The organism is Pararhizobium sp., assembly GCF_035497515.1.
Classification (GTDB): Bacteria; Pseudomonadota; Alphaproteobacteria; order Rhizobiales; family Rhizobiaceae; genus Pararhizobium.
Map to the genome: position 1 here is coordinate 57672 of NZ_DATJDJ010000169.1, position 55585 is coordinate 113256.

The following is a 55585-nucleotide window of genomic DNA, read 5'->3' on the forward strand; positions in this document are numbered from 1 at the left end:
TGCCCCCAATGCTGCCCATGCGTCCGTCAGGCATTGGCCGACCGGAAATCCACATGTGTTGAAACCGCCGGAACCTTCGCGCTCGCCTGGTCGCGTCGGTTCTGAATTTTTGAGCACTGGCTATGACATAGCCGCCCCGGTGGTTCAAGCGCGTGTGACATCAGGAACTGTTAGTTCCCGTAACAAAGGGTCAGCGTCCACTGGCGCTGTTGCAAAAGTTTAAAGAAACAAGCCGTTGCGTAGGCTGCGCATGAGGTCGGTGACCTTTTCATCCGGTTTATCCCACAGCATCAGCCGCAGTTCGATGAGAAGATCGCCACGTTTGCCGTCGGCTGTCGGTAGTCCGTGGCCCGCAAGCCGGATCACGTGATCTGAACCGGACCACGGGGGAACAGTCACCGCGACCGTGCCAGTCAGGGTTTTGACTTTCGCTTCACAGCCCAGGACAGCGTCCTGGATATTGACGGCAAGTGTCGTGCGCAGGTCGGTGCCGTCGGTGCGGAAGTCGCCATCCTGCTGGACGCGCACGGCAACGACGACATCGCCGCGCAACATGCCGTTCAGCCGGTAGCCCATTTCCTTCAGGCGGATGACACTGCCATCGGTGGTGCCGGCGGGGAGCGCGACCTTCAGCGTCTGGCCGTCGGGCAACGTGGCCGTCGCCTTTTCGCGCCGGGAGATATCTTCGACGGAAACGGTCACATCGCAGAAGATGTCCGGCACCTTTTCCTGTGCGGGCTTGCTGCCGGCCGAACCGCGAATGCGCTGCACGATCGACGAGATCAACTCGGCGGCGGGAGCCGCCGCGCGCGGGAATCCCCCGAAGACCGGGGATCTTTCCGTTGTGTCCGCCTTGGTTTCCGGCTCGAAGGCAGGTTCCGCCTTCGGCTCGGGTTTTGGTGCGGGCCTCGGTTCAGCCTTCGCCTGCTGCGGCTGCGGTTTGCGGGCCTCCTGCGGCTTCGACGTCGGGGCATCCGAACCGAAGATGCGGGAAATCATCTCCTCGGCCGTTTCCGGATCGATGGTCGGCTCCTCGGAGCCCTGCAACTTGCGTTTCATTTCCTCCATGCGGCGCAGTTCAGCCTCGCGGCGAGCCTGGTCGTAGCGGTTGCGCTGCTTCGGGTCCTTCAGCAGTTCGTAGGCGCGACCGGCCTCCGCGAAGCGCTGGGTGGCGAGCGGGTCGTCGCGGTTCTGGTCCGGATGCACGGCCTTGGCGACATTGCGCCAGGCGATCTTGATTTCGTCCTGTCCGGCATTGCGTCTGACGCCGAGCACTGAATAGGGATCACGCATGCATGCCACCGCCTTGAGGGACCGTGCACCGCATCCGGCGGTCGGTTCGGCCCTGTTGCAAACTGTTGGAAAAACGCGCTGGAGGCAGCCGTTACCCATGGGGCGATGATGAGAAGGGGAGGCTTAAATAACGGTTAGCCGCAGAGCCATAACCGGTGCCGAAACGGCCCGATCCGGGGCACTTCAAGGTTGTTTGTGAAAGCGTGGTTAACGGCAGGTAGCGAAAACTGCTGAGCAGTCCAATCAGCTACGCGGGCCGAAACTGGTCAGATACCACTGGCCATCGCCAAGCAGACAGGTATTGCCGTCGAACTTGGCGATGCCCTGATAGGAATGTCGGGTCGTCGTGAAGCGGCGGCAGGTCGTGCCGTTGACCTGTTCCTCGGCGATGCTGCTGATGACGCCGGCGCTGCCGGATGTGGAATTGGCCCACGGGATCGGGTTCGTGCCGATTCTCGACATATCGGCGGAGGAGACCGCATTGCGCACGGTGATCGCGTCGGAATTGTTCTCCTCGGTGGTGACTGGAGGGACCGAACCCGTGGAAACGTTGCGATCGACATCCTGCCCGCCGGCGAGATCGAGCCCCGCGCTCATGCAGCCCGACAGCAGGCTGGCGGAAAGGCACAAGGCGGCAAGACCCGTCAGTCGGGATAAGGCCTTTGTGTCGTCGTTCCACTTTGCTATGTCTTGCAACGGCATACCTGTCAGACTCGATAGAGCAGTTCGTGGTCACCGGACCATCGGCAGGCTCTGACACTTATTCTTGAGCGGCGGACCTTCGGGCTCTATCCGCGCCACACATCACGGCATTGGAAGGCAATATGACCGAATCTGGGTTAACAACTGGTGACTTCACGGATGAGAACGAACCCTTTTCCCTTTTTGGCGCGTGGCTGAAGGAAGCCCAAGGCAGCGAGATCAATGATCCCAATGCCTTGGCACTCGCCACGGTGGATGCCGATGGGTTGCCGGACGTGCGCATGGTCCTGCTCAAGGAGTTCGATCCGCGCGGCTTCGTGTTCTATACCAATTTCGAAAGCAAGAAAGGGCAGGAGATCCTGGGTACCATGAAGGCCGCCATGTGCTTCCACTGGAAGACGCTGCGCCGGCAGGTGCGGGTGCGCGGCCCGGTCGAGATCGTCTCGGATGCCGAGGCCGACGAATATTACAAGACCCGCGCCCGCGGCAGCCGCATTGGCGCCTGGGCGTCCAAGCAGTCGCGTCCGCTGGAAAGCCGCTTCGCGCTGGAAAAGGCGGTTGCCGAATACACGCTCAAATATCCGCTCGGCGATATCCCGCGCCCGGCGCACTGGTCGGGTTTCCGCATCAGGCCGACATCGATCGAATTCTGGAAGGATGGGGCCTTCCGCCTGCATGATCGCATCGAGTTCCGTCGTGACACGCCGGATGGCGACTGGAACAAGGTGCGGATGTATCCTTGACTCCTGCGCTTGTTAAGGCGCCCTGTCAGCCGCGCCCCATCAGCCTGAAGGGAATGCCCGAGGCGAGCGCGCTGACAGAGCCCGCCTTCTGGAAATGGCCGTTGAGCGAGATGCGGGGCAGGGCCGTCAGGTTGTCCGTTCCCGACAGCGTGCCCGGCTGTGTCGTCACCGCCGTGGTGAAGCCGAGTTCGCGTGCGAGCTTGTGGTCGCGGGGAGAGACCGCGGCCGTGTCGCCATAGGGATAGGCAAGCGATTTCGGGCGCTGTCCGGTGATCTTCTCGACCCTTGTGGCGGAACGGTCCATTTCCTGGCGCGCGACGTCGTCGGCGAGGCGTGCCAGCGCCCGGTGCGTGATCGTGTGGGCCCCGAGGCTGGCGAGCGGGTTCCGGATCAGTTCCTGCAGGCCGTTTTCATCGAGCGTCAGCCGTGAGGTCTGCTTCAGGGCGTCGATATCATAGAGCCCGGCCATGGCCTTCAGGCGCTCGACGGCTTTTGTCTCGTCGATCCGGTGAATGAAGGCGGCGATGCGGTCGAAGGCCGCCTGCTTCTGTTGCAGGGTTTCCACCTGCAGCAACTCGACATCGTCCTCGAACTGGAAGCGCAGGCTTTTCTCCTGCCCCAGAAGATCCGCCAGCGTTTCCCACCAGAGGATGTCCTTGCGGTCCACGAACCCGCCGGCGATGAAGACCGTGAACGGCACCTCATGGCGGGCAAAGACCGGGGCCGCATGTTCCAGATTGTTGCGATAGCCATCGTCCAGCGTGAAGACGGCGACCGGTTGGCGGTCTCCGGATGCCAGATGCCCGGGCAGGGTGTCGAGCGCGATGAACCGGTAGCCGTCCCGCTTCAGCCGGGTGATGGCGGTGTCGAGGAATTCGGGCGTGATTTCCAGATGTGCATTCGGGTCGAAGGCGCGCGCCTGCTTCGGCCGGACGTGATGAAGCGTAAAGATCGCGCCGCGTCCGCGCGCCTGCCGCATGATACCGCCGGCCGTCAACACGCGTGCGGCCTGGAGGCCACCGGTGATGGCAGCGCGTTTGACGATCTTTCGCAGCATGGTTTTCACGGCGGTTGTTCCAAATCTGGCCCGGCAAGCGGTCGCAGGTCGATGATGCGGGACTGTACCGGCGGTGGCGTTAACACCGGCTGAATCCGGGAGTTGCATGTTTCGATGAACAAAAACGGAAAAGGCGGACCACTGTCGCGATCCGCCTCCCAATCGTCTCAAGCGCTAGCTGTCGGCTAAAGCGCTATCGAACGACGTAGACCCCGTCGATATCGTCACGCTGCCTGCCGCCGAGTGCCGCCCCGACGCCGGCGACGAAAGCGCCGATCAGCAGCGACAGGGCGCCGAGAAGGGCGATCGTGGCGCTGGTCTTGCGGGCGGTGTCGGCGGCCTCCTTCGCGGCTACCTTGGCGTCCTCGATGCTCTTCAGCACGCTGTCGACGCGGGCCTTGGCATCGGCTTCCGAAAGGCCGGTTCTCGCCGCAACCAGTTGATCGACATAGGTACGGTCCTCGGCCGACATTTCGCCGGACGCAGCGCTCCTGATCAGGATGCGAGACAGCTGCGCCGGTGTGTCATCGGTCGTCGCAGCCGCACCGGTCGGCACCGCCGCGGGATTTGCCGGGCGCAGCAGGCTGTCAACGAAATAGGACGTCGCGGCATCCGTATCGACCTCATCGGCATTCGCGCCCGCTGCCGCCGCCCCGGCCGTTGCCGCGCCGGAAGCCACCGTCGCGGTTGCCTGAACGCCGGCTCCGATCGTCGACGAGACGGCGGAACCGAGGGCACCCGCCACGATGAGCGTTGCAAGCGCCCAGGACAGCAAACCGTGCGCGGTGTCACGGAAGAACACTTCGTCGGTATGGACGCCGGTCCATTTGGTCCGAAGGCGACCGGTCATGTAGCCGCCAAGTCCGGACGAGATCCACTGCACGATCACCAGCCAGATTGCCGTCGAGACGGCGAAGGTCGTCAGTGATACGCCTTCGGACGACCATGGCGACACCATCGTGAGACCAAGGCCCGAGCCGAGCAGGGTGAGAAGCAGGGTGATGGCTGCGGCGGCGACCGCGCCGGCAATAATGGCTTCCCAGCTGACCGCCGAGTGCGAGGATTCGGTCGTCGTGCCCGCGGGCACCGTTGAAACCGGTATTGTCATCGCATCACCTATCGGAAGAAGAGGGCGAGAAGGATGATGATCGGAATCGGAACCCCCAACAACCAAAGCAAAATACCGCGTCCCATGATGTGTCTCCCTTGCTGTGAACCGGCCGCATTTTCAAACAGTTATGCGGTTGCGAGCTCATAACTACGGCAAGGGGATTTGGTTCCGTGGGGATGAAAGCGAGTTTGCATGCAGCATCGCAGCCTGCTCGCGCGTAATGTGAGCCCGCAAGCACATGTCGCGGGCGACATTTGAGGATGTGCTGCCACGGCGCATTGCCGGGCCGGGCAGTGGCGTGCCGTTTACGCCCGCGTGCCGCCCACGGTCATGTCGTTCATGCGCAGGTGCGGCTGGCCGACGCCGACGGGGACCCATTGGCCGGCCTTGCCGCAATTGCCCATGCCGCTGTCGAGCTTCATGTCATTGCCGATCATGGTGATGCGCTGCATCGCTTCCGGGCCGTTGCCGATCAGCATGGCGCCCTTGACCGGCGCGCCGATCTTGCCGTTGTCGATCAGGTAGGCTTCCGTGCAGCCGAAGACGAACTTGCCGGAGGTGATGTCCACCTGGCCGCCGCCGAAGGAGACGGCATAGATGCCCTTCTTGACCGAGGCGATGATCTCGTCCGGCGTCTTGTCGCCGCCGAGCATGTAGGTATTGGTCATGCGCGGCATCGGCACATGGGCATAGCCTTCGCGGCGACCGTTGCCCGTCGGGTTCATGCCCATCAGCCGGGCATTCTGCCGGTCCTGCATGTAGCCGACCAGCTTGCCGTCCTCGATCAGCACGTTATAGGCGGACGGCGTGCCCTCGTCGTCGATGGTGAGCGAGCCGCGCCGGCTCTCGATCGTGCCGTCGTCGACGACGGTAACGCCCTTGGCGGCGATCGTCTGGCCGAGCAGGCCGGCAAAGGCCGATGTCTTCTTGCGGTTGAAATCGCCTTCCAGTCCATGGCCGACGGCTTCGTGCAGCATGACGCCCGGCCAGCCGGAAGAGAGCACCACGTCCATCGTGCCCGCCGGCGCGTCGATCGCCTCGAGATTGACCAGCGCCTGGCGCAGCGCATCGTCGGCGCCCCGCTGCCAGCTGTCGGTTGCGATGAAATCGCCGAAGCCGCGACGGCCGCCGACGCCATAGGAGCCGGACTCCTGCCGGTCGCCTTCGCCGACGATGACGGAAATGTTGAGGCGCGTCATCGGCCGGATGTCCTGCATGCGTTGCCCGTCGGCGCGCAGGATATCGACCACCTGCCAGCTGGCGGCGATGGAGGCCGAGACCTGCCGCACTTTCGGATCCTTGGCGCGCAGATAGCCGTCGATCTCCTGGAGCAGGGCAACCTTGGCCTCGAAGCTCGGTTCGCCGATCGGGTTCTCGTCACCGTAAAGCTTCTTGTTGGTGCGCTGGGGAGCGGCCGCGTAGGTGCCGGAATAACCGCGCGTCACCGCGCCGACGGCATCGGCCGCGCGCTTCAGAGCCGACAGCGAGAGATCGCCCGCATGCGCATAACCGACCGCTTCGCCCGCCACCGCGCGCAGGCCAAAACCCTGGTCGGTGTTGAAGCTGCCGCCCTTCAGGCGGCCATTGTCGAAGGACAGCGATTCCGACTGGCTGTGTTCGATGAACAGCTCGCCGTCATCGGCGCCAGACAGTGTCTGCGCCAGAACCTCGCGCACGGCGGCCTCGTCGCTGTCGAACAGTTTGATGAGATCGGTGTTCATGCGCAGGCTCCAGGTGCTGGGATATAAGGTGCTTATGTAGGGACAGGTGTGGGGAGGGGCAAGCGCAAAGAAAAAGCGGCTGCCGGTATTCGGTCAGCCGCTCGTGATTGTTATGTGCAAAGACGAGGGCCGCCACTCAAGGCAGCGCGTCATAACCCTCGCCAAATCCCTTCAGGTCGACGGGGATGCCGATGCCTTCCTCCGGCGACTGGAAGACGATGAAGGTGGCGGTGGCGCCGCTGCGGAAGGTTTTCAGCAGTTCCTCTTCCAGAACCACTTCGGCATAGCAGCCGTCGGAGAAGCAGCGGACGAAATAGGCGCGGCCGATATCCTTGCCGTCGACGTTCAGTCCAAGGCCGTTGGGCAGTAGCACGCCAAGGGGTGCCAGCACGCGCAGAATCTTTGCCTTGCGGTCGGCGGTCTTCAGGACGACGACCGACAGGCCGACTTCCGGGCGATCCTCGGCGATGACGTTCTGCATCAGCGCGCATTGTTCGGCGGATGCGCCGGCCGGCTGGTCGCAGACGATCGACCACGCACCGTGATTGGATTTCACCGTGCCCGGCGTGCCTGGCTGCTGCGTGCCTGGCTGCTGCGTTCCGGGCTGCTGGGCCGCCGCCGTGAAGGAAAGGAGTGTGGCGGCAAGTCCGAACGCCGCGATCGGCAGCCGGGAAAGGAGGGACAGGCCCATGTAAACCTCAAACTTAAGAATCAGTAGCGGCTATTCTTGAAGTGCGTGCACGCAAATGAAAAGCCCCGGCGGCTACATTCCAGCCCGGTGTGGCGGAAATGGGGCTCCTGGCGGCCGGTTTGACGCGCAACCTGCTGCCCATACCTCGCAATCGGGCCGAACTGCATGGTGCCGCCTGTCTTGAATATGGTATAGGGTCGGTCACGGATGAGGAAATGGGATCTCGCATTGGCGCCTTTCCGCCATCGTGCCGTGTCCCGAGGCATGCACCCGCTAAGAGCCTGTGCGAAAAGCAGGGTTTGCGCAAAAATGACGCAGGGGCTTGACGGGACAGATGTTGCGGCGCTGATCAAACTGTGGTTTGAAGCGCTTCAGTATGACGAGGATTCTGCGTTTCGCTTTGATCCTGATCAAGCGCCCAGGGAGACACTATTGTGAAAAACAAGGCTTATGCAGTTCTGGCATCCACTGCCTGTCTGCTTTTTGCTTCGAACGCCTTTGCTGACAAGCCGGTCGCGTGGCAGACCAATTTTCAGACGGCAGCAACCGGAATCATGGAAGAAATTACCTGGTTCGAGCATTACACGCTCTGGTTCATCATCCCGATCACGCTGTTCGTCCTGGCTCTGCTGCTGTGGATCGTCTACCGGTTCCGCGAAAGCAAGAACCCGGTGGCTTCCAAGACCAGCCACAACACGGCGATCGAGATCGTCTGGACGCTCGGGCCGGTCATCGTTCTTCTCTTCCTGGCCATCCCGTCCTTCCAGCTCCTGACCGCGCAGCTGACGCCGCCGCAGAATCCGGACCTGACGCTGAAGGCAACGGGCAACCAGTGGTACTGGTCCTATGAATATGAGGTCGGCGAAAGCCCGCTCTCCTTCGACAGCCTTCTCCTGAAGGACGAAGATCGCGATGCCGCCGGCAAGGCCGACAGGGAAGCCTATCCGCGTCTTCTCGCAGTCGACAACGAGATCGTCGTTCCCGTCGGCAAGACCGTCCGTCTTCTCGTCACGGCAGCCGACGTCATCCACGCCTTCGCCATGCCGGCCTTCGGCGTGAAGATCGACGCCGTTCCGGGTCGCCTCAACGAGACCTGGTTCAAGGCCGACCGCGAAGGTCTCTATTATGGCCAGTGTTCCGAGCTCTGCGGCAAGGACCATGCCTATATGCCGATCGCCATCCGCGTTGTCAGTGAAGATGCGTATGCGACCTGGCTTGCTGCCGCCGCCACCAACCTTGGTGACGCGAACAAGGCCCTCATGGCTGCAACCGACGGCGCGGCTAAGACCGTCGACGTCGCTGCAAGCGCTGCACAATAATTCGAAGGGGAGCTCAACCCAATGGCCGGAACATCCGCTCATCACGATCACCTTCATGATCATGCCCAGGACCATGGGCACGACCATGATCACGCCCACAAGCCGCTGACCTTCTTTCAGCGCTGGTTTCTCTCGACCAACCACAAGGACATCGGCACGCTCTACCTGATCTTCGCGATCTTCGCGGGTATCATCGGCGGCACGCTGTCGGTCGTCATGCGCGCCGAACTGCAGGAGCCGGGCATCCAGATTTTCCATGGCCTCGCTGCCATGGTCTACGGCTTCGAAGGCGATGCCGCCATCGACGGCGGCAAGCACATGTTCAACGTGTTCACCACCGCGCACGCCCTGATCATGATCTTCTTCATGGTCATGCCGGCGCTGATCGGCGGCTTCGCCAACTGGATGGTGCCGATCATGATCGGTGCGCCGGACATGGCATTCCCGCGCATGAACAACATCTCCTTCTGGCTCATCATCCCGGCCTTCCTGCTGGTGCTGCTCTCGATGTTCGTCGAAGGTCCAGCTGGCGGTTACGGCTCGGGCGGTGGATGGACGATCTATCCGCCATTCTCGACATCCGGACAGCCCGGGCCTGCGATGGACATGGTCATTCTCGGCCTGCACATTGCCGGCGCCTCGTCGATCCTCGGCGCGATCAACTTCATTACCACCATTCTCAACATGCGCGCTCCCGGCATGACCATGCACAAGATGCCGCTGTTTGCCTGGTCGGTGCTGATCACCGCCTTCCTGTTGCTGCTCTCGCTGCCGGTTCTGGCAGGCGGTATCACCATGCTGCTCACCGACCGCAACTTCGGTACGGCCTTCTTCGCGCCCGAGGGCGGCGGCGACCCGATCCTGTTCCAGCACCTGTTCTGGTTCTTCGGTCATCCGGAAGTCTACATCCTGATCCTGCCCGGTTTCGGTATTGTCAGCCACATCGTCTCGACCTTCTCGAAGAAGCCGATCTTCGGTTATCTCGGCATGGCATACGCTATGGTCGCCATCGGCGCCGTCGGTTTCATCGTCTGGGCGCACCACATGTACACGGTCGGCATGTCGCTCGACACGCAGCGCTACTTCGTCTTCGCGACGATGGTCATCGCGGTCCCGACGGGCGTGAAGATCTTCTCCTGGATCGCGACGATGTGGGGCGGCTCGATCCGCTTCGCGACCCCGATGGTCTGGGCGATCGGCTTCATCTTCCTGTTTACCGTCGGTGGCGTCACCGGGGTCCAGCTCGCCAATGCCGGTCTCGACCGTTCGCTGCACGACACCTACTATGTGGTTGCCCACTTCCACTACGTTCTGTCGCTCGGCGCCGTCTTCGCGATCTTCGCGGCATGGTACTACTGGTTCCCGAAAATGACCGGCTACATGTACTCCGAGTTCCTCGGTAAGCTGCACTTCTGGGTCATGTTCATCGGCGTCAACCTGGTGTTCTTCCCGCAGCATTTCCTCGGCCTCGCCGGCATGCCGCGCCGCTACATCGACTATCCCGATGCCTATGCCGGCTGGAACCTGGTATCGTCCTACGGTTCCTACATCTCGGCCTTCGGCGTGCTGATCTTCCTCTACGGCGTCTTCGAAGCCTTCGCAAAGAAGCGCGTCGCCGGCGACAATCCGTGGGGCGAGGGCGCCAACACGCTGGAATGGCAGCTGCCTTCGCCGCCGCCGTTCCACCAGTGGGAACAGCTGCCGCGCATCAAGTAAGGTGCGAATGGCCAAGCCGCCCTCAAGGCAGCTTGGCCAGCCCTGCGAGGCGCGGATAAATTGCGTCGTCATCCTCGGGCCTGTCCCGAGGATCTGTGGGCTAACCGCAAACGCGGGAATGAATCAGATCCTCGGGATAAGCCCGGGGATGACGGAACATGAGGCTTTGAACGAAGGCCTCGAAAGAAGTGCGGAAACAATATGACGGTCATCGACAATCACGAAGCAATCGGCCAGGAAGGCGCGGTCCGCCTTTCGGAGGCGTCTGCGCGCGATTTCTTTGAACTCCTGAAGCCGCGCGTCATGTCGCTCGTCGTCTTCACGGCGCTGGCCGGCATGGTCATGGCGCCGGGGCACATCAATCCGTTCCTCGGCTTCATTGCGATCCTCTGTATCGCCGTGGGCGCCGGAGCCTCCGGTGCCCTCAACATGTGGTACGATGCCGACATCGACGCGGTGATGACGCGCACGGCAAAGCGGCCCATCCCCGCCGGCAAGATCCTGCCGCGGGAAGCGCTCGCCTTCGGCCTCGTGCTCTCGGCTTTCTCGGTCTGTATTCTGGGGATCGTGATCAACTGGCTGTCGGCCGGGCTGCTCGCCTTCACCATCTTCTTCTACGCGGTGATCTACACGATGTGGCTGAAGCGCTCGACGCCGCAGAACATCGTCATCGGCGGCGCCGCCGGCGCTTTCCCGCCGATGATCGGCTGGGCCTGCGTCACCAATGGCGTTGCTATCGAAAGCATTGTCCTCTTCCTGATCACCTTCCTCTGGACGCCGGCGCATTTCTGGGCGCTGGCGCTGTTCAAGATGCGGGATTATGGCGCCGTCGGCGTGCCGATGCTGCCGAATGTCAGCGGCGAGGCGGTCACCAAGACGCAGATCTTCATCTACGCCTGTCTCACCGCGATCATCGGCGTGGTGCCGGCGATCGCAGGTTTCTCCAGCATGGTCTACGGCGCGTTCGCCGCGGTCCTCGGTCTTGGCTTCATCTGGTATTCGATCGGTGTCTATCGCATGCCGGAAGGCGACGAGCGCATGTTGCCGGCCAAGAAACTGTTCGCCTTCTCGATCCTGTATCTCTTCGCGATCTTCTCGGCGCTGATGCTCGATCATCTCGTCACCACGCTGTGGCTGACCGCTGGAAAGGTTGCCTGATGGAACTCCTGACCCTCACCCCCGCACAGAAGAAGTCGCGCCGCAGTCGCAACATCGCACTCGGCGTCGTCCTCTTCGGCCTCGTCGCCATCTTCTACGTCGTGACGCTGATCAAGTTCAGCAACGGCATGGTTCAGTAAGGCGGAGAGGGCAATGACCGCAGGCAAGCCAGCATCGAGAAAGGAACGAGCGAACGGCGTCATCGTCGCGTCCTGTCTCGCCTTTGTCGTCGGCATGACCGGCATGGCCTATGCGGCCGTGCCGCTCTACGACATGTTCTGCAAGGTGACCGGCTATAACGGTACGACGAAACGCGTCGAGCAGGCGTCTGAGGTCATCCTCGACCAGACAATCAAGGTGACATTCGACGCGAATATCGCCTCTGACCTGCCTTGGGATTTCACGCCTGTCCAGCGCGAGATCGAGCTCAAGATCGGCGAGACGGTACAGGTCAGCTTCATGGCGAAAAACCTGTCGAAGAAACCGACGACGGGACAGGCTGTTTTCAACGTCACGCCAATGGCGGGCGCTGCCTATTTCAACAAGGTCCAGTGTTTCTGCTTCACCGAAACGACGCTTCAGCCCGGAGAGGAACTGGAGATGCCGGTGGTCTTCTTCGTCGATCCGGAGATCGTCAAGTCGGTCGAGACCCGGGACATTCGGACGTTGACGCTTTCCTACACCTTTTACGCCCGCGAACCTTCCAAGCCGGTAGCGGCCTTGAAGGCGAAACCGGTCGGAACTGACAACAGACTTTGACAGATCACCGTTTTCGGCTAAGCCGGAAGCGACGAACAGAAAGACTTATCGGGGATATCCACATGGCCGATGCGCACCAGAAGAACCACGACTACCATATCATCGACCCCAGCCCTTGGCCGCTGATCGCCTCGATCGGCGCCTTCGTCATGGCCTTCGGCGGCGTCGGCTACATGCGTTACCTGTCGGGTGGTTCGTTCCACCTGTTCGGTCTTGACTGGGCTCACCCGTGGATGTTCTTCATCGGCCTCGCCGTAGTGCTCTACACGATGTTCGGCTGGTGGTCGGATACGATCAAGGAAGCGCATGAGGGCCATCACACCCGCGTCGTGTCGCTGCACCTGCGCTACGGCATGATCATGTTCATCGCTTCGGAAGTGATGTTCTTCGTTGCCTGGTTCTGGGCCTATTTCGACGCCAGCCTGTTCCCGGGCGAAGCGATCCAGGCGACCCGCTCGGCGTTCACAGGTGGTGTCTGGCCGCCGAAGGGTATCGAGGTTCTCGATCCCTGGCACTTGCCCCTCTACAACACTGTCATCCTGCTGCTTTCGGGCACGACGGTCACCTGGGCGCACCACGCGCTGCTGCACGGTGATCGCAAGGGCCTGATTAACGGCCTGACACTGACGGTTTTGCTCGGCGCCCTGTTCTCCTTTGTGCAGGTCTACGAATACATCCACGCTCCGTTCGCCTTCAAGGATTCGATCTATGGCGCGACGTTCTTCATGGCGACCGGCTTCCATGGTTTCCACGTTCTCGTCGGCACGATCTTCCTGATCGTCTGCCTGCTGCGTGCGCTGAAGGGCGATTTTACCCCAAAGCAGCACTTCGGTTTCGAAGCCGCCGCCTGGTACTGGCACTTCGTCGACGTGGTCTGGCTGTTCCTGTTCTTCTCGATCTACATCTGGGGCGGCTGGGGCGCACCGGTCGCGCACGGTTGATCGACGCTACACTTCGCTGAATTTTAAGGCGGTCTCCAGTTGCGGGGGCCGCTTTATCGTTTAAGGGGAAATCCATGACCGAAGACAGTGCCCATTTTCCACCTGTGGATCCGGTGAAGGCCGGGCTGCGGGGATGTTGCCCGCGCTGCGGCCAGGGAAAGCTGTTCGACGGTTTCCTGAAGGTGAAGCCCGTCTGTGCCAATTGCGATCTCGATCTGGCCTTCGCCGATTCGGGCGACGGCCCCGTCGTCTTCGTTATCCTGATTGTCGGCTTCATCGTAGTCGGCTCAGCGCTGTGGATGGAGGTCAACATCAATCCGCCGCTCTGGGTTCACTTTCTTCTCTGGATCCCGCTTGCCAGCGTCTTCAGCCTCGTGCTGATGCGCATGCTCAAGGGCGTGCTGATCAACCTGCAATATCGCAACAGCGCGCGACAGGGCGAGATCGACCGTGGCTGAGGACGTAGCAAGGAAACGTGGCGGCCTGCTTGGCGGCATCGCAGGTATCGTGCTGCTTTTCACCGTGCTCGCCATCCTGTTGTCGCTCGGAACCTGGCAGGTTCAGCGGCTGCACTGGAAGGAAGCGCTGCTTGCCGAGATCGATCAGCGCCGGCACGCGCCGCCCGCCGATCTCGCGACGATCGAGGCCTTGGCGAAACAGGGCGGGGATGTCGATTACCGCACGATGCGCGTCACCGGCGCCTATATCAACAACAAGGAGCGCCATTTCTTCGCGACCTATGAGGGGCGCACCGGCTATTACATCTATACGCCGCTGCAGCGCGCCGATGGACGTATCCTGTTCGTCAATCGCGGCTTCGTTCCCTTCGAGAACAAGGAGCCGGAAATGCGCAAGCTGGGCCAACTGACGGGGGAACAGACCGTCACTGGCCTCGCCCGCGCCAAGCTTGCAGCCAAGCCGTCCTGGGTCGTGCCGGATAACGATATCGTCAAGAACATCTTCTACTGGAAGGACCTCGACGTCATGGCCTCCAGCACCGGTCTCGACCCGGCAAGCGTCGTCCCCTTCTTCATGGATGCGGACGCCACCCCGCATGAGGGCGGCATGCCGATCGGCGGCGTCACCCAGTTCGACCTGCCCAACAGCCATCTGCAATATGCGGTGACATGGTATGGCCTGGCCGCCGCCCTGGTCGTCGTCAGCGGACTGTTCATCTTTCGGCGGAAGACGTAGGGAAGTCGTAGCGGGGATTTTATGGAAATATTGAACCAATCGATAGATTTTTTAAATAAAAACAGTGCAGCTATAACAGCAATAGCGACTGTTGTTATTACCTTCCTAACTTGGTTCCTTGCGGCGGATAGTCGAAAACTGAGAAAAGCCGGTAGCGATCCCGAGGTGGTCGGTTATTTAGTCCCGCATCCTGATGGAAATGGTGGAGTGAATTTTGTAGTTGCTAACGTCGGTCAAGGCCCCGCGTTTTCGGTATCTTTCAAATTCGACTGCGACGAGGACGATTTTACTCAACATCAAGTTATGCTGCGTAACCAGCCTGGCAGAACAAGCCTGAGCGTGTTGCCTCAAGGTGAAAAAATTGGATCACTATTCGGTGTGGGTTACGCGCTTTTTGGCAATTTCGGGAAAGAGCGTGGCGCACCTCTCAAACCGTTTCAAGTTAAGATTTCCTACAAAGATATTAACGGTAGAAAAAAATCGTCGTCGCAGCAAATAGACATCACGCAATTCATGGGTCTTGCTGGGATACTGAGTAAGCCGGCTGCACATGAAATATCTGATAGCCTTAAGAAGATTGAAAAGCACATTGCAAAGATGACCGGAAAACAAACTTCTTCCGCGCAATTGTTAGACAGCTCAGAATTAAGAGACGAGTTTCGAAAAAGTACAAAAGCAGACAATCGTGAGAACCCTAACGGTGATTAGCTAACGGAGGAAGTGCGATGATGACTATCACCGCAAACATCTTCATCGCCCTGACGGCGCTCCTGCATATCGGCTTTCTGGTGCTGGAAATGTTTCTCTGGACCGGACCGCAGGGGCGCAAGATATTTCGCATGTCGGAGGAGCAGGCCGAGGCGACGAAGGTCCTGGCGGCCAATCAGGGGCTTTACAACGGTTTTCTGGCCGCCGGCCTCGTCTGGTCGCTTGTTGCCTCACAACCGGATTTTGCCCTTCAGCTGAAGGTGTTCTTCCTTGTGTGCGTGATCGTTGCCGCTATATATGGCGCATGGTCGGTCAAGCCGCGCATCCTTCTGGTGCAGGGCGGGCCGGCAATCCTCGCTCTCGTTTTGACTGTGCTGGCTTCCTGACTCATGGCTTCTTCTACCTCGGAAAAGACCCCGATCACCCTTCGCCTTTGCGGGCCGCGCGGCTTTTGCGCCGGCGTCGACCGGGCCATCCAGATCGTTGTCCTGGCGCTGAAGGAATATGGTGCGCCGGTCTATGTCCGCCACGAGATCGTCCACAACCGCTATGTCGTCGAGGGACTGGAAGCCAAGGGCGCCATTTTTGTCGAGGAACTCGACGAGATTCCACCGGAACACCGCAAGCAACCGGTGGTCTTTTCCGCCCATGGCGTGCCGAAATCGGTCCCGGCCGATGCCACCGTTCGCAACCTGTTCTATCTCGATGCCACATGCCCGCTGGTTTCCAAGGTCCACAAGCAGGCGATGCGCCACCAGAAACTCGGCCGCCATGTCGTGCTGATCGGCCATGCCGGACATCCGGAAGTGATCGGCACGATGGGGCAATTGCCGGAGGGCGCGGTATCGCTGGTCGAGACCGTCGAGGATGCCGATGTCTACATGCCACCGGACCCGGACAATCTCGGTTTCGTCACCCAGACCACGCTCTCCGTCGACGACACCGCCGGCGTCATCAAGCGGCTGCACGAGCGCTTTCCGAACCTGACGGCACCGGCCGCCGATTCGATCTGTTATGCGACCACCAACCGCCAGGAAGCCGTGAAGCAGGCGGCGCCCGGATGTGATCACTTCATCATCGTCGGCGCCCCGAACTCGTCGAACTCGAAGCGACTGGTCGAAGTCGCGCTCAGGGCCGGGGCGAAAAAATCAGTGCTTGTCCAGCGCGCGTCGGAAATCGACTGGGATGATTTCACTGATGCCGCCACGGTCGGCCTGTCGGCGGGCGCTTCCGCGCCGGAGGTCATCGTCAACGAGATCATCGAGGCGTTTCGCGAGCGATACAGTGCCGTGGTCGAGCTTGCCGACACGGTGGAGGAAACCGAGAATTTCCTCGTCAACCGCGAGCTTCGCCACGTGCCGCTGACGGTGGAGGACATGGTGTGGGTGAATGGCAGAGACTGATTTCAGAGTTCGCCTGGTGGCAGATTATTCTTTTCGTTCTCATCGGCCTCATGCAGGTTATTTTCTTCATCATTCTTATCGGTTCATTTTTTCTAGCCTTTACCTCTTTGATGCGAATCATAGGAAAGAGTGGATTTCCGTATGAGGAACCGGCTGATGAAAAGTTGAGCTGGCCGCAACGGATGGCCCGGCGTCAAAACAGAGCGGGAGTGGGGTTCGGCCTGGCTCTGACATCGCCGGAGTTCGCGAAAGATTGGAAACGACTGGGCATCGGTGCTGCAGGATTCCTCTCCTGCCTGGCAGTAGTCTTTGTTTTTTCTCTGCTTGGAAAAGCCTGACAGGCCTATCCGAAAAACCTTCTACTAACTTTGGGGACTTTCCTTGGCAGTTTACACCGACATCACCGAAGACGATCTCTCCCGTTTTCTGGAGGCCTATGACGTCGGCACGCTGACCTCCTACAAGGGCATTGCCGAGGGCGTCGAGAACACCAATTTCCTGCTGCACACGACCAAGGGCTCCTACATCCTGACGCTGTATGAAAAGCGTGTGGACCAGAACGACCTGCCGTTCTTCCTCGGTCTGATGCATCACCTGGCCGATCGCGGCCTGTCTTGTCCGCTGCCGCTGCCGCGCGCCGATGGCGAACTGCTCGGCCATTTGTCCGGCCGCCCGGCCGCCGTCATCTCGTTCTTGGAGGGTATGTGGTTGCGCAAGCCCGATGCCAATCATTGCCGTGAGGTCGGCAAGGCACTGGCGGCCATGCATGTGGCGGGCGAGGGATTTGCCATCCGCCGGCCCAACGCGCTGTCGGTCAGTGGCTGGCGGCCGCTGTGGAACAATTCACGCGACCGCGCCGACGAGGTGCAGACCGGGCTGAAGACAGAAATCACCGCGGAACTCGATGTCCTCGAGGCCAACTGGCCGGCCAGCTTGCCGGAGGGCGTCATTCACGCCGATCTTTTCCCGGACAACGTCTTCTTCCTCGGCGATGACCTGTCCGGCCTGATCGACTTTTACTTCGCCTGCAACGATTTCCTCGCCTATGACGTCTCCGTCTGCCTCAACGCTTGGTGCTTTGAAAAGGACGGCGCTTTCAACATGACCAAGGGCATGGCGCTCTTGTCCGGCTATCAGAGCGTGCGGCCGCTGACCGAGGCCGAGATCGATGCCCTGCCGCTGCTTGCGCGGGGCTCGGCGCTGCGCTTCTTCCTGACCCGCCTCTACGACTGGCTGATGACCCCGCCCGGCGCGCTGGTGGTGAAGAAGGATCCGCTGGAATACCTGAAGAAGCTGCAGTTCCACCGCTCGGTCGGTTCCGCCGCCGAATATGGCCTCGTGCCCGTAACCGCCTGACGTCCATTGCCGAAAGTCTGAACCTGATGAAGCATATCGATATTTTCACGGACGGGGCCTGCTCCGGCAATCCCGGACCCGGCGGCTGGGGCGCGGTGCTGCGCTATGGTGAAGTGGAGAAGGAACTCTGCGGCGGCGAAGCCGCGACCACCAACAATCGCATGGAACTCCTGGCGGCGATCACGGCGCTGACCAGCTTGAAAACCCCGTGCGAGGTCGATCTCTATACCGACTCGAAATATGTCATGGACGGCATCGGCAAGTGGATCCACGGCTGGAAGAAGAACGGCTGGAAAACCGCCGACAAGAAGCCGGTGAAGAACGGCGAACTGTGGCAGGCGCTTGATGCTGCCAACCGAAGCCACAAGGTCACCTGGCACTGGGTCAAGGGCCATGCCGGCCACCCGGAAAACGAACGCGCCGACGAACTGGCGCGAAAGGGCATGGAGCCGTTCAAGAAGAAGCTGTAAGCCGCGCCGCTGCCACCGGCCTTGTTCTCAGCGGTTATCGCTGAACTGAACGAGATCCCAGAGATTGCCGTAAAGATCCTCGAAAACCGCGACGGTGCCATAATCCGCCTGCTTCGGTTCGCGGACGAAATGGATGTCGGCGTCTACCATCGCCGCATGGTCCCGCCAGAAATCATCGGTCTGCAGGAACAGGAAGACCCGGCCACCGGCCTGGTTGCCGATGAAACCCTCCTGCAGCGGCGACGATGCGCGCGCTAGGAGAATGCCTGAACCCGACGGCCCGTCGCCCGGAGGCCTGACGACAACCCAGCGCTTGTCCTGTTCCGGCTGGTAACTGTCCTCGACAAGGACGAAGCCCAGCTTTCCGACATAGAAGGCGATGGCTTCGTCATAGTCGCGAACGACGAGCGCGATCAGTGCCAGGTTCTGCTTCATCTCGCTTGAGCCTGTGCAGTCATCGGTTCAGATCTGCTCGAGCATGGCGGCAGCGCCCGAAACGGTGGCCTGGCCGGGGCTGTCCTCGACGTTGAGCGTCTTGACCACGCCATCTTCGACCAGCATCGAATAGCGTTTCGAGCGCAGGCCCAGTGTTCCGGCGGAGAGGTCGATGTCCATGCCGAGCGCCCTGGTGAAGGCGGCGTTCCAGTCGGAAAGGAAGTGGATCTTGCCCATGCCGCCCGATGATGTCGCCCATGCGCCCATGACGTGGATGTCGTTGACGGCGACGACGGCGATGTCATCGATGCCGCGCGCCAGGATCGCATCGCGGTTTTCCAGATAGCCGGGCAGGTGATTGAGCGAGCAGGTCGGCGTGAAGGCACCCGGCACAGCGAAGAGAACGACCTTCTTGCCGGAAAACAGCTGGTCGGTGGTGATTTCGACCGGGCCGTCGGCGGTCTTTTCCTTGAAAGTGGCGGCAGGCAGCTTGTCTCCGACAGAAATGGTCACGCTTTCGCTCCTTGAATGTCTTCGGGAAGGCTGGAGCGCATCGGCTCCGGATGATCGATGTGGAATATAGATTCGGCTCAGTCAAAGGCAAGCGTGGTCTGCATGCTGCGCTCGCCGGCGCGCACGACCAGCAGGACCGACCCATCCGTCAGCACACCGCCCTTTTCCGGGATTCGGACCGGTATTTCAGCGCTTGTCACACCGTTTTCCGTGACGATGTTGTCCGGTTTGCCGAAACCGAAGCCGGACGGGCCGGAGAGGAAGAGTTCCGCCGGTGCTTTCGCCGTCGCGCCGGGCGCGGTGACGGAAAGCCGCAAGCGCTTGGCCGATGGATCGAAGGTGGTTGCCGTCACCTTGAAGGCATCGGACGGCACCTCCGGCAGGGCCGAAACGGCCTTGTCGATCCGCGCCCGTTCCAGCGGATTTTCCACCTGCGCGGCTGGAAGGGGAATGCTGAAACTGCCCTGGACGGGAATGCAGATGTCCTTGCAGATACCAAGGAAGACCGACCCCTCGAGCGTCAGGTCGCCTGAGGTTTCGCTCTTCAACGAGAGTGGAAAGGCAACGGACTGATCGTAGCCGGTATAGCGCACCACGCCGTCGTCGAAGGTCTTCGGTGCGGGAAAGCTGAGGCCGGAGAAAGTGATGCCGCTCGACGGATCGATGCTGACCTGTGGCGGTATGCCGCTGGCGCCCGGCTCCAGCCAATAGGTCTTCCAGCCCGGTTTCAGGCGGATATCGAGGATGGCCGGGATCGTGCCGTCAGGCTGCGGCTTGGCAGCGACGATCCTGATTTCACCACCTTCGGAGCTTATCCATTCACTCGTCGCTGCATGGGCGATCGAGGCTACAAAAAAATACGCAGTGAGGGTTGCCAGAACAGGCAATTGCATCACATTCTGTAGGTAGCGATGGTGTTTCATGGCAGTGAGGCTTATCGGTTTCCGGGCTTGGTTGAAAGATGCCCGCTTTTGTCCGGGGATCATTTTATCTTGATCGGGCACGAGGAAAGAGACCAACAATGAGCCTCGAGAACCAAGGTAACAAGAGTGGAAACGCTCCTTATTTGACCCCGAAACGATAAGGGCTACAGCCATGATTGCGACGTTCCAGAAGAAACGTGAACGCGGTTTGCTCGATGGTCAGTTCCTGATCGCCATGCCGGGCATGTTCGACAGCAATTTCGCCCGTACAGTGATCTTTGTCTGCGCCCATTCCAGCGATGGCGCGATGGGTTTCGTGCTCAACCGTCCCCAGCAACTGAGCTTTCCGGATGTGCTCCTCCACCTGCGGATCATCGATCAGGCGCAGGCCATCCGGCTGCCGGGCGTCACCCGCGATTTCCAGATCCAGACAGGCGGTCCCGTCGAAACCGGCCGCGGCTTCGTTCTGCATTCCGATGATTATCTCAGCGAATCCAGCATCCCGGTCAGCGACGATATCTGCCTGACGGCGACGCTCGATATCGTGCGCGCCATTTCGCGCGGCGAGGGCCCGTCCAAGGCGATGATGATGCTCGGCTATGCCGGCTGGGGTGCCGGGCAGCTGGAAAGCGAGATCGCCAACAATGGCTGGCTCAATTGCCCGGCGAGCGAAGAATTGATCTTCGACCGCGATCTCGGCGACAAATACGATCGCGCACTGGCTCTGATGGGCGTCGCGCCCGCCATGCTCTCCATGGATGCCGGCCACGCCTGAACCGGCATTTTTATCGCTTTCTGCAAATCTGCCGGAACAATTTGCACCCCCCCCCCGTTTTTCAGTCGCAAGGACAAGACATCCGATCCTGTCCTCACCCTCTTAAAGGAGACTGACATGGGTAGCACTTCCGACAAGATTTCCGGCGCGGCCAACCAGGTTGCGGGCAAGGCCAAGCAGGCGGCCGGCAAGGCCACAGGCAGCGCCAAGCTGAAGGCCGAGGGCAAGGGCCAGGAAGTCAAGGGCAAGGTGCAGACCGCTACCGGCAAGGCCAAGGATTCGGTGAAGGGCGCCGTTGATCGCATGTAATCCCGTTTGCTGCCGTCGCGCCTGATGGTGCGGCTGCAGCTCCAAGGTGCGCATATCGACTGTCCTGACGGGTTCAACTGGATGGAAGATTTTTGCGCCGATGCCCGCTGTGCTTCGCGCCGGCGGGCATTTCTCCGTCATGATGACTGTCATTACATCACATTGAAATCGACGTGATCCTAGGCGGACGAATTCCATGAGACTTTACGAATGCGGCAATTGCGGAAACCCGGTCCATTTCGACAACCGGGTTTGCATCAATTGCGGAGCGCAACTTGGCTTCCTTCCCGACACCATGACCATGCAGGCGGTCGCGCCCGCGGGCGACAACCTGTGGCAGATCATGTCCCGAACCCCGGCTGACGTCCGCTTTTGCGCCAACGCCGCGCATGATATCTGCAACTGGCTGGTTCCCGCAGAGGACAGTAATATCTATTGCCAGGCCTGCCGCTACAACCGCATCGTGCCCATCACCGACAACCCGGAAGGGCTCGCCCGCTGGCAGAAGATCGGCCAGGCGCAACGGCACCTTTTCTATTCGCTTTTGCGCTGGAACCTGCCGCGCCCCGGCCGCGATATCGATCCCGAAGGGGGACTGGTCTTCGATTTCCTTGCCGACGAAGTCGATGCAAACGGCAACGTCGTGCCGGCCATGACCGGCCACGAGGACGGCCTGATCAGCCTGCGGGCGGCCGAGGCTAACGACGCGACGCGCGAAAGCGTGCGTGTCTCGATGGGCGAGCCTTACCGGACGCTGCTCGGCCACTTCCGCCACGAGATCGGTCACTTCTACTGGGCGCAACTGATACGCGACGACCAGACGCTTGCCGAAGCACGAGCCCTGTTCGGCGACGAGAGCGCCGATTATGCCGAGGCATTGAAGCGCAACTACGAGCAGGGGCCGCCGCCGGACTGGCAGGCGAGCTTCATCAGTACCTATGCGAGCTGCCATCCGGCCGAAGATTTCGCCGAATGCTGGGCGCATTTCTTCCATATCGTCGACACGCTGGAAACCGCCCGCTCCTTCGGCCTCTCCACCGATCCGCGCCGCCATGAGGACATGGCCGCGGAGGTCGATTTCAACCCTTACAGGGCCGCCAGCGCACGGGACCTCGTCGATGCCTGGATCCCGCTCAGCGTGGCGCTCAATAGCCTGCAGCGCAGCATGGGGCAGGCGGACAGCTATCCCTTCGTCCTGTCGCCACCGGTGGTGCAGAAGCTCGATTTCATCAACCGGCTCATCCTGAACGCGGGTGCACAGCACTAAGCGCGGCTCCAAGACGACATATTGAATCTTCATTGGGGGAGGCTGTGCCTCCCCCAAGTTCTTGCCGCGTCCTTTATCCGACAACTTTTGCCTGGCGATAGGCCGCAACCGTCAGCCAGATGGCGGAGAGCAGAAAGTAGAATGCGCCGAACCCGACATAGGGAACGATGTCGAGGATGCCGGGCAGGGGTGCACCAAACGACTGGCTGATCATGAAGCCACCGGCCAGCGCCGATTGCGCCCCGCTGAGGATCATGACCCATTGCGCGCCGTAGGTGCGCCACCGGCGCACGCCGGTAGAGAGTTGCAGGGCGCCTGAAAAGACTGCCCAGACACCGAACACAGCGAGCACGGCATAGGTGTCCCGCATGACCGCCAGGACGACGGCTACCGTGGTGATCGTGCTGACGGCGACGTTGAATGTTTGTGACGGATTCGCTTTCAGGCCGCCATTGGCGCGGGCATCGATGAGGTTCGCGACGGCGTCCCAAGCCGGATAGACGACCAGAAGGGTCGAGACGAGCGCCGTATGCCCGCCGGAAAGGATGGCGGCCACGATCCAGCTAATCGAAAAGAGGGCGCGGGTGAAATAGTAGGATCTCAACCAGTTGGATTGAGGGGAGGATTGAAGAGGCAAGACAGTCTCCTTATTTATCTACCTATTGATAGGTAGATAAAATTCCGGAGTCAATTCCGGATGGCATGGCCCCTGTTCACGATATCGTGGGCGGCGAATGTCGATTGAATTGACACCCTCCCTACCAGGAGATAGGCAGCGACATGGAACCAACGACATCAGAAAAAATCCTCGATGTAGCGCAGTCCCTGATCGTTGCGGGCGGCTATAACGGGTTCAGCTATGCCGATATTTCAGAAGCCGTGGGCATCCGCAAGGCGAGCATCCACCATCACTTTCCGACCAAGGCCGAACTCGTCCTGATGCTGGTGGAGCGTTACACCAGGCAAGCGGAAGCTGGCCTGAAAGCCTTGTCGGAGCGGGCCTCGGACCCCGCCGAGCAACTACAGACCTATCTGAACTACTGGCAGGCCTGCATTCTCGACGCCAGCCAGCCGTTCTGCGTCTGCGCCATGCTGGCGGCCGAGATACAAATGTTGCCGGAGCGGTCGCATTGCGTGTGCGCGGCCATTTCCAGAATCTCGCGGGATGGCTGACATCGGTTCTGCAGGCGGGGCTGGATCAGGGCCATTTCCGGATGACCAATCCGCCGGAGAATGAAGCTCAAACCCTGATGGCCTGCATCTATGGCGCCATGCTGTCGGCGCGGGCGTTCGGCGACCCCGAACTCTTCCGGACAATTGTCGGCCCGCAGGTAGCGAGGTTACAGGCTTGATGCTTTGCGTCTAGGAAATGCTCGCGACGATCACGTCAAAATTCGGATCGCAATTTGCCAGTACATCCAGGCAGGTCCACCCAGTTATGAAGCGAAAATGTTTCATCTTCGGATTGCATGCCTTGAGTGCCTCTGACTGCATGTTCCAGAAGGCCGAGTTTTCAACGACATAGGCAAAATGGTTTGAGATCAGACCGCTGTCATCGTCCCATGTCTCTTCGGTGCTGAGAGGCATTTCGTCGCGAACGCGAAACAGTTCGGCACGCTCGAAGCTAACCCTGAGGCGACCATCCGGAATGAAGAACTCGGCTTGCAGACGGTTGCCCTTCCAGATCAACTCCGCCATGTCGGAACTAACGCTTTCAAACGTCGGTTCGATGAATATCGGCCGGTAGCTGATTATTCGGAGATCCGCCTCAAGCCCGCTTCATCAGCGGAAAGCGTTCCTTCAGCAACCGCTGTATCGAGTCCGAGCCGATCGGCGGGCCGAAGAGGAAGCTTTGGCCGAAATCGCAGCCCATCTGCGCCAGTTCGACGGCGTCCTCTTCCGACTCGATGCCTTCGGCGACGACCTGCATGTCGAGTTCGCGCGCCATGGTGATGACCGAGCGGAGCAGGATCGTGCGCTTGTCGCTCGGGTCCTTCACCAGCGCCTTGTCGATCTTGATCGTGTCGAAGGGGAAACGGGTGAGATAGGCAAGCGAGGAGTGACCGGTACCGAAATCGTCGAGTGCCAGCCGAAGGCCGGCATCTTTCAGCTTCTGCAGCACCAGCCGCGCCTGTTCCGGATTTTCCATGACGAGGGACTCGGTCAGTTCCACCTTCACCTTCTGCGCATCGCAGCGGTTCTTGTTGAGGACTGCGCGGATGTCGTCATAGAGATCGTTGTTGAGCAGTTGCGCGCTCGACAGGTTGACCGACACGAAGATCGGCAGGTCGCCGGTCTGGATCTGCCATTCGGTGAGGTCGCTGGTCGCCTTGTCGAAGGCGAACATGCCGAGCTGGTTGATGAGGTCCGAGCTTTCGGCGATCGGGATGAACTCCGTCGGTGAAATGCTGCCGCGCTTGGGGTGCTCCCAGCGCATCAGCGCCTCGAAGCCGGCGATCTCGGCATCGGCCAGCCGTACGATCGGCTGGTAGACCAGGCTCAGTTCCTTGCGCTCGATCGCCCGGCGCAGATCCTGCTCCAACTGCAGGCGGTCGGTGCCGGACGCCCGGAAAGCCGGGCGGAAAGGCTCGACGCGGTTGCCGCCGGCCTTCTTCGCGCGGAACATCGCCAGTTCCGCATCGTCGAGCAGACCTGTCGCGTTTTCCTGCTGGTCTACCCAGGAGACCAGCCCGATCGAAGCGGTGAGGTTGATTTCCCGGTTGCCGAAATTGAGCGGCACCATGATGGCCTTGGAAACGGCATCGGCGAAATCGGCGACCTTGGCCGGGTCGCGCTCCGACATCAGGATCAGACCGAATTCGTCGCCCCCGAGACGCGCCAGCGTGTCCTGCGGCTTCAACAGGCGGCGCAGGCGGCGGGTCAGCGCGATCAGGATATTGTCGCCGGCGGCAATGCCTAGCTTGTCGTTGACCTGCCTGTAGCGATCGACGTCGATGGTGATGACGGTCGGGCGCACCGCGCTCGAGCCCGGCGCCAGCGACAGGATGGACTGCAGCCTGTCGAGGAAGATCTGCCGGTTGGGCAGGCCCGTCAGGTTATCGTTCAGTGCGTTGTGCAGCAGCCGGTCGATGGAATTCTTCTGCTCGGTGATATCGATGATCGTGCCGACACAGCGGATGATTTCGCCATTGGCGCCAAGCACCGGCCGGGCGCGGATCGACAGCCAGTGATAATGGCCGTCCTCGGCGCGGACGCGGAATTCATGGTTCAAGCGACCGCGGCGATGCTCAAGCAGTACGTCCAGCGTGGCGCGAAAACGGTCGCGGTCGTCGGGGTGCAGGCGCGGCAGCCAGTTGCGCGCCGGCCCGTGCATCGTGCCCGGTGCAAGACCGAGCAGGCCGGAAATATCGGGAATGGTGACGACGCGGTCGCGCGCCACGTCCCAGTCCCAGACGGTGTCTCCCGAGCCGGTCAGCGCCAGCGACTGTCGCTCGAGATCGGAAAACAGGCCCTGGCTATAGGCGCCACCGGCAAAGGCGTGCTGCATCACCGTGAAGCCGATCAGGAGCACGATCAGAACGAGACCGCCGCCGAGCGCCGGCTGGACGATGTCGTTGGCAAGCTGGCCGGTCACCGTCAGCCAGGCGCCAAACAGCCAGACGAGGATCAGCAACCAGGCCGGCACCAAGAGGATGGCGCGGTCATAGCGGTTGAAGCCGAGATAGGCGATCAGGATGATGCCGGCGGTTCCCGTCAGCGCGAAGGAGAGGCGAGCAATGCCGGCGGCGATGGCCGGATCGTAGATGGCGACGCCGAACAGCAGGCCGAGACCGAGGATCCAGGCCAGCGTCGCATAGCTCAGATGCTGATGCCAGCGGTTGAGGTTCAAATAAGTGAACAGGAAAATCACCAGGCCGGCAGCCAGGAACACTTCGCTTCCCGCCCGCCATATTCGCTCGTCACCGGCGGTGATGTTGATCAGTTTCGACAGGAAGCCGAAATCGACGCAGATATAGGCGAGAACCGCCCAGGCAAGCGCCGCCGTCGCCGGCAGCATGGAGGTGCCCTTGACGACAAACAGGATGGTCAGGAAGACCGCGAGCAGGCCGGCAATGCCGAGCACGATGCCGCGATAGAGCGTGAAGGCGTTGACCGTGTCCTTGTAGGCGTCCGGCTGCCACAGATAGATTTGCGGCAGGTCGGGGCCGGCGAGTTCGGCGACGAAGGTGATGACCGAGCCCGGGTTGAGCGTGATGCGGAAGACATCGGCCTCGTCGCTTGGCTGTCGGTCCAGCGCGAAGCCTTCCGACGGCGTGATCGACAGGATGCGCTGCGAGCCGAGATCCGGCCAGAACAGTTTCGAGTTCACCAGCCGGAAATGCGGGGCGACGATGACGCGCTCCAATTGTTCTTCCGAGACGTTGGCAAGCGCGAACACCGCCCAGTCGCCCTGGTGGTTCTCGGCGCTGGAGCGAACCTCGATGCGACGCACGATGCCGTCGGTGCCCGGCGCCGTCGAAACCTGGAAGGCTTCGCCGCGGCCGGTATAGATCTCGGTCGTCGCCGTCAGGTCAAGGGCTGTGTCCTCGCGGGAGATCTTGACCGGTTCCGTCGCAAGGGCGGGGGCTACGCTGAACCAGCACAGGACCGCAGTCACGATCATGACTAGAGCCATGAGCCTTTGGACTGACGGAAGCGATGGCAGGCGGTTCAAAAGCATCAATCACTCAAATTCTTCGTTGGCATGCGGTCTTGCGAAAGGAGGGCAAACATCAGGTGATCGCGCCATTGTCCGTTGATTTTCAGGTATTCCCGCAAATAGCCTTCACGCTGAAACCCGGCCTTTTCAAGGAGCCGGATACTTCTATGGTTCTCGGGAATACAGGCTGCTTCGATACGGTGCAACTGAAGGCTCGAAAAGATGTAGGGAATAGCCAGTTTCACCGCCTGAGCCATGTGCCCCTTGCCGGCAAAACGTTCGCCCATCCAGTAGCCGATCATGCAGCATTGCGCGGCCCCGCGACGGATATAGCCGATCGTCAGGCCTCCGATCAGGGTGTTCTCCTCGCGCGACAGGATAAAGAGCGGCACGGCCTGGCCGGACGAGAATTCCTGCTCGTTGCGGATCACCCGGGTTCGAAAGGCGCTTTCCGTCATCTCGTCGGCACGCCAGGTCGGTTCCCACGGCTCGAGGAAGGCGCGGCTTTCGCTGCGCAACTGGTACCATTGGCGATAATCGGATGTCTTCGGCAGGCGCAGGAGAAGCGTGGCGCTGGCAATTTCGACCGGGTCCGGCTGCCGTGACAGAAACCGAAAAACCGATCGTGTCATGAAAGCCTCCGCGCCGGTGGGGTGTTGCCGTTATGACGGAAAACCGCGCGCCCTATGAAGAACGCGCAGCCAAATTTCGAGAATGGATCAACCGTTGGCGGCGCGCGGGCGGGAAGCCTTGCTGGAGAGTGCGCCGAGAATGTCGTCCATCGGTGCCAGCTTTTCGACCGGGCCGATCGCCGACAGCGTCGGCGCGGTGTCGAAGAACAGGCGGCCGGCGAGATCGGTCAGGCGCTCGACGGTGATGCCGGACAGGCGCTCCATCAGTTCCTCGTTCGGGATCGGGCGGCCGTAGAGCATCATCTGGCGGGCGATCTGGCCGGCGCGGGCGGCCGGACTTTCCTGGCCCATCAGCAACTGCGCACGAATTTGCGCGCGGGCGCGGTCGATTTCCTGTTGCTCGATGTTCATCGAAGCTTTGCGCAGTTCCTCGATGATGACAGGCATCAATTCCGGCAGGTTCTCGCCGCCGGTCGCCGCATGCACGCCGAAGATGCCGGTATCGGAAAAGCCCCAGTGGAAGGCATAGACCGAATAGCAAAGGCCGCGATGCTCGCGCACTTCCTGGAACAGCCGGGACGACATGCCGCCGCCGAGGATGTTGGCGAGGATCTGCGAACAGTAGAAGTCGCGGGCATGATAGGCCTTGCCCTCGAAGCCGAGCAGGACCTGCGCATCCATCAGGTCGCGATCCTCGCGCACGTCGCCGCCGGTGTAGCGGGCAACGTCGGCAATGGGGGAGGCAGCCGGCTTTTGCGGCAGGCTGGCGAACCGGTCTTCAACCTGTCGCACGAAGCTGTCATGATCGAGCGCACCGGCACCGACGACGAACATCCGGTCGGTGGTATAGTTGCGGTCGAGATAGGCGCGGATCTGGTCGGGCGAAAACGAGAGGACCGTTTCCGGCGTGCCGAGGATCGGGCGGCCAATTGTCTGGTTGGCGAAGGCGGTCTCGGCGAACTTGTCGAACACCACGTCGTCCGGCGTATCGTTGGCGGCGCCGATTTCCTGCAGGATGACCTGCTTTTCGCGCTGCAACTCGTCGTCGTCGAAAGAGGATTCCGTCAGGATATCGGCAAGGATATCGACGGCGAGGGGGACATCGTCCTGCAGGATACGGGCGTAGTAGGACGTCGTTTCCGTCGATGTTGCGGCGTTGACCTCGCCTCCGACATTTTCGATCTGCTCGGCGATTTCGCGGGCGGTTCGCCGGGCCGTGCCCTTGAACGCCATATGCTCCAGCAGATGGGCAATACCATGCTCGTCTGTTGTTTCGTCACGCGAACCGGATTTGATCCAGACACCAAGTGCGACGCTTTCGAGATGCGGCATGTGCTCGGTGACGACCGTCAACCCGGATTGGAGCCGGGTGCACTCAACTTTCATCATACGTCTTTCTGCGTCCTATTTCCGGATGCGGGCACGCTCGTTGATAAAGCTTTCAACGGATTTAAGCTCGGCGTCCAGAACGTCGAAACGCTCCTCCCTGACCATCAGATCAGCAAGCCACGTTGGAAGCGCCGGGTCAATACCACAGGCTGATTTTACTGCCGCCGGGAATTTTGCCGGATGGGCGGTTGCAAGCGTCACCATGGGTACGCTCGGTGTCTCGTGCTTGGCCGCGACGAAGACGCCGATCGCCGTATGCGGGTCGAGCAGATAGCCGGTTTCTTCCAGGGTTTTCGCGATGGTCCTTGCGACGTCCTTCTCGGAGGCGCGGCCGGCACGAAACAGCTTGCGGATACGCTTCAGCGCGTCCGCCTCGATCTCGAAGGAGCCGGACTGCTTCAGGCTCGCCATCAGGCCGCGGACCTTGGAGGCGTCGCGCTCATAGGCCTCGAACAGCAGGCGTTCGAAATTGGAGGAAATCTGGATGTCCATCGATGGCGAGGTGGTCGCCCTGACGTCGCGCATCTCGTAGCGACCGGTCTGCAGCGTGCGGGCGAGAATGTCGTTTTCGTTGGTGGCGATGATCAGCTTGTCGATCGGCAGGCCCATCTGGCGGGCGACATAGCCGGCGAAGATGTCGCCGAAATTGCCGGTCGGAACGGTAAACGACACCATCCTGTCCGGGCCGCCGAGCGCCAGCGCCGTGGTGAAATAATAGACGATCTGGGCCATGATTCGGGCCCAGTTGATGGAGTTGACGCCGGAAAGCGCCACGCCGTCGCGGAAGGCGACGTCGTTGAACATTTCCTTCACGAGACCCTGGCAGTCGTCGAAATTGCCCTCGATCGCGATGGCATGGACGTTGGACGCCGTCGAGGTCGTCATCTGGTGCTGCTGCACCGGCGACACCTTGCCATGCGGGAAGAGGATGAAGATATCGGTGCGGTCGCGTCCGGCAAAGGCGTCGATGGCAGCGCCCCCGGTATCGCCCGAGGTGGCGCCGACGATGGTGGCGCGCTGGTTGCGTTCGGTCAGCACGTGATCCATCAGCCGGCCGAGCAATTGCATCGCCACGTCCTTGAAGGCAAGCGTGGAGCCGTGGAACAGTTCCACGATGAAGCTGTTCGGCCCGGTCTGGACGAGGGGCGCGATGGCGGGATGGCGGAACGTGGCATAGGCCTCGTCGATCATGCCGCGGAACGTGTCATCCGCGATTTCGCCATCGACGAAAGGGGAGAGGACGGCGAAGGCAATGTCCTGGTAGGATTTTCCGCGCAGCGCCCGGATTTCCTTCTTGGTGAAGCTCGGCCACTCGCTGGGCACATAAAGGCCGCCGTCGCGGCCAAGACCCGCCAGCAGCGCATCGCAAAAAACCAGCGAAGGGGCTTCGCCCCGCGTCGACACATACTTCACCGTGACCATCCTTCGTCATGCGTTCGAAGCCGCGGGCGCGCGCGGCGGGAATTGAGAGGCATCATAGGGAAACCGGGATTGTTTCGCGGTTCCCTTTGCGTCAAGCCTTGGCAAAGCTGACGGAAACATCGGCTTGTCGCCCGTGATCGGCCAATTCAGTGCGTCCTGAAAAATTGGCGTTCCGGTCTCAGACTCCAATCGATTTTTCAATGCGTCGCTGCTATAGACCATCGCCAAGGGTCTTGAAAGGCTCAAGTTGCAGGGGCGGGAATCCGAAAAATACCTCATTTTCCGGTCAGTCACGCCCAGGCGACATCAATCGTGCAAGGCAGAGGGTCATCGCAAGTGTTTGGTAAAATTTCCAGCCGTCTTCTCGGCGTTTCACTTCTTTTGCTCGCAGCGGGCTGCAACAAGACCGATACGGGCGGTGCGATCGATGCCGGCGGCAGTGCTGTCGCACCGACACCGGCTGTGATCCAGGGAACCTGCCCGCAGGTCTACCTGCTCGATGGAACGGCCAATTTCCGCACCTATGCCAAGGGCGCCAAGGATGATCCAACCAAGATCGTTTACCAGGCATCGCTTGCCGACACGACCCGCCAGTGCGTGCAGAACGAAAGCCAGATGGTGATGACCATTGTCGTTCAGGGCCGCGTCGTCTCCGGCCCGGCCGGTGGTGCCGGCACCGTCAACCTGCCGATCCGCGTTGCCGCCACCGATGGCAAGAACACGCTCTATTCCGAACTGACGCAGTACCCGGTCGAAGTGGCTGCCGGCGCCGGCGCCACCCAGTTCATCTTCACCAAGGCCGACGTCGTGATCCCCGGCGGTGCCGGCGATTTCGCCAAGGTCTATGTAGGCTTCGACGAAGGCCCGGTGAAGGGCAAGAAGAAGAAATAAGGCTTGCTGGAATTATCTCCCCCTCTTTGGGGGAGAAAGCAATTTCAACATCTTAGCTTCAGCTAAGTGTTGGAAATTGCAAGAGAGGGGTAGGTCCCGGGAAAACGGGCGATCCCTCACCAACAAAATCTAACACTTGGCCTTTGGCTAAGATGTTGATTTTGTGTCCTCTCCCGCAAGGGGAGAGGTAAGCCGCGACCTCACGCCATCGCCGTTTCCGACCATTCCGACAGTGCCGCAATGACGGCGGGCAGGGCGCTCATGCGGGAGATGACGGTTTCGGCTCCGGCTTCGGTCAGCTTGTCGGCGTGCGAGGGATAGCTGTGCGAGGCGCCGGTGAAGCCGACGACGCGCATGCCGGCGGCAATCGCCGCGTGGACGCCGTGAACGGAATCCTCGATCACCAGAACGCGGGACGGATCGACGCCGAACTGCTTGGCGCCGTGCAGGAAGATGTCCGGCTTCGGCTTCACCCGGTCTTCGCCGAGATCGCGCGCCGAATAGATATGCTTGCCGAAATGCTCCTTGATGCCAACCTTGCCGAGCATCATGGCGAGACGTGCCGAGGTCGAGTTGGAGCAGATGCCGTGCGGTAATTTGATCTGCGCCAGCATCGGCTGGACACCATTGATGATCTCAACGTCGCTGGCCAGCCGCTTGTCGAGAATGGCCTCGTTCCTGGTGATCAGCGTCGCCGAAAACGGAATGTCGGCTTCCTTCTCGATGGCGAGCAGCGTGTTGTGCCAGGTCATGCCGGCAAAGCGCTCGGCCATTTCCTCGGTGCTGATCGGATAGCCGGCCTCGGTCAGAAGCTCGGCTTCGACCTCGCTGGCGATGATTTCGGAATCGACGAGAACGCCGTCGCAGTCGAACAGGATGAGATCAATGCTGGACATCTAGGGAATCCTTGGGGGGAGATGCCGGCCGTTTACACGATGCCGGCCGAAAGCTCAACCAGCTTGAAGCTGGAGGCTGGTATGCGGCGAGTTGATAGGCGTCACCTGATCGCGATAATCTCGAGCTCCTGGCCGCTGACCTCGACGGCATCGCCGACGCTCTTGCCCATCAACAGGCGCGCCACCGGCGAGACGAAGGAGATCGAACCGGCCTTGGGATCGGCCTCGTCCTCGCCGACAATGCGATAGGTCTGCACGCGCCCGTCGTCGCGGCTGAAGGTCACCGTGCTGCCGAATGCGACCATGTCGGTCGAGGTCGGCATGGCGATCAATTCGGCGGTGCGGAGGCGGGCGACGAGATAGCGCGTATCCCTCAAGGGGCCTGCCTGCTGGCGCCGCTTCTCGTTGATGTCCTCGATCCCCGCCGCCGCCTCATAAGCATCGCGCGCCTGCTGCAACTGCTGCTCGAGCGCCTTCAATCCCGCTTCCGTCACCAGGTTCGGGTGAGGGGAGATCGGGCGGTCGGGCAGAAGGGTTTCCGCAGCGGTTTCGGAACTTTCTTCCTTGGTAAAGGCAACACTCAATTGCAGAACTCCGTTTCGGTGTGGCGCGGTCCAGGCGGTCGGGGCCGATGCGGTCACCCTTGTCAGAGGCAAATATAGGATAGCAAGAGACGGCGCGCCAATCGTCCGGTATAGGAACACGCCTTTACGGGTTCCCGTTCCGTCACGTCAGGGATTTCATGACCGTTCGCCTGCGCCCGCATCACCTGCTTTGCATGCTGACCTTCATCGGCAAGGGCTATACCGAGGCCTTCACCGAAAACTATGTTCGCATCGCCGCCCGTCTTTCCGAGGGTGAGGACATCCTGATGGTCGAAGGACCGGACGATATCTGCGCGCCGCTGCTGGATGAGCCCGATCCGCATTGCTGGCGCAAGAGCGTCACCGACCGGGACGAGCGTGCGCGCAAAGCCGTCGAGGCTTTGCTTGGAACGCCTGCCGGCCCCGGCGCGGTCATCTGTCCGAATGCGGAATTCCTTGCAAGGATGCGCGATGCGTTTGCAGCGGGAACGATCCGCAAGGCCTGCCACAGATGCGCGTGGTCGGCGCTCTGTACGGACGTTGCCACCAGCGGCTACGACGCCGTGCTGGTGGCGGCAGCGCCCGTCTGATCAGACGGCGATGGGAAACAGTCTCGCGAATTCCTTCTCGCCGGTCGCGGTGAAGTGCACCGCCCGGCTTTCCGCCTCGCGCCTGGCCCATCCCTTGTCGAGAAACAGGCTGAGCAGCGCCTGGCCGAGCGAGCCTGCCAGATGCGAGCGGCGTTCGCTCCAGTCGAGGCAGGTGCGGCAGACCGGCCGGCGCGATCGCGTCAGGGCTGACAGGTCGATGCCGAGCGCCGTCATCCGGCTCTCGCCTTCCTTGGTCAGCGCCAGTTGATCGCCCGCGCCGGAGATCACTTCCTCGGCGACGAGGCTGTCCAGCAGACGCACGCCGTAGTCTCCCGCCAGATGATTGTAGCAGACACGCGCCTTGCGCAGCGCCGGATCCTTGGGGCCGGTGCGGTGACGGGTAAAACCGCGATCGGCGGCGAACCCCATCAGGCTTTCGAGCAGCAGCCCGACATCGTCGTCGGCCAGCGCGAAATAACGGTGGCGGCCCTGCTTGCGCTGGCCGATCAATCCGCCTGCTTCGAGCTTCGACAAATGTGAGCTGGCGGTCTGCAGGGTGATGCCTGCCGTTCCGGCAAGCTCCGTTGCCGTCAGCGCCTTGCCGCCCATCAGCGCGGTCAGCATGTTGGCGCGGGCGGGATCGCCGATCAGCGATCCGATCTGGGCAATGTCTGGTCCTTCTTTCATACTTCGATGTTAACCGAAGCATAGAGCGCATTCAAGCTGGCAAAAGGGGGCATCGAAACCAAGGAGACAACGATGCTCACCTGCTTCATCCGCTACGAGATCGACCCGTTCAAGCGCGAGGAGTTCGCCACCTATGCCCGCAACTGGGGGCAGGCGATCCCGCGTTGCGGCGCCGATCTGATCGGCTATTTCGGCCCCCATGAAGGCTCGGCCACCACCGCCTACGGCGTCTACGCCATCGAAAACCTCGCGGCCTACGAGGCATATCGCGCCCGGCTGCAGGCCGATTCGCTTGGCGCCGAGAATTATCGCTTCGCCAGGCAGGAACGGTTCATCCTCAGGGAAGACCGGATTTTCCTGAAGAATGTGTCGCTGCCGCATGCCGAGGTTCTGCCAATCGCGGGGAGGCAGTCATGATCGCCGTTATTTTCGAGGTGACGCCGGCCTATGGATGCCGCGCCGCCTATCTCGATCTCGCCGCACAATTGCACAGGCGTCTCGACAGGATCGACGGCTTCCTGTCGATCGAGCGGTTCGAGAGCCTGAAACTGCCGGGCAAGATTCTCTCCCTGTCGTTCTGGCGCGACGAGGCGGCCATCGCCAAATGGCGCAACGGTCCTGACCATCGTGCCGCCCAGCATGCAGGCCGCAACGGCACCTTCGCCGACTACCGCCTGAGGATCGCCGGCGTCATCCGTGACTATGGCATGACGGATCGGGAACAGGCGCCGGACGACAGCCGGGTCTTTCATGCCGGGAAGGAGCGAGATCTGATTTGAGTGTGCGTGGCCTCCTTTGGGATGGAGGGGGCTCCCCAGCCTCCGTCATGCTCGCCCTCGTGGCGGGGATGACGGGTGTTGGGGTTACTTTCGGTTTCCCGAATATCGTTTTCACCTCACGAGCAGACCAACCGCCCGGTTCAAAAAGACCGCCTGTCTCCATCCTCTTGTATGATTTCGCGAATTTCCGACGGACCTTCAGGATTTGGTAACCAAGTTCGGTAACCATAAGGGCTGAAATCGTCCCGAGTAAGCGTATTTGCGAGTTGTCCATGTCCCCAGTCGTCTCAATGGCCGAAATCTCCCGCGGCGCCAGCCCTGCCGGCTGGCTCAATTCCATCATCAAGGGTGACTGCGTTGCCGCCCTTGAAGCGCTGCCCGACAACTCCGTCGATGTCGTCTTCGCCGATCCGCCGTACAACCTGCAACTCGGTGGCTCGCTGCATCGCCCCGACCAGTCGCTGGTCGATGCGGTCGATGACGAATGGGACCAGTTTGTTTCCTTCGAGGCTTACGATGCCTTCACCCGCGCCTGGCTGCTCGCCTGCCGCCGCGTGCTGAAGCCCACCGGCACGCTCTGGGTCATTGGCTCCTACCACAACATCTTCCGCGTTGGCGCGACGCTGCAGGATCTCAACTTCTGGATCCTCAACGACATCATCTGGCGCAAGACCAACCCGATGCCGAACTTCAAGGGCCGCCGGTTCCAGAACGCCCATGAAACGCTGATCTGGGCGAGCCCCAGCGCCAAGGGCAAGGGCTACACGTTCAACTACGATGCGCTCAAGGCATCGAACGACGACGTCCAGATGCGCTCCGACTGGCTGTTCCCGATCTGCTCGGGCGGCGAGCGTCTGAAGGGCGAGGACGGCAAGAAGGCGCATCCGACCCAGAAGCCGGAAGCCCTGCTTGCCCGCATCCTGATGGCCTCGACCAAACCGGGTGATGTCGTGCTCGATCCGTTCTTCGGTTCCGGCACCACCGGCGCCGTCGCCAAGCGCCTCGGCCGCAATTTCGTCGGCATCGAGCGTGAGCAGGCCTATATCGATGCCGCCTCCGAACGCATTGCCGCCGTCGAACCGCTCGGCAAGGCCACCCTGTCGGTCATGACCGGTAAGAAGGCCGAACCGCGCGTCGCCTTCAACACGCTGATCGAAAGCGGCATGATCAAGCCTGGCACGGTGCTGACGGATGCACGCCGCCGCTACAGCGCCATCGTGCGTGCCGACGGAACGGTCGCAAGCGGCGGTGACGCCGGCTCAATCCACCGTCTCGGCGCCAAGGTTCAGGGTCTTGATGCCTGCAACGGCTGGACCTTCTGGCACTACGAGGACGCCGGTATCCTGCGGCCGATCGACGACCTGCGCGCCGTCATCCGCAGCGACATGGCCAAGATCAACTGATCGGCGGCTACAGCGCCGCGCGTCAAATATAACGCGCGGCGCTGTAGCACTTCAAATATGCAGCAGAACTGCAGTTAAACGTCAAAACGCCGCGCCATCTCCAGATGCGCGGCGTTTGCGTTTCGGATCGTCGGGACGTCGTTGTCGTGGATCAGGAACTGCCGGTCGGCGCCATCAGCAGGTCGTAGCAATCGCCGCAATAGCCGAATTCGTAGCCGGAGGTCTGCCAGGGCTCAACCGGTGTCTCGCAACAGATGCAATGGATGACCCAGCGGGCAGGGCTTTCCGAATTCAGGTCCTGCGACGGCTGCGGGCGCGCGCTCTTGTTCGACGTGTCGGTATTGCCATTCATCTTCGCTGCCTTTCCTGTCTGCAATGGCAGGAACGAAACGGGGAAAACAGAAGTTTCAAAAAAGCATCTTCATATGAGTGCCGCGAAATGAAACAGCCGGCCGATTCGATTGTGCTGATGTCGTCAGCATAACACGTCAAAGGGTTTTAAACGTCATCTCGCGAACGCAAAAAGCGGCCGGAGATGGGTGCTCCCGCCGCTTTTTTAAGATGGTGTCCGTGTCAGAACAGGAAGTCGCCGGCGTCGAGGCTGGAGAGCTTGACATGTTCCAGCACCAGCTTGTCGCCATTGCCGCCGTCGATGACGATGGAGGTGCCGACGACCGTCAGGTGATGCGCCTTCAGGTCGGCGAAGCTGGTGACGGATGCAAGGCCAGACAGGTCGACGATGTCGTGATCGCTGCCGATGGCGTCGAAATCCTTGATCGTGTCGGCGCCGTACTTGGTCTTGAACACGAATGTATCGACGCCGCTGCCGCCCGTCAGGATATCCTTGCCGGCGCCGCCGTTGAGAATGTCCTTGCCCGTGCCGCCCGAAAGCTTGTCGTCGCCATTGCCACCGGACAGGCTGTCGTTGCCGCTGTCGCCGGACAGCGTGTCATTGCCATCATTGCCAAAGAGCTTGTCGTTGCCGGACCCGCCATAGAGCTTGTCGTTGCCGGCATTGCCGCTGAGATTGTCGTTGCCCGACAGGCCGTTCAGCGTGTCGTTGCCCGCGCCGCCCCAGAATTTGTCGGCATAGGCGGTGCCGTTGATCGTGTCGCTTCCGGCGAGCAAAGCATCGAGAAACTTGGTCGTACTGCCGCTATCCCATGCAGCCGCCAGCGCCTTGCCCGAAAGCGAGAGGCCGCTTTCGCTGATGATGGTCACGCCGTTCTTGACGATCGAGAATGATGTCAGCGTGCCCGCCGTGATGCCGAAAACCTCGCCGCCGACGACCTTGTACTTCAGGCCGGTGCCGGAAAACTTCATGTAGTTCTTGGAATTGTCCGACAGATAAATGCCCGTCGCGGTGAATTTTTCGGTGTTGTAATCGAGGATGGTGTTCAGCTTGGTTCCGGCAATATCCTGCAGATCGAGACCGGCGGTTTTCTTGAAACCGCTCAAATTTACTTTCGCCATGTTCGCTCCCTGAGTGCCCCCGAAAGGCACATATCAACACAGCATCATGCCTTCAACTTTTGGGCGTGTTTCTGGGATCTGTTCGTGGAATCAAACCTAATCCAACGTTAAAAATACAGTTTCTTCAGCATTTTAGGTTCGTCGTATATATTCCGGTTGGCGCAAGCCGATCGTGTCGGGGCGGCGGAAATCGGCGGCGGCTTTTAGAACAATTTAACCATCCCGCGCATATTCTGAATTCAGGCAAGACGACCGGGTGATCAACCACACGAGACGCGCGGGGAGACCCGCAAATTGCCCGACGGCGCGGTCGAAGGACCGCGCGGCACAGAGATAGTTTTCTTCCGGTTTCGTACCTTCAGTCCCGGAAGAAGACTTAAACGCCCAGGATCGGCAATGATCCTGGGCGTTTCTGTTTTCAGGCATCAGGGCAACGAAAAGAGCCCCGCCGGGCAGGCGAGGCTCCGTGTTAAATCCGAGATGAATGACTCAAAGGAAGAAGTCGTCGGCGTACATTTTGGTGACGCCGCTCATCTTGATCTGGAAGTCGGACACGCCGTCGCCGTCCGTATCGCCGGAAATCACGCCGCTGCTGAAGCGCAGTTCACCCGCCCTGTCGTGGAACGATGCGCTGCCGATGAAGGTGAATTTCTGGTTGCCGCTGCTCGACGCGTTGGCATCGATGCTCGACAGGTCGACGACATCGAGTTCGGAGCGGTGGAAATCGGTGATGACGTCGCGGTTCGCACCGACGACGGATTCGCTGATCGAATTGAAATCGAACGTATCAGCACCCGTGCCACCCGTCAGGTAATCGAAGCCGGTACCGCCGACCAGGAGGTCTGCTCCGGTGCCGCCGTCAAGGTCATCAGCGCCGGAACTGCCGTAAAGGTCGTCGTTACCGCTGCCGCCAACGAGGACGTCGCTGCCAGAGCCGCCATAGAGACGGTCGGCGCCGGAATCGCCGTAGAGATCGTCGTCACCGCTACCGCCATAGAGGTCGTCATTGCCCGCGCCGCCATAGAGGTCGTCGTTTCCGCCAAGGCCGTCGAGGACATCGTTGCCGCCGAGGCCCTTCAGGATATTGCGGACGGAACTGCCGGTGATGTCATCGTGGCCGAGATTCGTGCCGGTGGCATTTTCAATGCTGACCAGCTTTTCCGCATGGCCCTTGGTCGTCGTCGCCTTCCCCGCGCCAAGGTCGATTGTCACGCCCTTGCCCTTCTGGGAATCGTACTTATCCTGTAGGGCGTAGCTGATCGTGTCGGTGCCGGTTCCGCCATTGTAGTAATTGTCGACACCCACCGTCAGGAAGCTGTCGTTGCCGGAATCGCCGTAATACTTGCTGGCTTCGGTATCGAGTTCGAAACGGTCGTTACCAGCACCGCCAGATACGATATCGAGCTCGGTCGAAACGCCTGCCCGGATATCGGCGACATAGAGGTCGTTGCCGTTGCCCATGTAGATCTCGTTGCTGCCCTCGAAATAGTTCAGCACGTAATCGTCACCGTCGCCGGCGCTGACATAGTTGCCGCCGCCCTTGCTGTCGGTACGATTGAGGTAGATGTCGTCATCGCCGTCATAGGCGTAGATTTCAGCGAAGCTGCGGCTTCCCTGTACGATCTTGTCGTAGCCGTTCGTACCGCGAATAGTCGTTGCCATATGCATGTACCCTTCTGTTAACCTGCTGAATTCTGGAGGGGATCATGAGGGCAGGAAGGTGAATGATACCTGAACCAAATGCGGCGGTTTGGTGGTTTCAAATGGGGTTTTTGGTGTCAGTAATCGGTGACATCGACACGGGTGATCCGGCCCTGTCCATTAAAGGTGATCGTCTCCTCGCCCTGCCGCTGAAGAGGCAACCCGGTGAGGCTGCTGGTGGCGGAAAGGTGCCAGACGGCACGCGCCGAGACCGGGGAGAGGACCTCGATCAGGCTGTCTTCGGCGACCTGATCCGAATATTCGGCAAAGTAGCGGCGGAAGCCCGCCATGATCGCGTCCCGCCCGTTGAGACCGCCGACCTTGCCGGACGTGTAGCTTGCCTCATCAGCGAAGAAGGCATCGATCGCATCGAAGTCGAGCGCGTTGATCGCGGCATGGAATCGCTCGACCAGAGCAACAGGATCGATCGGCATGGCGTGCGCGGTTTCCCGTTTCAAACTGTCAGACCGTAGGCGGAAAGATCGGCCTGGAGTGTTTGCGGATCGGTGAAGTGCACGGCATGCCATCCGGCGGCCCGGGCGCCCTCGACATTGGCGACGCTGTCATCGATGAACAAGGTCGCCGACGGCTCCAGCCCGAAGGTTTCCGCATGCGCCCGGTAGATTGCCACATCCGGCTTGATCAGGCGGATATCGCCCGACACCGTGACGCCGCGCGGCAGCGTCAGGAAGGGAAAGCGTTTCTGCGCCTCCCTGAAGGTGTCGGAGGCGAAATTGGTCAGCATGGTGACGTCATAGCCCTTGGCGATCAGGCTTTCCATGATCGAGACGCATTCGACATAGGCATGCGGCACCATTTCGTGCCAGTGCTTGCGGAAGGCGCGGATGTTCTCCTCATGCGTGGGGTGGTTGGCGATCAGCAGGTCCTCTGCCTCGCGCCAGTCGCGGCCGCGGTCCTGCTCGATGTTCCAGTCATGGCTGCAGACATTGGCGAAGAACCAGTTGCGCTCCTTGTCGTCCGGAATGATTCGGGAAAACGGAATATGCGGATCGTAATGGATCAGCACCCGGCCGATGTCGAAGACGATGTGGCGGATTTCGCTGCTCATTCAGATGTTCCTCATTGCGCTGGCCGGCCGCCCTTGAAGGCATGCGGCAGTGCCTGGGCGATCGCTTTTTTCATGACGGTCGGCAGGGCCTGCGCCTCCAGGGAGGCGAGTGGTTCCCACCAGCCATTTCCCGTTTTGTTCTCATTTGCCACATTGGCCCGATAGATCGACAAGCGCAATTCAAAATGCGTAAAGACATGCGTAATTGTTCCGCATGCCTCCCAGGCAGCGGCAAACGGCTGGGCCGAAATGCTGGTGTCGCCGTCGATCCGCGCCGTCCATGCGGTGCCCGGAACTTCCGTCATGCCGCCGAGCAGACCGGTTTCGGCCCGCTTCTGCAGATAGACGGCACCATCAGGTTTCACCGCGACGAAGGCGGCGCCGACGCGTATGGGCTTTTCCTTCCTTGCCGCCTTGCGCGGAAAGGTTTCCGGATCGGCCGTCCGGAGCGCCAGGCAGCGCTCGTTGATCGGACAGAGGGCGCAGGCCGGCCGTTTCGGCGTGCAGATGGTCGCGCCGAGGTCCATCATCGCTTGCGCGAAATCGCCGGGACGCTCACTGGGCGTCATCTCCGCCACCAGCCCCCGCATCTGCGGCTTGGCTGATGGCAGCGGCGTTTCGATCGCATGCAGGCGGGAAATCACCCGCTCGACATTGCCGTCGAGCACGGCGCTCCTGCGGTTGAAGGCAATGGCGGCAACGGCCGCCGCCGTGTAGTCGCCGATGCCCGGCAGCGACTTCAGGCCTTCTTCCGTATCCGGAAAGATTCCCCCATGATCCCGCTCGACACTTTCGGCGCATTTCTTCAGGTTTCGCGCCCGGGCGTAATAGCCGAGCCCCGCCCAGGCCTTCATCACCTCTTCGGTGTCAGCGGCGGCAAGGTCGGTAACACGCGGCCAGAGCGACAGGAACTTGTGGAAATAGGGTTTGACCGCCTGCACGGTGGTCTGCTGCAGCATCACCTCGGAAAGCCAGATATGATAGGGATCAGCCAGCACGCCGCTCGCCGCCATCGACGGAGAAATCCGCCAGGGCAGGTCGCGATGGTGCCGGTCGTACCAGCTAAGAAGCCGTTTGGTCGCGTCGGCTGCTGTCAAAGTCTGCTGCATCATTTGCCGGAGGGTTGGTTGCGGCCTATACTTGGCGAAGTGTTCGCCATCCTTCAAGGCGCAATCGGGAATCGAAAGCTTATCCGTTGAAGCAACCTTATACCCGCAAGGGCGTCGTTCAGATCAGTGAAATCGCCAATCGGCTGATCGATCCGGTGCTTGCCAAGCGCGCCGGCATCAATACGTTGCTGCTCGGTTCCTGGGACGAGATCGCCGGCGAGGAGTTCGCCGACTGCACCCGGCCGGAAAAGATCGCATGGCCCCGCCGCGCGGCCGAGATGAGTGGCGAGGGTGGCTATCAGCCCGGTGTTCTCACCATCGCCTGCGAAGGCGCGCGGGCTCTGTTTCTCACCCATGCGCAAGGCGAACTCATCCAGCGGATCAACGGGTTCTTCGGTTTTCCGGCCATCAGTCAGATGCGGATCGTCCAGAAGCCGGTGTCGCCGCCGCTGAAACGCAACTGGAAACCGCGGCCCCTGACCGGTGAACGCGCCCGGCATCTGGAGACGCTGGTCGATGGCATCGAGAGCGATGCGCTGAAGGCGGCGCTGACCCGGCTCGGCACCGCCGTGCTGTCGCCTCGAAAAAAGTGATCGGGAACATCAGCCGGTCACAATTGTTTGAATTTTGGTGAGCATCAGGCCCTTGTCGCCCCGCCGCAGGCAAGTTATCGAATTTTCGACCGTTTTCGTTCATCCCCCTACACAGGTGACAATCCATGTTCCTTTCTGAAATGAGCCCATTCAAGCGCCTTCTGAGCGGCGTTGCCGTGGCAACTGTCGCCTTGACGCTCGCCGCCTGCAGCGACGAGAAGAAGGACGCGGCTGAAACCGGCAAGACCGAGACCACCGACACCGCGACGAAGACCGAGGTCAAGCCTGCCGACGGCGGCTCGATGATGGCGGCGACGAAGACGGAAGCCGCGTCGACCGAAGCCAAGCCGGCTGCCGATGCCGGCCAGACCCAGGTTGCACAGGCCGCGGCCCCCACCAAGGTCGAGCTTCCCCAGCCGGAAGGCGAAATCGAGATCGCCAAGCTGATGGAACCCGGCCCGCTGCCGGAAATGTCGATCGGCAAGGCCGACGCCAAGGTGACGATCGTCGAATATATGTCGATGACCTGCCCACATTGCGCCCGCTTCCACAACGAGACCTTCGACGCCATCAAGGCGAAATATGTCGACGGCGGCCAGGTCCGTTTCGTGGTGCGCGAATTCCCGTTCGACCCGCGCGCTGCTGCCGCCTTCATGCTGGCGCGCTGCGCCCCGGAAGGCCAGTATTTCCCGATGGTCTCCATGCTGTTCAAGCAGCAGGAAACCTGGGCCGCCGCCCAGAACGGCCGCGATGCTCTGCTGCAGATGTCGAAACTGGCCGGTTTTACACAGGAGAGCTTCGAGGCCTGCTTGACGAACCAGAAACTTCTGGATGATGTGAATGCCACGATGCAGAAGGGCGGCAAGGACTACGGCGTCGCAGCCACCCCGACCTTCTTCATCAACGGCAAGAAATATTCCGGAGAAATGTCGGTTGCCACCATGTCGGGCCTCATCGACTCGATGCTCTGATCCCGACCGTTTCCTGGAAACGACCGACGGGCGCCTTTGTGCGCCCGTTTTTTTTGACGTCCGGGTGATGAAGCGGAGTGACAGAGGGGGGTATCTTGCCTCCGGGCGGGCCACATGAAATTCACAAAACTCCGCCTCCTCGGCTTCAAGTCCTTCGTCGAACCCTCCGAATTCGTCATCGAGCGTGGCCTGACCGGCGTCGTCGGGCCGAACGGGTGCGGCAAGTCGAACCTGGTCGAGGCGCTGCGCTGGGTGATGGGGGAGAATTCCTACAAAAACATGCGTGCGTCCGGCATGGATGACGTGATCTTTTCAGGCTCCGGAAACCGTCCGGCCCGCAACACCGCCGAGGTCGGGCTCTATCTCGACAATTCGGATCGCACGGCGCCTGCCGCCTTCAACGACAGCGACGAAATCCAGGTCACCCGCCGCATCGAGCGGGAGAACGGCTCCGTCTATCGTATCAACGGCAAGGAGGCGCGCGCCAAGGATGTGCAACTGCTGTTTGCCGATGCCTCGACCGGCGCGCGCTCGCCGTCGATGGTGGGGCAGGGACGGATCGGCGAACTGATTTCGGCCAAGCCGCAGGCGCGGCGGCAACTGCTCGAAGAGGCGGCCGGCATTTCCGGCCTGCATTCGCGCCGCCACGAGGCCGAACTGCGCCTTCGCGGCGCCGAGACCAATCTGGAGCGACTGGAGGATGTCACCTCCCAACTCGAAAGCCAGATCGAGAGCCTGAAGCGCCAGTCGCGCCAGGCCAACCGTTTCAAGATGCTGTCCGCTGATATCCGAAAGCATGAGGCGATACTCCTGCATATCCGCTGGGTGCAGGCCAAGGAGGCCGAGGGCGAGGCCAGCAGCCAGCTGAACCAGGCGACCTCCCTGGTGGCGGAGAAGGCGCAGGCGCAGATGGAGGCAGCCAAGGCGCAAGGAATTGCCAGCCTGAAATTGCCGGAACTGCGCGAAGGCGAGGCGCGTGCGGCCGCCGCCCTGCAGCGACTGCAGATCGCCAAGTCTCAGTTGGAAGAGGATGCCGGCCGCATCCTGCGCCGCCGCGACGAATTGAGCCGCCGGCTGTCGCAGCTTGCCGAAGACATTTTGCGCGAGGAGCGCTTGATCGCCGACAATGCCGGCATTCTGTCGCGGCTGGAGGAGGAGGAGCGCGAACTGCGCGATCTTCTTTCCGAAGCCGGCGAGCGGGCGGAGGAGGCGCGCGAACGGCTGGCCGATGCAAGCGAGACCCTGGCGTCGAGCGAACGGCAGCTTGGCTTGCTGACGGCCGAGAAGGCCGAGGCACAGGCGTCGCGAAACCAGCTTGAAAAGACTATCCGCGATCTGGCAGACCGGCAGGCGCGTCTCGCTCGCCAGCTATCCGACCAGAGCCGCGATCTCGGTGAACTCGACCGGCAGATTTCGGCGCTGCCTGATCCGCAGGAAAAACGCGAGGAAGTCGAGGCCGTCGAAATCGCGCTGGAAAATGCCGAAGGTGCCATTGCCGATAATGAGGATGCGCTGAATGCTGCCCGGCTCGCCGAAACGGCGGCGCGTCCGCCGGTCGATGCCGCCCGCGCCCGGCTGAACGGCATCGAGACCGAAGCGCGCACCATCCGGCGCATGCTGGAAGCCTCGCTGGTGCAGGGCGCCGCGCCGCCGGTGGTCGATGACATGAAGGTTGATCGCGGCTTCGAGACGGCGCTTGGTGCCGCCCTTGGCGAGGACCTCGAATCGCCGCTCGATTCCGCAGCCCCTGCCCATTGGCGCATGCCCGGCGATGCGACCGGCGATCCGCAGTTGCCGTCCGACGCGGTGCCGTTGACACAGCATGTGCGCGCGCCGCAGGCGCTCGATCGCGGTCTCAGCCAGATCGGCATTGTCGAGGATGATGCGACGGCGGAAAGGCTGCTGCCGCTCTTGAAGGCCGGCCAGCGGCTGGTGACGCACGCCGGCGCTGTCTGGCGCTGGGACGGGCATGTCACGGGTGCGGATGCGCCGAGTGCGGCAGCGCTCAGGCTGGCGCAAAAGAACCGGCTGGCCGAGTTGGAAAACGAAACGTTGGAAGCCCGTGAAGAGCTCCAAACCCGCGAGGCGGCACTTGCGGCGGCGGCGGCGGGTATCCGGGCCGAGGATGAACGGTTGCGGCTGGCGCGCGAATCCCAGCGGATGGTCGCGCGCAAGCTGGCCGAGGCTCGCGATGCGCTGGCCGCTGCCGAGCGCGCATCGGGCGATCTCGTCCGTCGTCGCGCCGTGCTTGCGGAGACGAGCGCCCAGCTTTCCCTGCAGGTCGAGGAGATCGGCGAGCAGATGGAGGCCGGTCGTGAGGCGCTGGAGGATGCGCCCGACCTGACGGCGCTGGAGCAGAAACTCACCAGCCAGATGACCGCTGTTGCGACCGACCGGGCGCTGGTGGCGGAGGCACGCGCTATCAACGATGGACTGGCGCGCGAAAACGAGGCCCGCGACCGCCGGCTGCACGCGATCGAGGCCGAGCGGCAGACATGGAACACGAGGGCCAGAAGTGCGCAGGAGCATATCGAGACCTTGCGCGATCGTGAAAGCGAGGCCCGCGAGGAGGCCGAGGAACTGCTCGAGGCGCCCGACGAATTCGACGAAAAGCGCCGGGCGCTGATGAATGAACTCGCAAAAGCCGAGGAGGCGCGGCGTCAGGCGGCCGATGTGTTGGCGACGGCCGAAAACCGCCAGCGCGACGCCGACCGTGTGGCCGCGACGGCACTTTCCGAGCTCGCGGAAACACGCGAAAAGCGCGGCCGTGCCGAGGAGCGGCTGGTCTCCGCCCGTGAAAAGCGGGTCGAGGTGGAGGCGCGCATCCGCGAGGCTTTGGCCTGCGCGCCGCACGAGGTGCTGCGCCTGACCGGCCTGGCTGTCGATAGCGCCCTGCCGGATATCCGTCAGATCGAGCGCGAACTGGAGCGCCTGAAGATCGAGCGCGAGCGGCTGGGCGCGGTCAACCTGCGCGCCGAGGAAGAGCAGAAGGAACTGTCCGACAGGCTTGACGCGCTGATGAAGGAGCGGGAGGACGTCATCGATGCGATCCGCAAGCTGCGTTCGGCGATCCAGAACCTCAACCGCGAAGGTCGCGAGCGACTGCTCGCCGCCTTCGACATCGTCAATGTCCAGTTCCAGCGGCTGTTCACCCATCTGTTCGGCGGCGGCACGGCCGAACTGCAACTGATCGAAAGCGACGATCCGCTCGATGCCGGCCTCGAAATCCTCGCCCGTCCACCCGGCAAGAAGCCGCAGACAATGACGCTGCTCTCCGGCGGCGAGCAGGCGCTGACGGCTATGGCGCTGATCTTCGCCGTGTTCCTCACCAATCCGGCGCCGATCTGCGTGCTCGACGAAGTCGATGCGCCGCTCGACGACCACAATGTCGAGCGCTACTGCAACCTGATGGACGAGATGGCGGCCTCGACCGAGACCCGTTTCGTCATCATCACCCACAACCCCATCACCATGGCCCGCATGAATCGCCTCTTCGGCGTCACCATGGCCGAACAGGGCGTCAGCCAACTGGTTTCCGTCGATCTGCAGACGGCCGAGCAGTTGCGGGAAGCTGTGTAATAGCAAAGATTCGTCGAGGGTGATTTGTGCCGCCTTTGGCAGGCGCCTCGTCTTCCCGGCCGCGTCGGACCCCTTGCACGACGTGGTTGCTTCGTGGCTGCAACTCTCCTCGGCGGAAAGAGGATAAGGCAGATCGGAGCGGGGACGGCGGAGAGAGACGCCTGTCGCTGCAAAGACAGGCATGGCGCCGAAAAGGGCAGAATTTTGCTGCATCGCAGCAAAATTCTGTATCCGATGCATTTTAAACGCGAAAAGGATACTGTAGCCTTCGGTGGGAGCCGAATGGGTGGAGACATGCGATGACGAAGTGGGTTTATACCTTCGGCGGGGGAGACGCTGAGGGAACGGCGAGGGACAGTCAGTTGCTGGGCGGCAAGGGCGCCAACCTGGCGGAGATGTGCAATCTCGGCCTGCCGGTGCCTCCGGGACTGACGATCATCACCGAGGCCTGCGGTCGTTATTACACCGATGGCCGCAGCATTCCCGACGACTTGAAGGCTCAGGTCTCCGCAGGCATCGAGAAGATGGAGGCGATCACCGGCCGTGCCTTCGGCGATACCAGCAAGCCGCTCCTCCTGTCGGTCCGTTCCGGCGCCCGGGCATCAATGCCCGGCATGATGGACACGGTGCTCAATCTCGGCCTGAATGACCGCACGGTCCAGGCGCTCGGTCATGATGCCGGCGACGCACGCTTCGCCTGGGACAGTTATCGCCGCTTCATCCAGATGTATGCCGACGTCGTCATGGGGCTCGACCACGATGTCTTCGAGGAAATCCTGGAGGACGAGAAGGGCCGGCTCGGCCATGAGCAGGACACAGAGCTTTCCGCCGTCGAATGGCAGCATGTCATCTCGCTCTACAAGCGGACGATCGAGGAGGAACTCGGCGAAGCCTTTCCGCAGGATCCGGAAGTCCAGCTCTGGGGGGCTGTCGGCGCCGTCTTTGCCAGCTGGATGAACCCGCGCGCCATCACCTATCGCCACCTGCACAATATCCCCGCCACCTGGGGCACCGCCGTCAACGTCCAGGCCATGGTGTTCGGCAATCTCGGCAACACGTCCGCAACCGGCGTTGCCTTCACCCGCAACCCGTCGACCGGTGAAAACGAACTTTACGGCGAGTTCCTCGTCAATGCGCAAGGCGAAGATGTCGTCGCCGGCATCCGCACACCGCAGAACATCACCGAGGCCGCCCGCATTGCGTCAGGCTCAGACAGGCCGTCGCTGGAAAAGCTGATGCCCGAAGCCTTCGAGGAATTCCAGGCGATCTGCGACCGGCTGGAAGGCCATTACCGCGACATGCAGGATCTGGAATTCACCATCGAGCGCGGCAAGCTCTGGATGCTGCAGACGCGGTCGGGCAAGCGCACCGCCAAGGCGGCTCTGCGCATCGCCGTCGACATGGCCGAGGCCCGCATGATCAGCAGGGAACAGGCCGTCGCCCGCATCGATCCCGCCTCGCTCGACCAGTTGCTGCATCCGACCATAGATCCGCGCGCGCGCCGCGATATCATCGGTTCCGGCCTGCCGGCATCCCCGGGTGCGGCGACGGGCGAGATTGTCTTCACCTCGGACGAGGCGGTATTGGCCGAAAAGGAAGGACGCAAGGTCATCCTTGTGCGTGTCGAGACAAGCCCGGAAGACATTCACGGCATGCATGCTGCGGAAGGCATCCTCACCTCGCGCGGCGGCATGACCAGTCACGCGGCGGTCGTTGCCCGCGGCATGGGCATTCCTTGCGTCTCCGGCGCCGGCAACCTGCGCGTCGATGCCCGCAACGAGCTTCTGATCGCCGCCGGCATGACACTGAAGAAGGGCGACGTCATCACCATCGACGGCTCCTCCGGGCAGGTGCTGAAGGGCGAAATCCCGATGCTGCAGCCGGAACTGTCCGGCGACTTCGGCAAGATCATGGCCTGGGCGGATGCCAGCCGCCGCATGACCGTGCGCACCAATGCGGAAACCCCGGCGGATGCACGCGCGGCGCGCTCCTTCGGCGCCGAAGGCATCGGCCTTTGCCGCACCGAGCATATGTTCTTCGAGGGCGAGCGCATCAATGTGATGCGCGAAATGATCCTTGCCGCCGACGAGGCGGGGCGTCGCGTGTCGCTCGCCAAGCTGTTGCCGATGCAGCGCTCCGACTTCACCGAGCTGTTCTCGATCATGCACGGCCTGCCGGTGACGATCCGCCTGCTCGACCCACCGCTGCACGAATTCCTGCCGAAGACGGACGAGGAGATCGCCGATGTCGCCACCGTTCTCGGCATGAAGCCGGCGGAACTGCGCCAGCGCGTCGATGCCCTGCACGAGTTCAACCCGATGCTCGGTCATCGCGGCTGCCGTCTGGCGATTTCCTATCCGGAAATCTGCGAGATGCAGGCCCGCGCCATCTTCGAGGCTGCCGTCGAGGCCGCCCGCGAAACCGGCGCCCCGGTGGTGCCGGAAATCATGGTGCCGCTCGTCGGCCTGAAATCGGAGCTCGATTACGTCAAGGCCTGCATCGACGCCGTTGCGAAAGAGGTCATCGGCGAATCCGGCATCGAGATCGAATATCTCGTCGGTACGATGATCGAGCTGCCACGCGCCGCACTTCGCGCCCATGTCATCGCCGAGAGCGCCGATTTCTTCTCCTTCGGCACCAACGACCTGACGCAGACGACCTTCGGCATTTCCCGCGACGATGCCTCGCAGTTCTTGAACACCTATATCCAGAAGGGCATCGTCGAAAAGGATCCCTTCGTCTCGCTCGATTTCGACGGCGTCGGCGAACTCATCCAGATCGCCGCCGAACGCGGCCGCCGCACCAAGAACGGCCTGAAGCTCGGCATCTGCGGCGAACACGGCGGCGACCCGGCTTCCATCCGCTTCTGCGAGGAGACCGGGCTGGATTACGTCTCGTGTTCACCGTTCCGCGTCCCGATCGCACGGCTTGCGGCAGCACAGGCGGCGATCAACGGCAAGGGGTGAGGTTCAAGAGCAGATCATGAGTATAGCGATGGCTAATTCCTCAAAGGAGACTTTCTTGATCTGCGGCTTGATCGTCGTTTATGCCAAATGGGATGATGAGGCAAAGGTCTGCTGGAATTAGCTAACTCCTAGCCAGCTTTCCTAGAAACCGACGCCACCTCCGAAGTCTGGGCAGGCTTACCCCCCTCTGTCGGCTACGCCGACATCTCCCCCTCAAGGGGGAAATTGGCCAGAAGCTTCTGCGTTCTCTACTCTATTTGAGGACTTGTGGAAAAGAATGATCTCCCTCTTGAGGGGGAGATGTCACGAAGTGACAGAGGGGGCCATCCGCTCCCAGGTAAAATGTTGCAGCGGCGGAAACCTCACTCATCAATGAAATCCCGCACCGCCTTGTTGTACCCGTCCGGATCCTGGAGCATGGCGAAATGGCTGGCGTCCTTGAGGATGATCAGCTTTGCGCCGGGAATGGTCTTTGCCAGGTAATCCGTATGTTCGCGGCTGACCGCCTCGTCGTGGTCCCCGAGCACGATGGCCGTTGGAGTGGTAATCTTTTTGAGATCCTCGTCGCTCCAGTTCGGCTGGGTCGCCCACATATTGCTGATCTGGGTGACGAAGGCGTCGTATTCGGTCGGCGTCGGTGAGATTTTCTCGTAGACCTCGCCGGCATGTTCGATATAGGCCGCGAAGGTCTTGTTCTCCATCACGGTCGAGATGACGCCGTCGATCCTGGAATTGGCGGCCTGGGCAAACAGTTTCGTCAGCCGTTCGGGATGATGGATAGCGATGTCGAGGCCGATGATGCCGCCATCGCTCCAGCCGACGATCGCCGTCTTGTCGATCTTCAGGTAATCGAGCAGGGCCAGATAATCGGATGACATCAGGTCATAGCTGTAAGGATCGGCATTGCGGGTCGAGCGCCCGTGGCCACGGCTTTCGGCGACGATGACGGTATGGTCCTTCGACAGGTCCGCCACCTGCGCGCCCCAGACATCGGCGTAACCGAGGCCGCCGTGGATCAACAGGACGGTGGGGCCGGAGCCATAGACGGCGTAGTACATGTCGATGCCGTTCACCGGCGCCGTGCCGGATTTGGCGGCCTGCGGCAGGGCAGCGGGTTCGGGCAGTTCCTGCCAGCGTTCGGCGGACAGGGCAGGGGTGGTCGAAAGAACAAGCAGCGCGCAAAGCGCACCGAGCATGGCAATGATTTTCATGACATGATCTCCCGTTGGTTGCGGGAGCATCATAGCCGCGAATTGCCGCCCTCAAAGCAAAAGAAACCGGAATCAGCGGCAGGCCGGAGAAAAATCCGTTCCGCTTTCGCGAAGATCAGCGCGCCGTGATAGCGGGCATGCTCAGCGATAGATGACCGGTCGGTTCCAGCCCCACATCATCGGGTCGTCGCCGTAGCGGAAGGCCCGGCTCTCGGCGCGCCGGTCAAGTTCGATCCGCTGCAGGCAGGTCGCCAGTGCATCCGTGTTGCGGCGGAAGCCATAGGAGAGGCATGTCTTCTCGTCTGCCGCGCGGCGCTCTTCAGGCGTTATGGTGGCGCAGGACGAGAGAAGGAGCGTGCCGAGGATCGCCAATGACAGGGTCTTGCGGATATGCATGCTCTGGCCTTGTGAAGTTGCGCAGGCCGGATCCCTATCAGATGCGCTGCAGCACATCCACAAAAGCTTCGGCGAAATTGCGCAGGTCCGCCGTGCGTTCGTCCGGCTTCTCGATGCGGATCGTCGTGCCGTCGCTTTCGAGGCAGGCAAAGACCGTGGTCATCACCGGGCTGCCGTCCTGCGGAATGCGCATGACGGCGATCCGCTCGCAACCGGCGATCAGGCCGGAAGCTGGCAACTCGAACAGGAGGGCACCATCGATGGCGGCGGCCGCGGCGCGCACATGGTCGGCGAATGTGCCGGCATCAGGCTCGAAGCCATCGAGCGAAAGCTCCAGTTCGAGCAGTTCCATCGTCAGGCCTGGATCGGCCGGTGCAACGGCGGCCTGCGTGCCGGATACGGCGGTGTTCGGTTCGGATGATAGCATGTCACTCTCCTTTCAAGCCGCCGGAAAACTGGTGTTTTGCCGCTGCCTGCAAATGTCGATGTGTGTGCAAACCGGTCCAAAGCCGCAAGGACCGGGAAACACGCCTGATCCCCGTTACCAAGACATGCTCAACGAGAATGGCGAATTTGCGGCGCAGCCCTTGGCGGACAGGGGCTGCAGGCTTTGCCGCGTCCAATGGAGGCCCGTTGGTGCTTCGAAAACGCTTCACAGTCTTCCCCAGGATGCTCTAAACAGGAGCGAGAGGTTGCTGCGTCCGACCAGGGGATTGATTCTGCCAGATGATGATCAAGTATGAGCGCCCCACGTCCCTTGCCGCCCGCTGGGCCCGCAGGATCGCCCGCTTCGCCTTCGGTCTCTTCGCCGCCGCTCTCTTCGCGCATCGTTTCGGGCCGCTGGTCACGCCACATTTCACGGCGCTTGCGGCATTGTCGGCGGCCTTGGCGCTGCTTGCCGTGGTGCTGGCCGTCGTCGGCTTCGTGCGTCTCTGGCAGATCGCGGCTATCGGCGGCATCGCCTCGTTCGTCGCGCTGGTCTATGCCATCGTGCCGATCGGCGTTGTCGGTTATGCGCTCGGCGAATATTTCTCCAAGCCGGCGATCTACGATGTCAGCACGGACACCGTGTCGTCGCCGCCATGGATCAAGGTGCCGGAGGTCGATCAGGGTTGGCTGGAGCGGCCGCGGGAGGTGACACCGGAAGACCGTGAGGCGCAGATCGTCGCCTATCCCGGTCTGACCGGCCGGCGCTATGACGGCGCTCTCGACCGCGTCTTCCAGGGCGTGAAGATCGTCACGCAAAAGACCGGCATCACCATCGTTGCCCAGGACGGCGTTGAAAATGCCGAGGCCGATCTCGAGGACATGCCGGCCAAGCCCGAGGAGACGGCGCCCGCCGACAGCGATCCAGATGACGTGCCGATCCCGCTTTCACGCCCGGAAGCGCTCCCTGACGATGCGCGTCCCGGCCAGCGTTCCTCCGATATCCTGGTGCAGGGCGAGTGGCGCACGCTGATCGTCGGCTTCCGTTTCGATGTGCTCATCCGGTTGCGGGAAGAGGCCGAAACCACCTTCGTCGACATGCGCGTCGCCTCCCGCTACGGCCCGCACGATCTGGGCCTTGGCGCGGCTTTCGCCGATCAATTCCTGCATGCGCTGGACGCTGAATTGTTGGGGATCGCCGGGGATTGACCTTGGCTGCGATCTTCAGGCTCCGGATGGAACGTGATCCTGCTCCGCTCTCGCTTTGATCGTCGCGGCAAAGGTCTTGGCCCTTTCGAGCCAGCGCCCGGCGATCAGCACGCGCGGATGCGGCTCGCTGACGCGAGAAACCGGCCGCGATGGTCCGGTGTCGGTACGAAACAGGACTTGCGCCGTCCGGCGATCCGGTAGCGGTTGCGCGCCACCAGTTCATAGAGCGGATCGCGCAGCGCCCTCGGAATCACCCGCAGGATATTGACCAGTGTCCACGGAAAGCCGAGGCCCGCCGCCATGCGCAGCGATCCCCCCGATTTGAAGAAGGCGGTGCCGTCCTCGATCAGGATATTGGTCTCGTAGTCGCGGTTGTTCAGGCCGTAATGCCGGTAGAGTGCTTCGCCGAGCGGCGATTGTGCTGGGATGAAGCGATAGCGGCCCTGCCGGTCATGGCGCAGCACGACGTTCACCCAGCCGGAGCAGAAGATACATTCGCCGTCGAAAACGATGATCGGATGATCGTCGGCAAAGGCGGGGACGGTGGGATCGTTATGGTAGCTATAGGCCGGCAGCGGTCGCATCAGCTCGCTCCGCCGGGCGCCAGGTGAAAGGCGCCGGTCAGCGACGGCGCGCCGTCCGTCTCCACCTGGCCGCGCTCGAGCAGGTCTTCGAGATGGGCAAGGACCGACAGCGCTGCGGCCCCATGCAGGCGCGGATCGGTGGTGGCGTAGATCACCTTGACCATGTCGGGGATCAGGATATCGCCGGCCCGCACGCGCTCCAGCACGGCCCGCTCGCGCATCCGCCGATGCGCCCTCAGACCCCGGAGGAAGGCGGCCGGTTCCCTGACCGGGCCGCCATGTCCAGGCAGGTAGAGCCGGTCGTCACGGCCAAGCATCTTTTCCAGCGACGCCATGTAATCGGTCATCGAGCCATCCGGCGGCGCCACGATCGTCGTCGCCCAGGCCATGACGTGATCGGCGGAAAACACGGTGCCGGTGTCGCCGCCCGCGTTTCCGAGCGCAAAGGATGCATGGTTGGCCGTATGCCCGGGCGTCAGGAGCGCCGTCAGCGACCAGCCGTCGCCAAAAACCGTGTCGCCATCGGCAAGGGCGATATCGGGGGCGAAGTCCATGTCGGAGCTTTCGGCGAAGGGATTGACCTCGCCCGCGTGCAAGAGCCGTGCCGCCCGGTGCGGACCTTCGGCGACGATGAGCGCCCCGGTCTCCGCCTTCAGCCGTCTGGCCAGCGGCGAGTGGTCGCGATGCGTGTGGCTGACGGCGATATGGGTGACCTCGCGGCCTTTGAGCGCCGCCATCAGCGCCTGGAAATGCGCCTCGTCCTGCGGCCCCGGATCGATCACCGCCACCGAACGCTCGCCGACGATATAGCTGTTGGTGCCGTGAAAGGTGAACGGGCCGGGATTGTTGACCGTCAGCCGCTGCACGCCATCGGCCACATCAACCGCCTCGCCATGGGCCGGCTTGAAATCGATATCGAATTCCACGTCCGCATCGCTCATGCGTCGTCTCTTCACTTGTACTCGATCTCGATGAAGGACATGAATTCCTTGCCGGCATTGACGACATTGTGCTCGACGCCGGATTCGCGCCGGTAGGCCTGCCCCTTGGCGATATCCACCCGCCGCTCGCCGCCCGGCTCCTCCAGCAGGAACCGGCAATCCGTCATCGGCACGACGACATAACCCATGCCATGCACATGATGCCCCGTATCCGCCCCCGGCTCGAAATCCCATCGCGTGATCCTGACCACGTCATCATCGAGAAGAACGGTCGGCCTGGCAGGCGGGCGGGCGTGAAAAATGCTCATTCGGGTCTCCGGATTTTGAAGGGAGACTAAAGCGGGGGGAGGGAGATGGGAAGGGGAATGGCATTCCGGCCACCCCGAATCTGTCGCCTCACCCCCTCTGTCCCTCCGGGACATCTCCCCCACAAGGGTGAAGATCATTCCTTTTTCCGGATTGTCTCGATAGCCATTGTTAGGGACGCAGTTCGGTCGCGGCCAATCTCCCCTCTTGTGGGGAGATGTCCCGGAGGGACAGAGGGGGATATACCAGCCACGAACCCCCAACCATCATCCTGACAAAAATCCGCGCAAACCTGAACTTAAGCGTTGTCGCATCCGCCCACCTTTGCTAAACCGGCTCTCGATTTGGCTCGGCGATTTGCCGGAGACCAAGCGGTGGGGCGTAGCCAAGTGGTAAGGCACTGGTTTTTGGTACCGGCATCCCCAGGTTCGAATCCTGGCGCCCCAGCCACATTTTCTTTATATATTGATGACTTAACTTGGTTTCGCGCTGCTTGAACAATTTTCCGGCCCAACCTGGGCGAATCGAGCGCAAAGGTCGCTGTAACACTTTAA

General features: G+C 61.6%; 58 protein-coding genes, 1 tRNA gene and 1 pseudogene. 30 read left to right on the forward strand and 30 right to left on the reverse strand.

Going from position 1 to position 55585, the window contains the following annotated elements; translation table 11 throughout:
• Positions 1–219: 219 nt before the first annotated feature.
• Positions 220–1293, reverse strand: a complete 1074-nt coding sequence (locus tag VL202_RS17345; protein WP_325465337.1) for a DnaJ C-terminal domain-containing protein — start codon at positions 1291–1293, stop codon at positions 220–222.
• A 243-nt stretch (positions 1294–1536) separates the two neighbouring features.
• Positions 1537–1989, reverse strand: coding sequence for an RT0821/Lpp0805 family surface protein (locus VL202_RS17350; RefSeq protein ID WP_325465338.1), 453 nt, complete (start codon positions 1987–1989; stop codon positions 1537–1539).
• Between the two features lie 128 nt (positions 1990–2117).
• Between VL202_RS17350 and pdxH the strand changes: the two genes are divergently transcribed.
• Positions 2118–2738 carry a pyridoxamine 5'-phosphate oxidase gene (pdxH, locus tag VL202_RS17355; protein ID WP_325465339.1) on the forward strand — a complete coding sequence of 207 codons (621 nt, stop codon included), beginning with the start codon at positions 2118–2120 and terminating at the stop codon, positions 2736–2738.
• A 25-nt stretch (positions 2739–2763) separates the two neighbouring features.
• Here the strand turns inward: pdxH and VL202_RS17360 are convergent, their stop codons facing one another.
• The 4 genes from VL202_RS17360 to VL202_RS17375 form a co-directional block, all read right to left on the reverse strand.
• Positions 2764–3795, reverse strand: coding sequence for a polysaccharide deacetylase family protein (locus tag VL202_RS17360; protein ID WP_325465429.1), 1032 nt, complete (start codon positions 3793–3795; stop codon positions 2764–2766).
• 193 nt (positions 3796–3988) lie between these two features.
• On the reverse strand, positions 3989–4903 hold the full coding sequence (locus VL202_RS17365) for a hypothetical protein (RefSeq protein ID WP_325465340.1): 915 nt from the start codon (positions 4901–4903) through the stop codon (positions 3989–3991).
• Between the two features lie 308 nt (positions 4904–5211).
• Complete coding sequence (gene tldD, locus VL202_RS17370) at positions 5212–6627, reverse strand: metalloprotease TldD (RefSeq protein WP_325465341.1); 1416 nt, start codon at positions 6625–6627, stop codon at positions 5212–5214.
• Between the two features lie 136 nt (positions 6628–6763).
• On the reverse strand, positions 6764–7318 hold the full coding sequence (locus tag VL202_RS17375) for an invasion associated locus B family protein (RefSeq protein WP_325465342.1): 555 nt from the start codon (positions 7316–7318) through the stop codon (positions 6764–6766).
• Between the two features lie 434 nt (positions 7319–7752).
• Between VL202_RS17375 and coxB the strand changes: the two genes are divergently transcribed.
• The 14 genes from coxB (at position 7753) to rnhA (ending at position 18342) form a co-directional block, all read left to right on the forward strand.
• Positions 7753–8637, forward strand: coding sequence for a cytochrome c oxidase subunit II (coxB, locus tag VL202_RS17380; RefSeq protein WP_325465343.1), 885 nt, complete (start codon positions 7753–7755; stop codon positions 8635–8637).
• 21 nt (positions 8638–8658) lie between these two features.
• Positions 8659–10353, forward strand: coding sequence for a cytochrome c oxidase subunit I (ctaD, locus tag VL202_RS17385; RefSeq protein ID WP_325465344.1), 1695 nt, complete (start codon positions 8659–8661; stop codon positions 10351–10353).
• A gap of 201 nt (positions 10354–10554) precedes the next feature.
• A complete protein-coding gene (locus VL202_RS17390) occupies positions 10555–11511 on the forward strand; it encodes a heme o synthase (RefSeq protein ID WP_325465345.1) in 957 nt (318 codons plus the stop codon).
• Positions 11511–11651 carry a hypothetical protein gene (locus VL202_RS17395; RefSeq protein ID WP_325465346.1) on the forward strand — a complete coding sequence of 47 codons (141 nt, stop codon included), beginning with the start codon at positions 11511–11513 and terminating at the stop codon, positions 11649–11651. The genes VL202_RS17390 and VL202_RS17395 overlap by 1 nt, the downstream gene beginning before the upstream one ends.
• Positions 11652–11664: 13 nt before the next feature.
• Positions 11665–12270 (forward strand): cytochrome c oxidase assembly protein, encoded by a 606-nt coding sequence (locus tag VL202_RS17400; RefSeq protein WP_325465347.1) that lies wholly within the window; start codon positions 11665–11667, stop codon positions 12268–12270.
• Between the two features lie 62 nt (positions 12271–12332).
• Positions 12333–13211: a cytochrome c oxidase subunit 3 gene (locus VL202_RS17405; RefSeq protein ID WP_325465348.1), complete on the forward strand. Its 879-nt coding sequence runs from the start codon at positions 12333–12335 to the stop codon at positions 13209–13211.
• Between the two features lie 74 nt (positions 13212–13285).
• On the forward strand, positions 13286–13669 hold the full coding sequence (locus VL202_RS17410) for a DUF983 domain-containing protein (RefSeq protein WP_325465349.1): 384 nt from the start codon (positions 13286–13288) through the stop codon (positions 13667–13669).
• On the forward strand, positions 13662–14405 hold the full coding sequence (locus VL202_RS17415; protein WP_414692882.1) for an SURF1 family protein: 744 nt from the start codon (positions 13662–13664) through the stop codon (positions 14403–14405). The genes VL202_RS17410 and VL202_RS17415 overlap by 8 nt, the downstream gene beginning before the upstream one ends.
• Positions 14406–14426: 21 nt before the next feature.
• On the forward strand, positions 14427–15113 hold the full coding sequence (locus VL202_RS17420; RefSeq protein WP_325465350.1) for a hypothetical protein: 687 nt from the start codon (positions 14427–14429) through the stop codon (positions 15111–15113).
• Between the two features lie 20 nt (positions 15114–15133).
• Positions 15134–15499, forward strand: coding sequence for a DUF1304 domain-containing protein (locus VL202_RS17425; RefSeq protein ID WP_325465351.1), 366 nt, complete (start codon positions 15134–15136; stop codon positions 15497–15499).
• Positions 15500–15502: 3 nt separating this feature from the next.
• Positions 15503–16516, forward strand: a complete 1014-nt coding sequence (ispH, locus tag VL202_RS17430; RefSeq protein ID WP_325465352.1) for a 4-hydroxy-3-methylbut-2-enyl diphosphate reductase — start codon at positions 15503–15505, stop codon at positions 16514–16516.
• Positions 16495–16854: a hypothetical protein gene (locus VL202_RS17435; protein ID WP_325465353.1), complete on the forward strand. Its 360-nt coding sequence runs from the start codon at positions 16495–16497 to the stop codon at positions 16852–16854. Before ispH ends, VL202_RS17435 begins: the two co-directional genes overlap by 22 nt.
• 43 nt (positions 16855–16897) lie before the next feature.
• Positions 16898–17872, forward strand: coding sequence for a homoserine kinase (locus VL202_RS17440; RefSeq protein WP_325465354.1), 975 nt, complete (start codon positions 16898–16900; stop codon positions 17870–17872).
• A 26-nt stretch (positions 17873–17898) separates the two neighbouring features.
• A complete protein-coding gene (gene rnhA / locus VL202_RS17445; RefSeq protein WP_325465355.1) occupies positions 17899–18342 on the forward strand; it encodes a ribonuclease HI in 444 nt (147 codons plus the stop codon).
• A 27-nt stretch (positions 18343–18369) separates the two neighbouring features.
• Here rnhA and VL202_RS17450 read toward each other — a convergent pair whose 3' ends face one another.
• From VL202_RS17450 to VL202_RS17460, 3 genes are all read right to left on the reverse strand, one after another.
• Positions 18370–18777 carry a VOC family protein gene (locus tag VL202_RS17450; protein WP_325465356.1) on the reverse strand — a complete coding sequence of 136 codons (408 nt, stop codon included), beginning with the start codon at positions 18775–18777 and terminating at the stop codon, positions 18370–18372.
• 27 nt (positions 18778–18804) lie between these two features.
• Positions 18805–19290 (reverse strand): peroxiredoxin, encoded by a 486-nt coding sequence (locus VL202_RS17455; protein ID WP_325465357.1) that lies wholly within the window; start codon positions 19288–19290, stop codon positions 18805–18807.
• Between the two features lie 77 nt (positions 19291–19367).
• Entirely contained in the window at positions 19368–20213 is an 846-nt protein-coding gene (locus VL202_RS17460; protein WP_325465358.1) for a protein-disulfide reductase DsbD domain-containing protein, read from the reverse strand.
• A gap of 172 nt (positions 20214–20385) precedes the next feature.
• Between VL202_RS17460 and VL202_RS17465 the strand changes: the two genes are divergently transcribed.
• The 3 genes from VL202_RS17465 (at position 20386) to VL202_RS17475 (ending at position 22564) form a co-directional block, all read left to right on the forward strand.
• Entirely contained in the window at positions 20386–20988 is a 603-nt protein-coding gene (locus VL202_RS17465) for a YqgE/AlgH family protein (RefSeq protein ID WP_325465359.1), read from the forward strand.
• A 117-nt stretch (positions 20989–21105) separates the two neighbouring features.
• On the forward strand, positions 21106–21297 hold the full coding sequence (locus VL202_RS17470; RefSeq protein WP_325465360.1) for a CsbD family protein: 192 nt from the start codon (positions 21106–21108) through the stop codon (positions 21295–21297).
• A 196-nt stretch (positions 21298–21493) separates the two neighbouring features.
• Positions 21494–22564, forward strand: coding sequence for a zinc-binding metallopeptidase family protein (locus tag VL202_RS17475; RefSeq protein ID WP_325465361.1), 1071 nt, complete (start codon positions 21494–21496; stop codon positions 22562–22564).
• A 73-nt stretch (positions 22565–22637) separates the two neighbouring features.
• On the opposite strand, the gene VL202_RS17480 is transcribed toward VL202_RS17475, so the two are convergent.
• Positions 22638–23201: a DUF308 domain-containing protein gene (locus tag VL202_RS17480; protein WP_325465362.1), complete on the reverse strand. Its 564-nt coding sequence runs from the start codon at positions 23199–23201 to the stop codon at positions 22638–22640.
• 143 nt (positions 23202–23344) lie between these two features.
• Between VL202_RS17480 and VL202_RS17485 the strand changes: the two are divergent.
• Positions 23345–23916: pseudogene (locus VL202_RS17485) on the forward strand (TetR/AcrR family transcriptional regulator).
• A 10-nt stretch (positions 23917–23926) separates the two neighbouring features.
• Here VL202_RS17485 and VL202_RS17490 read toward each other — a convergent pair.
• From VL202_RS17490 to thrC, 5 genes are all read right to left on the reverse strand, one after another.
• A complete protein-coding gene (locus VL202_RS17490; RefSeq protein WP_325465363.1) occupies positions 23927–24262 on the reverse strand; it encodes a hypothetical protein in 336 nt (111 codons plus the stop codon).
• Between the two features lie 70 nt (positions 24263–24332).
• Entirely contained in the window at positions 24333–27188 is a 2856-nt protein-coding gene (locus VL202_RS17495; protein ID WP_414692883.1) for an EAL domain-containing protein, read from the reverse strand.
• Between the two features lie 56 nt (positions 27189–27244).
• A complete protein-coding gene (locus VL202_RS17500) occupies positions 27245–27856 on the reverse strand; it encodes a GNAT family protein (RefSeq protein WP_325465365.1) in 612 nt (203 codons plus the stop codon).
• A gap of 87 nt (positions 27857–27943) precedes the next feature.
• A complete protein-coding gene (locus VL202_RS17505) occupies positions 27944–29245 on the reverse strand; it encodes a pitrilysin family protein (RefSeq protein ID WP_325465366.1) in 1302 nt (433 codons plus the stop codon).
• Between the two features lie 15 nt (positions 29246–29260).
• Positions 29261–30667, reverse strand: coding sequence for a threonine synthase (gene thrC, locus VL202_RS17510; protein ID WP_325465367.1), 1407 nt, complete (start codon positions 30665–30667; stop codon positions 29261–29263).
• Between the two features lie 336 nt (positions 30668–31003).
• Here thrC and VL202_RS17515 point away from each other — a divergent pair, with 336 nt between their 5' ends.
• Complete coding sequence (locus VL202_RS17515) at positions 31004–31558, forward strand: hypothetical protein (protein WP_325465368.1); 555 nt, start codon at positions 31004–31006, stop codon at positions 31556–31558.
• 200 nt (positions 31559–31758) lie between these two features.
• Here VL202_RS17515 and VL202_RS17520 read toward each other — a convergent pair whose 3' ends face one another.
• A complete protein-coding gene (locus tag VL202_RS17520; RefSeq protein WP_325465369.1) occupies positions 31759–32454 on the reverse strand; it encodes an HAD family phosphatase in 696 nt (231 codons plus the stop codon).
• 101 nt (positions 32455–32555) lie between these two features.
• A complete protein-coding gene (gene greA, locus VL202_RS17525) occupies positions 32556–33038 on the reverse strand; it encodes a transcription elongation factor GreA (RefSeq protein ID WP_325465370.1) in 483 nt (160 codons plus the stop codon).
• Positions 33039–33196: 158 nt separating this feature from the next.
• Between greA and VL202_RS17530 the strand changes: the two genes are divergently transcribed.
• Positions 33197–33628: a DUF1284 domain-containing protein gene (locus VL202_RS17530; protein WP_325465371.1), complete on the forward strand. Its 432-nt coding sequence runs from the start codon at positions 33197–33199 to the stop codon at positions 33626–33628.
• On the opposite strand, the gene VL202_RS17535 is transcribed toward VL202_RS17530, so the two are convergent.
• Positions 33629–34315 carry an ArsR/SmtB family transcription factor gene (locus tag VL202_RS17535; protein WP_325465372.1) on the reverse strand — a complete coding sequence of 229 codons (687 nt, stop codon included), beginning with the start codon at positions 34313–34315 and terminating at the stop codon, positions 33629–33631. It abuts the gene before it with no gap.
• A gap of 72 nt (positions 34316–34387) precedes the next feature.
• On the opposite strand from VL202_RS17535, the gene VL202_RS17540 reads away from it, so the two are divergent.
• The 3 genes from VL202_RS17540 (at position 34388) to VL202_RS17550 (ending at position 36497) form a co-directional block, all read left to right on the forward strand.
• Positions 34388–34732, forward strand: coding sequence for an NIPSNAP family protein (locus tag VL202_RS17540; RefSeq protein WP_325465373.1), 345 nt, complete (start codon positions 34388–34390; stop codon positions 34730–34732).
• The gene (locus VL202_RS17545; protein WP_325465374.1) at positions 34729–35094 is read left to right on the forward strand and encodes an antibiotic biosynthesis monooxygenase; all 366 of its coding nucleotides are present in this window, start codon (positions 34729–34731) and stop codon (positions 35092–35094) included. The genes VL202_RS17540 and VL202_RS17545 overlap by 4 nt, the downstream gene beginning before the upstream one ends.
• Before the next feature lie 272 nt (positions 35095–35366).
• Positions 35367–36497, forward strand: coding sequence for a site-specific DNA-methyltransferase (locus VL202_RS17550; RefSeq protein ID WP_325465375.1), 1131 nt, complete (start codon positions 35367–35369; stop codon positions 36495–36497).
• A 151-nt stretch (positions 36498–36648) separates the two neighbouring features.
• On the opposite strand, the gene VL202_RS17555 is transcribed toward VL202_RS17550, so the two are convergent.
• From VL202_RS17555 to mutY, 6 genes are all read right to left on the reverse strand, one after another.
• Positions 36649–36849, reverse strand: coding sequence for a hypothetical protein (locus VL202_RS17555; protein WP_325465376.1), 201 nt, complete (start codon positions 36847–36849; stop codon positions 36649–36651).
• A gap of 221 nt (positions 36850–37070) precedes the next feature.
• Positions 37071–37970 carry a hypothetical protein gene (locus tag VL202_RS17560; RefSeq protein WP_325465377.1) on the reverse strand — a complete coding sequence of 300 codons (900 nt, stop codon included), beginning with the start codon at positions 37968–37970 and terminating at the stop codon, positions 37071–37073.
• Positions 37971–38459: 489 nt separating this feature from the next.
• Positions 38460–39632 (reverse strand): calcium-binding protein, encoded by a 1173-nt coding sequence (locus VL202_RS17565; protein WP_325465378.1) that lies wholly within the window; start codon positions 39630–39632, stop codon positions 38460–38462.
• A gap of 116 nt (positions 39633–39748) precedes the next feature.
• Positions 39749–40105, reverse strand: coding sequence for a nuclear transport factor 2 family protein (locus VL202_RS17570; protein ID WP_325465379.1), 357 nt, complete (start codon positions 40103–40105; stop codon positions 39749–39751).
• A 20-nt stretch (positions 40106–40125) separates the two neighbouring features.
• On the reverse strand, positions 40126–40740 hold the full coding sequence (locus tag VL202_RS17575; protein WP_325465380.1) for an HAD family phosphatase: 615 nt from the start codon (positions 40738–40740) through the stop codon (positions 40126–40128).
• 11 nt (positions 40741–40751) lie between these two features.
• The gene (gene mutY / locus VL202_RS17580; RefSeq protein ID WP_414692884.1) at positions 40752–41852 is read right to left on the reverse strand and encodes an A/G-specific adenine glycosylase; all 1101 of its coding nucleotides are present in this window, start codon (positions 41850–41852) and stop codon (positions 40752–40754) included.
• Between the two features lie 83 nt (positions 41853–41935).
• Between mutY and VL202_RS17585 the strand changes: the two genes are divergently transcribed.
• From VL202_RS17585 to ppdK, 4 genes are all read left to right on the forward strand, one after another.
• Positions 41936–42442, forward strand: a complete 507-nt coding sequence (locus VL202_RS17585; protein WP_325465382.1) for a DUF721 domain-containing protein — start codon at positions 41936–41938, stop codon at positions 42440–42442.
• A 125-nt stretch (positions 42443–42567) separates the two neighbouring features.
• A complete protein-coding gene (locus VL202_RS17590) occupies positions 42568–43413 on the forward strand; it encodes a DsbA family protein (RefSeq protein WP_325465383.1) in 846 nt (281 codons plus the stop codon).
• 114 nt (positions 43414–43527) lie between these two features.
• A complete protein-coding gene (locus VL202_RS17595; RefSeq protein WP_325465384.1) occupies positions 43528–46992 on the forward strand; it encodes a chromosome segregation SMC family protein in 3465 nt (1154 codons plus the stop codon).
• Positions 46993–47291: 299 nt separating this feature from the next.
• Entirely contained in the window at positions 47292–49958 is a 2667-nt protein-coding gene (gene ppdK / locus VL202_RS17600) for a pyruvate, phosphate dikinase (protein ID WP_325465385.1), read from the forward strand.
• 362 nt (positions 49959–50320) lie between these two features.
• On the opposite strand, the gene VL202_RS17605 is transcribed toward ppdK, so the two are convergent.
• From VL202_RS17605 to VL202_RS17615, 3 genes are all read right to left on the reverse strand, one after another.
• Complete coding sequence (locus VL202_RS17605) at positions 50321–51169, reverse strand: alpha/beta fold hydrolase (RefSeq protein WP_414692885.1); 849 nt, start codon at positions 51167–51169, stop codon at positions 50321–50323.
• A gap of 141 nt (positions 51170–51310) precedes the next feature.
• A complete protein-coding gene (locus VL202_RS17610; protein ID WP_325465386.1) occupies positions 51311–51565 on the reverse strand; it encodes a hypothetical protein in 255 nt (84 codons plus the stop codon).
• Between the two features lie 37 nt (positions 51566–51602).
• Complete coding sequence (locus VL202_RS17615) at positions 51603–51992, reverse strand: hypothetical protein (protein ID WP_325465387.1); 390 nt, start codon at positions 51990–51992, stop codon at positions 51603–51605.
• A 299-nt stretch (positions 51993–52291) separates the two neighbouring features.
• Between VL202_RS17615 and VL202_RS17620 the strand changes: the two genes are divergently transcribed.
• Entirely contained in the window at positions 52292–53200 is a 909-nt protein-coding gene (locus VL202_RS17620; RefSeq protein ID WP_325465388.1) for a DUF1499 domain-containing protein, read from the forward strand.
• A 104-nt stretch (positions 53201–53304) separates the two neighbouring features.
• Here VL202_RS17620 and VL202_RS17625 read toward each other — a convergent pair whose 3' ends face one another.
• From VL202_RS17625 to VL202_RS17635, 3 genes are read right to left on the reverse strand one after another with little or no spacing between them, the layout of a single operon-like run.
• Complete coding sequence (locus VL202_RS17625; protein ID WP_325465389.1) at positions 53305–53784, reverse strand: thiol-disulfide oxidoreductase DCC family protein; 480 nt, start codon at positions 53782–53784, stop codon at positions 53305–53307.
• Positions 53784–54725, reverse strand: a complete 942-nt coding sequence (locus VL202_RS17630) for an MBL fold metallo-hydrolase (RefSeq protein ID WP_325465390.1) — start codon at positions 54723–54725, stop codon at positions 53784–53786. Before VL202_RS17630 ends, VL202_RS17625 begins: the two co-directional genes overlap by 1 nt.
• Positions 54726–54736: 11 nt before the next feature.
• Positions 54737–55033, reverse strand: a complete 297-nt coding sequence (locus tag VL202_RS17635) for a cupin domain-containing protein (RefSeq protein ID WP_325465391.1) — start codon at positions 55031–55033, stop codon at positions 54737–54739.
• A 373-nt stretch (positions 55034–55406) separates the two neighbouring features.
• Between VL202_RS17635 and VL202_RS17640 the strand changes: the two genes are divergently transcribed.
• Positions 55407–55481 (forward strand) — tRNA-Gln (locus tag VL202_RS17640).
• Positions 55482–55585: the final 104 nt, after the last annotated feature.

What these genes read in the sequence shown, in the direction of transcription:
- VL202_RS17345 (WP_325465337.1), bottom strand. Translation starts at nt 1,293, where the DNA reads ATGCGTGATCCCTATTCAGTGCTCGGCGTCAGACGCAATGCCGGACAG.
- pdxH (WP_325465339.1), top strand. Translation starts at nt 2,118, where the DNA reads ATGACCGAATCTGGGTTAACAACTGGTGACTTCACGGATGAGAACGAA.
- VL202_RS17360 (WP_325465429.1), bottom strand. Translation starts at nt 3,795, where the DNA reads ATGCTGCGAAAGATCGTCAAACGCGCTGCCATCACCGGTGGCCTCCAG.
- VL202_RS17365 (WP_325465340.1), bottom strand. Translation starts at nt 4,903, where the DNA reads ATGACAATACCGGTTTCAACGGTGCCCGCGGGCACGACGACCGAATCC.
- tldD (WP_325465341.1), bottom strand. Translation starts at nt 6,627, where the DNA reads ATGAACACCGATCTCATCAAACTGTTCGACAGCGACGAGGCCGCCGTG.
- VL202_RS17375 (WP_325465342.1), bottom strand. Translation starts at nt 7,318, where the DNA reads ATGGGCCTGTCCCTCCTTTCCCGGCTGCCGATCGCGGCGTTCGGACTT.
- ctaD (WP_325465344.1), top strand. Translation starts at nt 8,659, where the DNA reads ATGGCCGGAACATCCGCTCATCACGATCACCTTCATGATCATGCCCAG.
- VL202_RS17390 (WP_325465345.1), top strand. Translation starts at nt 10,555, where the DNA reads ATGACGGTCATCGACAATCACGAAGCAATCGGCCAGGAAGGCGCGGTC.
- VL202_RS17395 (WP_325465346.1), top strand. Translation starts at nt 11,511, where the DNA reads ATGGAACTCCTGACCCTCACCCCCGCACAGAAGAAGTCGCGCCGCAGT.
- VL202_RS17400 (WP_325465347.1), top strand. Translation starts at nt 11,665, where the DNA reads ATGACCGCAGGCAAGCCAGCATCGAGAAAGGAACGAGCGAACGGCGTC.
- VL202_RS17405 (WP_325465348.1), top strand. Translation starts at nt 12,333, where the DNA reads ATGGCCGATGCGCACCAGAAGAACCACGACTACCATATCATCGACCCC.
- VL202_RS17410 (WP_325465349.1), top strand. Translation starts at nt 13,286, where the DNA reads ATGACCGAAGACAGTGCCCATTTTCCACCTGTGGATCCGGTGAAGGCC.
- VL202_RS17420 (WP_325465350.1), top strand. Translation starts at nt 14,427, where the DNA reads ATGGAAATATTGAACCAATCGATAGATTTTTTAAATAAAAACAGTGCA.
- VL202_RS17425 (WP_325465351.1), top strand. Translation starts at nt 15,134, where the DNA reads ATGACTATCACCGCAAACATCTTCATCGCCCTGACGGCGCTCCTGCAT.
- ispH (WP_325465352.1), top strand. Translation starts at nt 15,503, where the DNA reads ATGGCTTCTTCTACCTCGGAAAAGACCCCGATCACCCTTCGCCTTTGC.
- rnhA (WP_325465355.1), top strand. Translation starts at nt 17,899, where the DNA reads ATGAAGCATATCGATATTTTCACGGACGGGGCCTGCTCCGGCAATCCC.
- VL202_RS17450 (WP_325465356.1), bottom strand. Translation starts at nt 18,777, where the DNA reads ATGAAGCAGAACCTGGCACTGATCGCGCTCGTCGTTCGCGACTATGAC.
- VL202_RS17460 (WP_325465358.1), bottom strand. Translation starts at nt 20,213, where the DNA reads ATGAAACACCATCGCTACCTACAGAATGTGATGCAATTGCCTGTTCTG.
- VL202_RS17465 (WP_325465359.1), top strand. Translation starts at nt 20,386, where the DNA reads ATGATTGCGACGTTCCAGAAGAAACGTGAACGCGGTTTGCTCGATGGT.
- VL202_RS17470 (WP_325465360.1), top strand. Translation starts at nt 21,106, where the DNA reads ATGGGTAGCACTTCCGACAAGATTTCCGGCGCGGCCAACCAGGTTGCG.
- VL202_RS17475 (WP_325465361.1), top strand. Translation starts at nt 21,494, where the DNA reads ATGAGACTTTACGAATGCGGCAATTGCGGAAACCCGGTCCATTTCGAC.
- VL202_RS17490 (WP_325465363.1), bottom strand. Translation starts at nt 24,262, where the DNA reads ATGGCGGAGTTGATCTGGAAGGGCAACCGTCTGCAAGCCGAGTTCTTC.
- VL202_RS17495 (WP_414692883.1), bottom strand. Translation starts at nt 27,188, where the DNA reads ATGATCGTGACTGCGGTCCTGTGCTGGTTCAGCGTAGCCCCCGCCCTT.
- VL202_RS17500 (WP_325465365.1), bottom strand. Translation starts at nt 27,856, where the DNA reads ATGACACGATCGGTTTTTCGGTTTCTGTCACGGCAGCCGGACCCGGTC.
- VL202_RS17505 (WP_325465366.1), bottom strand. Translation starts at nt 29,245, where the DNA reads ATGATGAAAGTTGAGTGCACCCGGCTCCAATCCGGGTTGACGGTCGTC.
- thrC (WP_325465367.1), bottom strand. Translation starts at nt 30,667, where the DNA reads ATGGTCACGGTGAAGTATGTGTCGACGCGGGGCGAAGCCCCTTCGCTG.
- VL202_RS17520 (WP_325465369.1), bottom strand. Translation starts at nt 32,454, where the DNA reads ATGTCCAGCATTGATCTCATCCTGTTCGACTGCGACGGCGTTCTCGTC.
- VL202_RS17530 (WP_325465371.1), top strand. Translation starts at nt 33,197, where the DNA reads ATGACCGTTCGCCTGCGCCCGCATCACCTGCTTTGCATGCTGACCTTC.
- VL202_RS17535 (WP_325465372.1), bottom strand. Translation starts at nt 34,315, where the DNA reads ATGAAAGAAGGACCAGACATTGCCCAGATCGGATCGCTGATCGGCGAT.
- VL202_RS17540 (WP_325465373.1), top strand. Translation starts at nt 34,388, where the DNA reads ATGCTCACCTGCTTCATCCGCTACGAGATCGACCCGTTCAAGCGCGAG.
- VL202_RS17545 (WP_325465374.1), top strand. Translation starts at nt 34,729, where the DNA reads ATGATCGCCGTTATTTTCGAGGTGACGCCGGCCTATGGATGCCGCGCC.
- VL202_RS17550 (WP_325465375.1), top strand. Translation starts at nt 35,367, where the DNA reads ATGTCCCCAGTCGTCTCAATGGCCGAAATCTCCCGCGGCGCCAGCCCT.
- VL202_RS17555 (WP_325465376.1), bottom strand. Translation starts at nt 36,849, where the DNA reads ATGAATGGCAATACCGACACGTCGAACAAGAGCGCGCGCCCGCAGCCG.
- VL202_RS17560 (WP_325465377.1), bottom strand. Translation starts at nt 37,970, where the DNA reads ATGGCGAAAGTAAATTTGAGCGGTTTCAAGAAAACCGCCGGTCTCGAT.
- VL202_RS17565 (WP_325465378.1), bottom strand. Translation starts at nt 39,632, where the DNA reads ATGGCAACGACTATTCGCGGTACGAACGGCTACGACAAGATCGTACAG.
- VL202_RS17570 (WP_325465379.1), bottom strand. Translation starts at nt 40,105, where the DNA reads ATGCCGATCGATCCTGTTGCTCTGGTCGAGCGATTCCATGCCGCGATC.
- VL202_RS17575 (WP_325465380.1), bottom strand. Translation starts at nt 40,740, where the DNA reads ATGAGCAGCGAAATCCGCCACATCGTCTTCGACATCGGCCGGGTGCTG.
- mutY (WP_414692884.1), bottom strand. Translation starts at nt 41,852, where the DNA reads ATGATGCAGCAGACTTTGACAGCAGCCGACGCGACCAAACGGCTTCTT.
- VL202_RS17590 (WP_325465383.1), top strand. Translation starts at nt 42,568, where the DNA reads ATGTTCCTTTCTGAAATGAGCCCATTCAAGCGCCTTCTGAGCGGCGTT.
- VL202_RS17595 (WP_325465384.1), top strand. Translation starts at nt 43,528, where the DNA reads ATGAAATTCACAAAACTCCGCCTCCTCGGCTTCAAGTCCTTCGTCGAA.
- ppdK (WP_325465385.1), top strand. Translation starts at nt 47,292, where the DNA reads ATGACGAAGTGGGTTTATACCTTCGGCGGGGGAGACGCTGAGGGAACG.
- VL202_RS17605 (WP_414692885.1), bottom strand. Translation starts at nt 51,169, where the DNA reads ATGAAAATCATTGCCATGCTCGGTGCGCTTTGCGCGCTGCTTGTTCTT.
- VL202_RS17610 (WP_325465386.1), bottom strand. Translation starts at nt 51,565, where the DNA reads ATGCATATCCGCAAGACCCTGTCATTGGCGATCCTCGGCACGCTCCTT.
- VL202_RS17615 (WP_325465387.1), bottom strand. Translation starts at nt 51,992, where the DNA reads ATGCTATCATCCGAACCGAACACCGCCGTATCCGGCACGCAGGCCGCC.
- VL202_RS17620 (WP_325465388.1), top strand. Translation starts at nt 52,292, where the DNA reads ATGATGATCAAGTATGAGCGCCCCACGTCCCTTGCCGCCCGCTGGGCC.
- VL202_RS17625 (WP_325465389.1), bottom strand. Translation starts at nt 53,784, where the DNA reads ATGCGACCGCTGCCGGCCTATAGCTACCATAACGATCCCACCGTCCCC.
- VL202_RS17630 (WP_325465390.1), bottom strand. Translation starts at nt 54,725, where the DNA reads ATGAGCGATGCGGACGTGGAATTCGATATCGATTTCAAGCCGGCCCAT.
- VL202_RS17635 (WP_325465391.1), bottom strand. Translation starts at nt 55,033, where the DNA reads ATGAGCATTTTTCACGCCCGCCCGCCTGCCAGGCCGACCGTTCTTCTC.